We start from the raw sequence: 57,671 nt of genomic DNA on the forward strand, positions 1-57,671 counted from the left end.
TTCGTCAAATGCTCTTTTTTTATCACATGAAAAAAAGAGTATCGCAATCAAAACGAAAAAAATGCTATTTCTTAGCCTCATTCTTAGTAATAATTATTGGTTTTCTTGCTATAGCTGGTTTCTTGTCGGTTGAAGGTGAAGGACCATTGTTTGCTGGCTTTTTATTGTTTGCTATAATCTTATTATCAGCCGCCGGTTTGTTTTCGCCTGCTGGTTTTGGTTTTTTGTTTGGTTTTTTTCTCTTTTTGGGTTGGTCAAAACGCGTTAAACTTTCCTGACCCATCGCATTGTTAAAATCTTTCTCCGTTTCCTGAATAACCTCAATTGCATAATCCTCAAGTGAAGACACTTTGTTTTTGAGTTTGTTTTCGGCGATGATTTCCTGTACTTTTTCAATTTTAAGTACATGCCAGTTGGCAAAATTATTAGTGTAGGCAAACCACATTAACCCTTTGAAAATATCTTGTTTTTGACAAATTGCGTCCCCTTTTTCAGTAACTAATTTAGTTTCAAAATCAGGAAATCCTTTCAAGGCATCCATGTAAGTGTCTAACTCATAGTTTAGACAGCATTTTAGTTTACCGCATTGCCCTGCTAATTTTTGTGGGTTCAATGACAATTGTTGGTAACGAGCAGCCGAAGTATTCACACTTCTAAAGTCGGTTAACCACGTAGAACAACACAATTCTCTACCACATGAACCTATTCCACCTAGACGAGCTGCTTCCTGACGGAAACCAACTTGTTTCATCTCTACTCTAGTACTAAATTCTTTGGCGAAATCTTTAATTAAAAGTCTAAAATCGACTCTGTCATTTGCCGTGTAGTAAAACGTTGCTTTAGATCCATCTCCTTGAAACTCAATATCAGAAATTTTCATTTCCAGTTTTTGAGAAATGGCTAATTCACGGGCGCGAACTTTCATTGGTTCTTCTCTTTCTCGTGCAGCAGACCAGATATCAATGTCTTTCTGTGATGCTTTTCTATAGATTTTCGGAATCTCATTACTGTTAGGATTAGCTCCTTTTTTCTTCATTTGGATTCGTACTAACTCTCCGGTCAAAGTAACAATTCCAATATCATGTCCAGGAGAAGCGACAGTTGCCACAATATCTCCCATACTCAAAGTCAATTTTTCAGTATTGCGATAAAACTCTTTTCTTCCATTTTTAAAACGAACTTCAACACAGTCAAATGGTGCTTGTCCACTAGGTAAAGTCATATTTGAAAGCCAATCGAAAACAGTTAATTTATTGCAGCTATCGGTGCCGCAAGTCCCATTATTTTTACAACCCTTTGGTGAGCCACCATCAGAAGTTGAACAACTTGTACATGCCATAATTTTATATATAGTGTTGTGACGAGCACAACTTAAGTTCTTAAAAAGATTAATGCGTAAAGATAGCATTTTTTAACGGTAAGTTGCAAAAGTTAACTTTTGTCAAAATATTAAATATTTTATAAAAAAAAGCCTATTTCAAGTAGTTGAAATAGGCTTTTTTGGAACTTAAGGTTATAAATACTAGTTTAGGACCTTGTATAACTTATCTGATAGTCGAATTCTAAACGGCAATTGAAAAGTACAAATATCTCCCGCAACTGCTTTGTCAGCTTTTATATCATTTACTTGCATTTCGGTAATGACCAATTGTTGTTCACCAGTGGTCATTCCTTTAATCAAGATAGTATCACCAACATTGATTTCGTTTTCTTCGATAGAAAATTGACCAATACTTGGTTTTGGATAAAAATGCGTTCCATTCCCGATGTATTGTTTCTTGATTTTTGGTAACTTTTTAGCCAACGCTTTTGATTTAGTTAAATCAGCAAGATTCGGAATTGCAGCTAAAGGATCAAGATTTACTTCTCTATTCTTAAAAGTCAATACATCAGATTTTCCTTTTTTGAAAATCTTATTGCCATTTTTCACCCCACGACGGATCGCTTTTTGCTCTTCTTCTGGCAAATGAATCACATCTACACAGTCTTGTGAGCAGCAACCTTGCATAGCCTGCGCACATTCCTCACATTGTAGAAACAACAAATGACAACCTTCATTGATGCAATTGGTGTGTACATCACAAGGTTTTCCGCATTGGTGGCATTTGGATACAATGTCGTCTGTAATTCTTTCGCCTAAGCGGTGGTCAAATACAAAGTTTTTTCCAATGAATTTACTTTCTAGGTTTTCTTCTTTTATCTGTTTGGCGTAATTAATGATTCCACCTTCTAATTGGTAGACATTTTTAAACCCTTGGTGTTTAAAATAAGCCGAAGCTTTCTCGCATCGAATTCCTCCGGTGCAATACATAACCAAGTTTTTATCTTCTTTAAAATCTTGTAATTGCTCGTTGATAATTGGCAAAGATTCACGAAAAGTATCTACATCAGGCGTAATCGCTCCTTTAAAATAACCAATTTCACTTTCGTAATGATTTCTAAAATCAACCACAATTGTATTTGGATCTTCTAAAATAGTATTGAATTCCTTAGCTTTCAAATGCACTCCAATATTGGTCACATCAAAAGTTTCATCATTCAAACCATCAGCAACAATTTTGTCACGCACTTTTACGGTCAATTTCAAAAACGAGTGGTCGTCATGTTCCACCGCAATATTCAGTCGCATGCCTTGCATGAAATCATACTTTTCAATAGTGTCTTTAAAAGCATAGAAATTATCAGCAGGAAGCGATAACTGGGCATTTATTCCTTCTTTGGCCACATAAATACGACCAAGAACCACTAGCGGGTCCCAAGCACGGAATAAATCGTTACGAAATTGTGTCGGATCTTGAATTCGCGCATAAGCATAGAAAGACAAAGTAAGTCTTTGTTTTCCGGCATCATCAATCATGATGGCTCTTTCTTCTGCGCTTAAAGTGTTATACAGTTGCATGCTATAAACGGTTTAAGTGTGAAAAATTATTTTTGCAAAAGTATGAAAAAAGGTTCAGAGGAGCAAAGGTTAGGAGGTTCTTAGTTTTTAGGAGCTATTTCCAGCTGTGCACTATATCTTTTATGGCAAAAGCTGGCATAAAAGGATGCCGTTTCCATCTGGGCTGGGGAATTTGGGATTATTGAAGGTTTGATTTTATTATAAAACGAAAAAAGCCCGGAATATACTTCTGAGCTAATTGTTGTTTGTTTTTAATTTTATTTTCTAAAGTTTTTTCGGTCTCTATAACTAACGTAAATCAGCGGAATCATTGCTATAATTAAAAAGAATGAAATGTATAGGATATTTTTCATTATTAACTCATCACTTTCACTACTAACCCAAGTCCCTTCTTTTAATTTTAACCGAATCGTTTGCTCATTTTCATTTTCTAAAATATATTGTTCCTTAGGAAAACCATCAATCAGCATAATCAATCCCATTTTATTATGCGATAGGTCTTTGAACATGGTGTTCGTAAAGGTCAGCTCGTTGATTTTTGCAGGAATACCGATTACTTCAACAATTATTTTGGTTTCGTGGCCAAGCAAAACCATAGGGTCTTTTAGTTGTAATACCTCGGTTCCGTTAACGATAAGGGAGACATTTTTAGTAAAGTAATCAATAACTAGTTTTTTAAACTCCTCAGCTGTCTTGTATGCTTTTTGCGAATAGATGTAATCAATTTCCCCTTGAAAAGCGGTCATTGAACTTGCTATTTGCAAAATGTATTTTCCATCATCGGTCTTAGAAAGTAGTGAGGACGAAAACTCTGCTTGATGTGCATGACCAACTACTGACATCATTAACAGTAGTGTCGCTAGACTATTTTTCATTATTTTATTTAACATATTCACCGTGTAAACTATTTATAAAGTTATTTTTTCCGGCATAATCAACGTGATAGTGATACCCTCTTGTAGAGTCATAGTGTCCAAGGGAGGTGTCTAGATCTGTATATGTTTTTCCTGTTGAAGGATCTAGATGTTGGTACATTCCGTAACCATCAAATGCATATCCAATCATGGCAGCATGACCATCTGCTTGAGCTATTTGAGTTGTTTTTCCCATAGCTGCATGATAGTGGTATCCAGCATTTAAGTTGATATGTCCACCTGCATCATCAAATGGTGCCAATGTGTAAGCTGCCAAGATATTACTTGTTGGAGCAGGTGCATCAAATACTACTCCGTTAAAAGCGATACCTCTGGAACTTGGTCCGGATGAATTGGGTCCAGGACCTCCAAATGAGATTGCTGAACTTGCCGCTATTGGTGTTACAGGTAAATAATACGTGTTGCTTATTGTACCTAAGTAAGAAGGTAAGCATTGTACGCAATAATTTTTATAAGCTACACCTACATCTGGTATAGCTGCATTGGCACATTCTTCCTTAGTACTTGTTTTTGTAATTGCTCCTGTTGTAGCATTATACATCATCCATTGACTGTCTTTGTAAAATGTAGACATGTTTTTTACAAAGGCGCCATCAACATCATAGACTTCGCCTCCTTCGAGCCATATTCCTCCTTTGCTTGCATCATCAGAAATGTTACCCGGACACCAAGGGCCCATTTCGTGGTCTGTTGCTAGACTTGTTACTACAATTTTATAGCAATCAACCGTTTTTCCGTTTGATAATGTTTTAGATACAATTGTAATGGGCTCTGATAATCCAGCGCTTAAAAAGTTAGATGATTTTACATTGATTACAACGGCCTCGGAACTTGTGGTAGTATCTTCACTATCTTTAGTACAAGCGTTTACAAGTGTAAGTAGCACTGTCGAAAATAAAAAAAAGCTTAATTTATTCATACTGTTATTGATTTACTCATTAAATTGAATATTCAAAAATAGCTATCGAAATTAAGCAATCTTTAAAAAAACAGTGAACGCCCTTTAGTTTTCAGTCGATCGCTACAGTTGAGGTTTTTTTAATCTTCTATTTCGTTTCCAACTGCAAAAGGTTATAACTCCTCGTTCATAATGTTTTCCGTAATGTGATTGATATAGTTGCTCATTGTTTTTAGAGATACACTCAAACTGATTTCCATTAAATTTTCAGGAAAGAAACCAGCATTGTAAACAGCGTCTAAATCTTTTGCCTATAAATACCCCGTCAGTATGTTGACCATTAAAATTGTCAAAGAATCTTTATTTCTGACGTAATAAAATAACTAATGAAAACGGTAAATTTAGTTAGTGAAAGTTCCTTTTGTACCATAATAACTACCCGATTTTAATATATAAACACCTGCATTTAGGTAATTAACATTCGAACAGTGGTAGTGATAAATTCCAGTCGGAAAATCTGCTGTAACGGAAGTATGGCCGCCATATGCATCTAGATTTGTTGGGTATGTTCCATCTTTGTCTTTTCGACCATATATTGGAAAACCATCTCTTAAAAAGCCTACTAAATTTGCATCATCTGTTGTTGTAAATTCGCCACTTACGTGATAGTGATAGCCACTTGGACCTACGTGTGCACCACCTCTGTCAAACGAAGTTAAAATCATTGCATCTACTGGTACATTGCCGCCCTCGCGGTCATTGTAGATAGGTACTCCGTTTAATGCCATACCTATTGCGCCTAAAGCAGTTTCTTCTTTTATAGTAGCTGATGCTGGATTTGTTGGAATAGTCATTGCCAGGGTATGTTCAGAAATAATTCCTGGATTTACCGTATATCCCGTTCGTGGAGCCTCGTATTGTGGTTTGCCCACGCCCCAGTAAGGCGAAAGGTGGTTGGGCGTTCCGTTAGATTTCAATGTGATAGTATTACCACTCGTAGAAATAGCTACAGCGGTTGTATATTTAGATTGTACAGTACTTGTTACAGAAACGGAACCTTCTGTAGATGCATCTATTTCTGTTGCGTTGTCACTCTTACTGCAAGAAGTAAGGGTAAAGCTAAAAATCAAAAGGCTTATTCCGATGAATGATAGTTTTTCTTTTCTCATTTTTATATAGTTGTTAAAAATTGCGATATAAAAATAATAATAAACCATTATTAACGGTTTAGAATTCAGTGAATGCCATAAAGTTTTCAGTGAATCGAGTTAAAGCAGGTTTTATGTAGCTGTTAATAGGCAGGAACATTGCATTGATTTCTTAGCTTTCGTTTTATTGTTATAATCAAATTGTTTATTTAGGGTTGTGGACCACATTCTCTGTAAGTATTTGGGATACTTCTTTTAGTTTTCCTTGTTCGTATAATTGAGGCAAATCTTTCAAATCAGTTTTAACCGGAGCTTCATAATTGATGTAATCCTGAAAAGTCACACCATCAATTACTCGTGTATTAAAAGCTGACCTAAAACGAACACCGCCATCATTTGTTCGGTAGTTGTACGCTAAATAATCAATCTTATGGGTTTGTTTGTTTATCCAATAATGAAATTCATCATCAAAATCTTTACCGCCACCGTCCTGACCAAAAGTAACTTGGACTACATCGTACTTCTTGCCCTTGATGGTTGTTTCCTCAACGAATGTCTTATGTACCGAAGCATCTTGCAATTTGTACGGAAGCGTAGCAAAATAAATAACCGAGTTCAAGGCTTCTCCATATTTTCCAGCATCTTCGGTGCTTAATGATTGTTGTTTTGTATTGATGTATCGCTTAAAGTCATTATTAATCATTACATCTTTTATCAGCGAATCTCCTTTTTGAACTTCAGAGTAATATGTATAATTAGCTACGTTATTCTTAAAGCGGTATTTTTTGCCTCTAAATTCAAAAGAATAATCGGCATCATTATACAATTTTCCACCGTGGGCTTCGATCGCGTGATTAACTATAGAATCTGCTTTTGTGAGTGGCTTTTCGGTTGCAACAGTGTCGTTTTTGACTGCGGCGTCATTATTGTCTTTTTTGGTATTACAAGAAAATACAAGAGCCGCCGTAACACAAAGTAGTATTAGATATTTTTTCATTTTTTAAAATTATTACATTTTATAGCGAACAGAGAAAATAGTAGCGGTTTTATAAATTTTTTAACTTAACCACTATTCCCTTCTAATTTTAAAATAAAGGCTGAACGCAGGATTTTGTCCTTGCTGTCGTGAAGTATTCTCGTGATAGATTTGGACTTACTTTTTCTTTTCTTCGTCAACAATTAGTTTCAGCGAATTGATATAATCAGTATCAAATTCGATCACTCTTATTTTGTTTGGCTTAAAACTCATTTCACCTTCAAATTCCCCTTCGGATCCCAAAAAGTCGATTACTACTTCTTCCTCATCCATTTCTATGAGTTTACCTAGATAAACGGCTTTATCGGACTTTGTTGCAATTTGGAAAATCTCATATTTTTGTGCTAAAAAATAAATAATTGCAGCTATATCTGTAAGCGGAATTATTTCGGCGGCACTTGTTTTTAATCCTTTCAGTTTAATTACTCTTTCGGTAAATTCATGATCCTTGTCTTGGATAATTGCCTTTACATTTTTGTTTCTCAATATCGTATAACCATCAATTATAAAATCGACAGGATTATTTTTAATTAAGATCCAATCTTCAGTCCAATCAATAAGAAAACCACTAAAAATTTCTTTTTTGTCGTCAAATTCTATTGTAATTAATTGTCGTAAGTATTTGTCCATGCTGTTTTTTTAAATTGTCCAAAGCGGTTTTGCTACTATCAATCCGTTTTTTTTGAATCGTCACGATAAAAGTCTCTTGCTAATGTATAACTACAAAGATAGCGCAGATTTTTTATCTGTGCCCTCACAGATTGTTAAGTATTTAATTGGTAAATAAATTCAATGCCTCAAGCCTGAACATTATGGAGTAATCATCGAAAATCCAATTCTTTCTCCTTGTTTAGCAGAAGTTTCATAACCTTTTAAAGTATTAATCAATAGATCGTCATCGAGGCGAATTTTATTTTTTTCAAACAGCAGCACAACCGTAGATCCCCCGAATTTGAAATACCCTTTCTCATCTCCTTTATTAACAAAATCTCCAGAATAGGTTTGTACCATACTCCCCACCATGGTTGCACCTACTTCGGCCATGATAACATTTCCAAACACAGGGTTTGTAATGACGGAGTATTCCCTTTTGTTCAGGCAGAATATTTCAGTCATTTTGCGCAAAGCAAGTGGATTAACTGAATAATAATCACCGTCAATCTTCGTGTTAGATGATACACTTCCGCTAAGGGGAAAATGGTAACGGTGGTAATCAGCAGGGGCAAGTCGGATGATCACTAAGCTGCCATCAATGTATTTTTCAGCAAGTTCGGCATTATTTAAAAATGATAAAATATCGAAGCGGTATCCTTTGATAATAAAATCGCTGTTGCTAATATCGGCATAGGCCAATATTTTTCCATCGGCAGGGGACGCTGTAATAGTTGCGGTAGTGTCCACCGGTCTGGCATTATTCTTTAGTTTCCGGGTAAAGAAATCGTTGAAAGAGTTGTACTTCTGTTTTTGGAAGACGTTCATGTCGATATCAAATTCTTCAATAAAGGGTTGTATTTTTTTAGTCGATGAAGGACGATCCATCATATTGCCATAAATAGACGACACGAATTTTCTTTTCACCAGAGTCCACAATGTTGCTTCTCCCACTGGATTATTATACAGCCAAACCAACCACTTTTCGGCAGCCACTTTTTCTGTTTTTAACACCCCAGTATCCCTGTCGTAATATTTTATGGGAGCTTGTGGCGGCAACGGATAAAAAGCCAGTATGACAATGATGGCAAGCAATAACAAAATAATGCCCCAGCTTTTTTTAGTTTTTGTAATTTTCATGTTTGTATTCTCTTTTTATTTTTGGTCTCTATGCAGCAAAAATTTCACTGTTATCGTTTTGTTTTATTTAATCCGCGTCCGTAATGACGGGCAAGTACTTTACTGGCGCCTAAATATAGATATATACTTTTTAAAAAATATATTTTTTGTGAATAACTGTTGTTGAAAAATCGAAATCGATTTACAAAGATTTTCATGCAATCTCCACTACGTTTGTCATTCCGTGGGAATCTCAAATACTGTAAATCTTTTATCTATGTAAAATGCGGGACTGTAATTTAAGAGGATGTCAATTAGTATGGGTACGGAGTGAGAGGCGCACTCCGTTAGTTTCTAGCGGAGCCGTCTACTCGATTGGCGGTTGTGTTTTTATAGAGTTTCAAATTTTTCGTTTCTGTATTCAAACAATTTTGTAGAAACTAAATGGTCTCCGGTTTCGTTTATTTCGCTTATTGTTTTATTAAGTTTTTCTATATGTTCAATATCGTTTGTTCCTGTAATAAATATTAAATCGCGAGCAGGAATTCCGATAACAATTTCTCCTTCCACTTCAAAGTTTTCTTTGTACCAAATGTCAAGTAAGATCAAACTAGACTCATAATTTCCATCTGCTAATAAAACATAGTAACCATCTTCTCCGTGCTTTTCAATTTCGATTGATTCAGACAAGTTTTTTATGGCAATTTTCCTCAAGTCGTTTTGTTCAATATTTAATTTTTCAAAATCTTCTTGAGTTAAATAATTTATGTTTGTTTCGGTATCTTCTACATAAAAAATGAATAGTTCGTCATTGTATTTTTCGTAAGTATGATTTTTTTCAAAATCTGGATTTATGTCTATTATACTTTGAATAAATCGCTTGTCTTTAATTACGGGTAAAATATTGTCAAGACTTAACACTTCATTTGACCTATATAAACTGTCAGAAGTTTTTAGATATTTTTTTAAAATTTCTTCAATATCTTCTGGTTCTCTTATATATTCAGCGTAACAATTATAAAGAAAATGTCTGTATTCATTTGAGTTTTCAAATTCAGTTTGGATTTCAAGACCGTTTATTGAATATATTTTTAGTCCTTCAACTTCTTGAATTAAACGTTTTGCAAATTCTTGAGAAAATTCAGTTTCGTTAAGCATCTTACTTTAAATTATATGTTCTCATTTCCTTTCAGCCCAAATATTACCGCCAATATGTATATATCATCAAATATATACATCTTTTTCGTACTAAAAGTTATTTGCTAAATAGAATAGTAGAACAGTGTTATAGTAAACTACCGGAATAACTTTGTAGAATAGTTGATTATGAACGAGAACGTTTCTAGCCCAGATAGAAGAGGAAATCCTTTTTTATCCGCTTTTTAGCGGGAAAAAAGATTGTAGCGAATAGCTGGATCTAGCTCCAAATAAAAAGTCACTCCGCGGCCTAGTTTTAAATTTCAATCATAACGCCATTCTTTAATAAGTATTTTATAATTTTGCAGCTTGATTTCGGGAGTGAAACGCCGTTATCTCTTTTACTTCGTGCGCAATAAGCAAATGGAAGTTTTTGGTTTTACCAAAAGCTTGAATGCTCATTACAAATGATGCCTAACAACAATGATTAAGAAGGAAGAATATGAAAAAGAAAGTTGAAATTCTTGCACCTGCAAAAAACTTGGTTCAAGGAATAGCTGCTATAAATGCTGGTGCAGATGCTGTGTATATTGGAGCGCCATTGTTTGGAGCACGAACGAATGCAACGAATTCCGTGGAAGATATTGCCGAATTGGTGAAATATGCCCATTTGTTTAAGGCTCAGGTTTTTGTCGTTATCAATACCATTTTGTACGATAAAGAACTGGAAGCATGTAGAAAATTGATTCATGAGTTGTATGATATAAAGGTGGATGCGCTTATCGTGCAAGACATGGCAATTATGGAAATGGATTTGCCTCCTATCGTGATTCACGCCAGTACACAAGCGAATAACCGCGATCCTAAGCATGTGAAATTCTTGAAAGATGCCGGAATGCAACGTGTGGTTTTGGCCAGAGAATTGAATTTAGACCAAATTAGAGATATTGCTGCAGAAACAGATGTTGAGTTGGAATTTTTCGTTTCTGGAGCGCTATGTGTTTCTTTTAGCGGAAATTGCTATATGAGTATTGCTGGTGGAGAGCGAAGTGCTAACCGAGGTTCTTGTGCACAAAACTGTCGTCTTCCGTACAATTTGACTGATGGAAACGGAACGACATTACTTACCGAAAGCCATTTGTTATCGATTAAAGATTTAGACTTGAGCGATCAAATACCTAATTTGATTGAAGCTGGTATTTGTTCGTTTAAAATCGAAGGCCGATTGAAAGACATCGTTTATGTAAAAAATAACACCTCGTTTTTAAGAAAGAAGTTGGATTCTTTTTTAGAAAATAATGATACGTTCCAAAAAGCATCTTCGGGAAGAACGTTCTATAATTTTGTGCCAGAAATGGACAGAAGTTTTAATAGAGGGTACACGGATTATTTCGTAAACAAGCGTACAGAAAAAATAGGAAACTGGGATAGTCCAAAATCACAAGGACAGTTGATAGGTGCAATTACCGAAATCAAAGCCAATGGTTATGTGATTGAAAATCATGAGCTATTGAACAATGGTGATGGTTTGTATTTTATCAATGAAGATGGTGTGGCTGATGGGGTACAAATTAATATTATTGTGAATGATATTGTAGTGCCGAATACCTTTAAAAACATTGCAGTAGGAACTGTTATTTATCGAAATTCAGATGCGGAGTTCAACCGAATTGTAGAGAAAGAAAACAGTGCTGTTAGAAAAATAGGCGTTGCGCTTCATTTTACCGAAACTGCTGGTGGTTTTCAATTGCGTGCGGTTGACGAAGACGGTCACGAGAGTATTGCTACTTTGGAAACTGAAAAAGAGGCTGCCAAAAGTGAAGAATCTGTGATTCCGAATATCAAAAGAAACCTTTCGAAAACAGGAAATACTCCGTTTATCGTTGATGATATTGAAGTGGAGTTTGCTAGCAATTGGTTTTTGCCTATTTCTAAAGTAAATGAGGTAAGAAGAACTGTTTTAGAGCAGTTGATCGATATAAGAATCAATGAGTATCATAGAGAAGAATTTCAAATCACGAAAACCGATCATCCTTATCCAACAGAGAAATTAGATTTCACCTTTAATGTTTCGAATAAGCTGGCGAGAGCCTTTTATAAAAGACATGGTGTAACTGAGATTGAAAAAGCATTTGAATTGCAGTGGGATCCCGGAAAAGCGCGTGTAATGACCACTAAATATTGTGTGAAATATGAATTAGGGAAATGCGCCCGTTTTCAAAGAGCAACCATGGGTGAAAAAGTAGTGGAACCGTTGACTTTAAAACATGGAGAAAACGAATACAAATTGAAATTTAATTGCAAACCGTGTGAAATGGAAATTTGGGAAAAAGATGCTGAGTTAGAGTTTATAGATGAAGACGAGCAACTGGATTATGTAAAGAAAAGATAAGTTTAAAAGCACTAAATATAAAGAAAGCTACAGCAGAAATGGTGTAGCTTTTTTGGTTTTTAGTAGTCACCAATTAACAGATTGATTCTAAGGATATGTATTCGTTCTATAAACTGGCCAGGAAAATCAAAAATTATTGATGCCTCTCTATCGTTTAAACGTCGATTTGCAATCAATACCTATCGAAATATTTGAAGATTTGGTTTATGGTCGCAATCCTTTGTTCATCTTTTTCAATTAGTAATTCATGTTGTGCATTTTCTATTAAAAAAGCTTCACATGTCTTGCCTAGTTTCTGTGCTTCTTCTATAAATACTTGATGCGCTTTTGGATTAACAATTTTTTCGTTTTCTGCTGAGAATAGTATAAAAGGAGTTTTAATGTTTTTAATATTATCATTTATATAATCGAACTGTTGACACGATTTAGAAACCCATTGATAGGTAGCTCCGCCCAATCTTGCCTCAGGCTTTTTTGCAAAAGCACTATTCATTCTAGTGTATCTAATTTCTGATCCTGTGAGTTTATTATTCTTAAACACCAATTTATCAACTTGATATTTACCTTGGCCTAAAGCATATTTCGGTTTTTCACCAGTCAAGATCATAGATGCTCCACAAGTTGGTGTAACAAACCCTAACATCGGAGAAGAAAAGGCTGCTGCATTGAAATCATTAGGGTTTTGTTCTAAATAAGTCATGCCAATTGCGCCTCCCATTGAATGTGTCAACAAATATTTCTTTTCATGGTTTGACTTTTTAAGCATGTTGTCATAAAAATATTTCATGTCGTCAATGTAAAACTGAAAACTATCAATATATCCCATATCTGGATCTTCAGTCATTCTGCCAGACAAACCCTGCCCTCTATGGTCATGAATATATACAGAATAACCATTGTTATAAAGATCAAAAATTAACTCCTTATACTTTAATGCTGCTTCGGTTCGTCCTGAAGAAATAAGAATAGCTGGGCTTTCTAGTTCCGCCTGTTTAAATATTTTGTAATAAATTTTAATATTTGCTTTACCTTTAAAGTAGCCCTCTTTTCCACTCTTATAGAAGTTTTCGATAGCGGCAATATGATTTTCGTCCTTTAATTGCTGTTCCGTAGTTAACTTGTATATGTTGTCTTCTATTTGTAGCTTTTTAAAATTTACGGTACATGATGTTGTAAATAATACATATAGGAGCAATCCAAATTTTATATATCTCATTTGTTTAAAATTAACCTGGGTTCTAATATGGTTTCCTTATTAATAATTGTTTAATTTATATAACGCAATTAACTCTTCCAATGCGTTAATGTGTTTTTAACGAATTTGCTGGGAAAACGGATAGTTGTTCTGCTAAGTCAAATCTTTCTCTTATTGAACGCTGTCTTTAGCATTTGACATTCATATCCAAGATTTATAAATAAAATGCGCTTTTAAAATCCCCAAACATTTAGGATATGCATCTCTTTTCCTTTTTCATACTCCTTCTACATTTTATCTTGAAAGATAGGTTGCATTGAGATTAATTCTGTTCTGGATTCAAGTTTTCTTGTAGTTTTTTGCTGTACCTATTAATTTTTAGCTGCAGTAACACTACCATAGCAATAAAGGAGACAATAATTATAATCAATAACATCTTAATTTCTGGAACAATAGCCGAAACGTCTCCTCCATAAAAAGCTATTTTCCTAAATCCACTTAAAAATTGCGTTAATGGAATGAATTGAGCGACATTAGATATAGCACTTGGAAACGCTAAGGTTGGCCACGAAAAACCACTAAGTATAAAAGCCGGAGTAGAAATCACCATTAAGAGTTCGGTAGCTTTTAATTGACTCGGAATGGCAATTGAAAACAACATACCTATAAACATGGACGCTAATGTTAAGAGCGTGACTAAAATTAGCATGGGAAAGTTAAAGACATCGGCTTCAATTTGAAAATAAGGAATAAATAGGCTTACAATGGCCCACATGATTGGTATCATTAAGAAAAATGGGGTTGATTTTAAGGCAATATGATACAAGGAAAGCTTGCTTTCTTTTATTAGACTACCAAAATAATCATCTTCATAATCCCTTGAAAAAACCAAGGCCATGGCTAAAAAGATAATTTGCTGCATAATAGCTGCGAGAATTCCGGGTAGCATAAAGGTTACATAGTTTCCTGTAGAATTGTATAGCTTATTAAAATTAATCTTGAAACTTTCATAGGCTGCAGTCGCTTGAGTAGGGTGTAGGCCTGTTTTCTTTAACCCTTCAATTTCAATTCCGGCATTAAGCGTCATTAAAACGGACTGAATGGCTTTACTCGCTGTATTTGCATTTACGATGTTTGCCATATTTAAATCAACGCGGATTTCGGGATGTCTTTTTTGAAAAATATCGGCTTCAAAATGAGTTGGAAGTGTTATAACAGCTGCATATTGCTTTGTTGGCATTTCTGCAAGGATATTTCCTGGAGTATAGCGCACATCGCTTACTAACAAGACTTCATTATCTGAAAAAGCATCAATTATCTTATCTGAAGCAGGGCTGTTGTCTTGATCTACAATCACAATGGGTAAGTTGACGACTTTACCTTGTTGATAGACGTAGCCAAATAAAACCCCGTAGAATATAGGTGCGCCAATAAAAATGGCAAGCAAAACGTTATTCGAAAAAATACGTGAAAACTCTACTTTAACTAATCTAAAAAAATCTTTCATAGCTTTATTGCTTAAGGAGAATAGTTGCATTTAGAAAATAGGATTGGTCCGCTTGATTTGAAGTAGGAACTATCTTTAATTCATAAATGGATTCGTTTAAATCATACAATGGAGCTGTGCTTGTAATGTCGGCATAATTAGCCAGTTGTTTTATAGCGGTAATTTCACCTTTCGTTTCTTTTTTCGTGTACGGATTAACTAATGTTATCTTTTTACCCACTTTAAAATCATATATTTTTGATTCTGGTACGGTAAATCTGAAATACAGGCTGCTCTTTTCATATCCATTGAACAATGTAAAACCAGGAGTTAATAATTCGCCCACTTGAAGGCTTATCGTCTCAATAGTCATGTTCGTAGGCGCTATTAAGTATTTTTCACTTTCAGCAGAAAGCACTTCTTCTTTAGCACCAACAGCCCGATCTAATTGTCCTTTGGCTTGATCAATTTGCTCAATTCTTGCACTTTGGCTCACCTCTTTTCGTTTGGCATTTAATGAAGCTACTTGTGCTTTTGCCATTTCGAGTTTCATTCTTACTTCATCTAATTGCTGTAAACTGACAAGTGAATCTTTGTACATGGCTTGGAGTCTATTATACGATTCTTTTGCAAAGTTTAGTTGTGCCTTTCCAGCATCAATTTGACCATCAATTTGATTTAATTGATCAACAGTTGCTCCTTTATTGGCCATATTTAACTGCCCTTTGGCCGAGGTTATTGCACCTTCAGCCTGCATCATTTTTGCATTTACCTCTGGGATATCTATATAGGCGAGCGTGTCTCCTTTTTTGACTGTTTGGCCTTCTTCAACATAAATTTTGCTAATGCGTCCTGCGAGTTTACTACTTACAGATAGCGTTTCAAATTTTACTTTCCCTCGGTATTCTGTAATTTTTTCATTACTGCAAGAACTAACAACCGTCATTACAATGCTTAAACTAACTATTTTTATTGTTGATTTCATTTTTAAACTTTTATCAGGTTATTAGTAATTAAGGGCTCCTTTAGCATAAAGAAGATTTGTAACAGCTCTTCGTTGATTGTAATAGGATTCTTGTAATTTAAAATTTGCTTTTTCCAAATCATTTAAAGCATCTAGTACCTCTTTTATTGATGTTAGATTATTTCGATATTGTTTATCAATCATTTGATAAGTGTCATTAGTCAATTCAATTTCTTTCTGGATCATTTCAGTGTTTTGTAATGACGATTCATAGGTCAACTCCGCCTTGATGACGCTTAAGGCAATCATTTCATTAGCATCTTCTATTTGTTCTCCATACTTCTGGCTTTCAATAATAGATTTTTCACTTTTCAACCGTGATTGATTACCATCAAATACATTCCATTTTATTCCAGCAGCAACATACCATTTTGGATCTAACAAGGATAAATCATCTTCTAAAAATTCATAATGACCTTTTAAAGCAAGTTTTGGGATGAAGTTGCTTTTTTCCATTTTAGATTTATAAAGTGTAGCTTTTTCCCCTTCCTCAAGGGCTTTAATTTCGTTTCTCTTTTCAGATTTTGTTAAGGAATCTGTATTGAAAGGCTGTAATTGGGGATCAAGCAAAGTTAACTTCTCCTTACTTTCATTAGTCAGTTGGTGCAGTACTTCGATTAATAACTTTTTATTCTGATTGTATTCAAGCATTTTCCCAGCCAACTGTTGCTGTGCAAGTTCAATTTTTTTCCGTCCAATGGGTGTGGCTAAACCGTTTTCTATCGCTTTTCTGACATAGTGCTCTTGTTCCTTTAAGTAGTTTTCAGACGTTTTTAGGACGCGTTTAGAGGCGTAAACTAGCGCCAGTTTATCATACGTCTCTATTATGTTTATAGCTATTTTGTCCTTTTCGGCCATAGCTAAATAATTTATAGAGGCCTCTTTGTGCTTGCTTGCTTTGAGTGCATTACTTGCTTCAAATCCACTAAATAAAATCCAATCTACATCCATAGACGATTTCAAGATGTCCTTGTTTTGCAAGTTAGGAGCAGACTTTAACGGAATGCCTTGCGGAAAAGCACTGTTAAAAGGAATCCCTGCTGCCTCTTTAATAAGAAGTTTTTGTGTGGCCAACAAAAGATTTTGCGTGTCATTGTCAAAAGTGATGTCGTCATCTAACCGAGTGTAACTTCCGTTAAAGGTTACTTTAGGAAGAAACACTGACTTTGCCATTTTCTGATCAATAGTAGCCTGCTCTTTATCAAAATTTTTGATATTTATGCTGTGACTTTTGTCGAGTCCCTTATTTATAAGGTCTTTAAGAACTGGATCTAATTGCTGTGCTATAGATAGTGATGGAACGAACCATGCAAAAGCTATCAATAGAATGCTTAGTCTTGATGTGTTTATTTGCATTGTAAATGGTATTGATTTATTAATACAATACAAATTTACGGAGAAAAGTAGGGTTTACTTTTGATCTATATCAAAAAGTAAAAAGCAAGTTTATTTCAGTAAATCATTTTTTCTTGTACGACTAAGTGTTTCTTGTGTCATCCCAAGATATGACGCGATATAGCCTAAGGGCACACGATATGAAATGTCTGGAAATTCAGAGAGCATATAATCATATCGCTCTTTTGCAGTTTGAAATTGGACCGCATTTAGTTTATGGATGATCTTAGCAAACATTTCTATGGACAACAACCTAATGAATTTTTCCATTTTGTGGTACTTAGCTAACAGTAAGTCCGTTTTTACTTTAGAAATACTATATAATATTGAATCTTCTAAAATTTCCACATAGTAAAAGCTAGGACTTTCCTGAAAGAAGCTGTCTACGCTAGACATAAAATTACCATCTCCAAAGAACCATTGTGTTACTTCCTTGCCGTCTTTTTTAAGGTAATAACTTCTTCCAATACCCTGTTCTACAAAATATAATTTATTGCAAACCTGACCTTCTTGTAATAGCACCTGATTTTTTTGGACGTATTCTTTTTCAAAATGAGAGAGTACATCATTTAGTTCCTCAGGAGAAAAGGGCACGATCTTTAATATGGCATCAGTAATCATAAATATTATTTTGTAAAAGTATTACGAGTAGTAACATTCATCAAATATATACATCTTTTTCGTGCTAAATGTTATTTAGCAATTAGATTAGTCATTGACAAAACCGAGTTATAGCTAACTATCGCAGTAATTTTGTAGAATAGCTGTTATGACCTAGAACGGTTCTAGCCCAGATAGTAGTGGAAATCCTTTTTTATCCGCTTTTTAGCGGGATAAAAGATTGAAACGAATAGCTGGAGATTGCTCCAAATAAAAAAACCACGCCGAGACGTGGTTTTAAATTGTAACTTTTTGACTGGATTAACAGTACTCGTTGTATGCGTCTTGTAAGTTCTCAGCGATTAACTCAGCTGGGCGACCTTCAATGTGATGACGCTCTAACATGTGTACTAATTCTCCGTTTTTGAACAAAGCCATAGCGGGTGATGATGGAGGAAAAGGGAACATGTGTTGTCTTGCAGCATCAACGGCATCTTTATCAACTCCTGCAAAAACAGTAATTAAATGATCTGGTTTTTTTGCTCCTTCTAAACTCATTTTAGCTCCTGGACGCGCATTTCTAGCAGCACAACCACAAACAGAGTTTACTACAACTAGCGTAGTACCTTCTAATTTCATTGCGTTTTCAACTGCTTCTGCACTATGTAAATCTTGAAAACCTGCTGCTGTTAATTCAGCTTGCATTGGGTTTACCATTTCTTGTGGATACATATCGTTATATTTTAAATATTAATTTTGAATATGCAAAGTTACGAAGTTTAAAAAGAACTCCATTATTTGCATTATAAAGTTTTGTTATTGTTTGATAGTTATTTTGCGGGGAGCGTCACTATGTTACAAGTAACGAATGCTTCTCACTAAGGCTTTGATGAAAAGTGTTTTGGGACATTTTAATATTACTTGAAGATCTTCGAGATAAGAGGTTTCTTCATCTAAAAATTTAAAGATCAACGTTGGATTTCCTTTTTTAAACATAGACGAAAATATGCTTGCGCCTAGTTCATTGTGTCGGTTTAAAATATCTAACAACAGCAAGTCGTAAAGCCAGAACTTGGTTTTCGTATGAAATTGTCGCAAATCCTTCTCTTCTTGAAGAAAGGCAACTAACTGCGTTGATTTCTTGTCGGAATTTTTGAATGTATAGCCTGTACTCGCTTTTGTCCATCCTCCGGCAGTCCCTATATTGAGAACACGTTTGGTTGTTTTTTTCCAAAAAGGATAACAAGTCATAGGAATACTGCCTTGTTCTTTTTCGATTATTTCGAAATTGTGAATGCCGAGTTTTCGAATGTATTTTTCGATTTCCTGTTCGTACTCTTCTTTTGGCAAAAGGTCGTGCGAAAACAAAGTGTATTCTAATAAAGCTTCGGTGGTTGAGGTAGGCAGTACATACATAAAACGGGTATTGCCTTTTTGCTCCACCGAAAAATCCATGAAAGTAGCTTGGTCTGGATTGAAGACAGCTTCTTTACTTTTTATAAACCAACCTATAAAATGCTGTTGCAACACGGGATATTTGGTCTGATTTTCAACTTCGGCTTTGTTGTAAATACTATTAAAAACGGTATCGCAGGTGTAGCTGTCTGTTTCGGTGGCTACGAAAACGTGGTTTTCTAATTCATTTATATCAGTCACTTTTTGATTGACATAGCTGATGTTTTTTTCATTCAAAATAAACTCAAAAACTTGATTGTAAAAATCCAATCCCTGAACCATGTTGTATTGATAAGGTTCTAAATCTAAATCGCGTTTAAAATCAGTATTGGCAAAAAGTGCCAATTCCCATTTTTTTGAAATAGCGGGTTCCCAATTCCCTTTTTGTATGTTCCAGAAACACCAGGTACGATCATTTGTGTTTTTCGAATTCTCATCTAATAACAAAATGGTTTTATCCTTAAATGCTCCAGACTGCGCCATTTTATAGACTGTCATTAAAGCGGCTAAACCGCTGCCCGTAAAGATGTAATTGAAATGTTTCATATTAGTGTGAAGAATTCTTCTCAAAAATAGGTAATTCTTTTATTTTCTCAAGGATAGAAAGGAGGTCTTTCGATTTTAAATAGGACTGTTTCTGAAATAGAATAGAATAATTGGGATCTAGAATAGTGAGCGTCGGATACACCACCTGATTCTCTATTGTTGCTAAAGCGGTAGCTAATTCGTGGATTCCAGTGTTTTGTCCCGTTGGTTTAAATATGAAAGTGTGCTTGTTAAAAGTGATGTCGTTTTTACTTTCGGCATCGAATAAAACGAAGTAGAAATTTGTATTTAACTCGTTTATTAACTCTTTATTTTTAAAAGTAGTGTTCTCCATCATCTTGCAGTACTTACACCAATTAGTATGGACAAAAATGACAATGGGTTTTGGATTTTCTACAGATAGTTGCTCCACTTCGTCAAAAGAATAGGTTTTCAACTGGGCAAAACTGGATGGAATTGCTAGCATAAATAAGAAGAATAGTAGAAGTGTATGTTTCATTACTGTTTTATTATTTAAATATATAAGTCATGTAAGCGGTACGATTCATTTCATTTATAATCTAAGAAAAAACTTAAATGACTTATATGTTTCAGAAAACTTACTTCAACGTATAACGCAACCCAAAAAAGCTTCGAATTCCTTGATTGGGGCCATAAACATAACCAGGGTCAAAGGTTAAACCGTAAGGATTGTCTGCTGTCACCTGAGCATTTCCATTAGTGTCATATTGTACATCGTTGTCAAAAGGATCATTTGCTCTGGCTATAATAAAAGGATTTCCTTTGTTTGGTGTCCAATTCAGTAAGTTTTTAACTCCGGCATACAATTCTAAATTCTTGAATTTATTGAACGTGAATTGGATATTTTGAACGCTCCAAGTAGGTGAATATTCCTTTCTGGGATCTAAAGCACCAAGTAGTGGCAATCGCATCGGACCATAAAGATTTCCGGTGTAGTCGATATCTAGAAATAATTTATTCACGCGGTAAGATATTGCCCAGGTTCCGGTAAATCTTTCGGTAAGCAGTTGTCTTGTTTTAATGTTGTTTTCTGTTTTGGTTACATCCATATAGGTAACTCCCAAAATCATTTTTAGACCGCTGTTGAAAACCAAATCAACATTAGTACTGATTCCTTTTGTCACAGCATAGCCATCTAGATTTTTATAGATAATTTGGTTTGGATTGCTATCATAATCTGGAATAATGGAATTTGAAAAACGAGTGTACCAAGCCGTAGTTTCCAGGCCGATGAAGTTGCCGTTATTCGTGTAAATCTTCTTCAAATAGTTCAAATTAGCATTGTAGGAACGTTCTGGTTTTAATTCTTCCAATACGATTACATCGCGAGAACCCGTTAGAGCAGCATGTTCCTCGGTGAAAAGATTCACAATTCTAAAACCAGTTCCCGTATTAAATCGCAATACATTGTTGTCGTTAATCTTCCATTTGTAGGCTAGTCTCGGAGTAAAGATAGCGCCATGATTGCTGTTATAATCGTAGCGTGCTCCCAAAAGAACTTTGTGTTTTTCAGCTAAACTGATTTCGTCCTGGATAAATAGACTCGGAATCCAATTGATGTCTTCTTCGACTGTTGCAGTGGTGTTGTCGTCATAGTATTGGTAACGTAAGGCAGTTCCAAAAAGCAAATCGTGACCGCTTAATTTTTTATCCCAAGTTAATTGTCCAAAACCAATACGTTGTTTAGCTAGGTAAGGAATATTACCATATACAGAGTTTTGGTCGTGATCTGTATAAGAAAAGGAAAACAACATTTTTTCGGCAATAGGAAGTTCGTAAGCACCGAGTAATTCCCAACGCTTGGTATAAATGCTTTCACCATATACTTCGCTACCGCCACGGTATTTTTTCTCCCATTGCAATTCTCCTCCCCAACGGTCTTCATAAAAATAACGTCCCGCCAGCGAAAATAATTTGTTGCTCTTTCTGTTGAAGTTCCATTTTTGGAAAACGGAAATCCGATCTTGCAAGGTTAAGTCTGTAAAGTTGTCTTTATTATTGTCGATGGGGTTGCTGTAATTAAAATAATTTATTCCCGTTAAAACAGATGCTGCTTTACCCACATTTGCTTTAAAACCAATATCTACATTCACTTCTCCCCAATCAGTAGAAAAGGCATCTGCTGAAAAAACGGGGGCATTTTTGGGGTTTTTAGTGATGATATTTATCAGTCCGCCTACAGCTTCACTTCCGTATAAAGAGGAAGCGGGACCCTTTACAATTTCGATACGTTCTAACAAGGAGTTCGGAATTCCGGACAAACCATACACTGTCGAAAGTCCGCTAACTATGGGCATACCGTCAATTAACACTAAAGTATAAGGGCCTTCAAGTCCATTGATATGGATGTCTCCTGTGTTGCAAACATTGCAATTCAGCTGTGGTCTAACGCCATTTACATTTTGCAATGCTTCGAAGATATTTGCAGTTGGGTTTTTCTGAAAAAATACGGGTTTATAGACTTCGACGGGAACAGGACTCTCTAGGCGACTGACGGGCTTTAACGTTCCGGTAATGACCACTTCGTCAAGTGTGTTGTTTTCTCTTAGATTAAAATTCAATATAACTTCAGAAGAATTTGTAATTACGATGTCTTGACTTTGGGATTTGAAACCAGTGTAGGAAGCGACGACTTCATAGTTCCCTGACGGGACAGTATTAAACTGGTACGAACCATCAGCTTTACTGCTGGTTGAAGTTTTAATGTTTTTCAACACAATATTCGCCAGCTGCAAAGGCATACCGTCAGAAGTCACGGTTCCTTTTATCGTGTTTTGGGCAAACGAATTAGCACTGATTAGAACAGAAAACAGGAAAATTAGATTTTTCACAATTATATTTTAGATATTGTTTAATTAAATATTTAGACAAATCTAAAAATTATATTTGATATAACAAAAAAACATAATTATATTTGCCTCAAACAGTTGTGTTATGGGTAAGTCATTAGAGGAAGTAAACGAATCCGTTTCGACCCTAAATAAGAAGTCAGGTTTCAGGAAAATATTAGCCTTTTTTGGCCCAGCCTATTTGATTAGTGTAGGATATATGGATCCAGGAAACTGGGCTACTGATATTGCAGGAGGAAGCCAGTTTGGGTATTCCTTACTTTGGGTTTTACTGATGAGTAATATCATGGCTTTGTTGCTACAGAGTTTAAGTGCCCGATTAGGAATTGTAACCCAGCGTGATTTAGCTCAAGCTTCGAGGGAAACCTATTCGCGATTTATCAATTACATTTTATACTTTTTGGCCGAGGTAGCCATCGCCGCCTGTGATCTTGCCGAAGTATTAGGAATGGCAATTGGTATAAATCTATTATTTGGTATTCCGCTTATCGAAGGAGTGATGATTACAGTACTAGACACGTTTTTATTATTGTTTCTTATCAACAAAGGGATTCGAAAAATGGAAGCTTTTATCATAGCATTGGTAATGGTTATTGGAGTTTCTTTTATTTTCGAAATGATTTTTGCACAACCTAAAATGGGAGAGGTGATTTACGGATTAATTCCTTCTATGCCTAATGAAACTGCACTATACATTGCAATTGGTATCATTGGGGCAACCGTAATGCCACACAATTTATACCTTCATTCCTCTTTGGTGCAAACCAGAAAATTTGACCGAACTACAGCCGGAATTAAGCAGGCTTTAAAATATAATTTCATCGATTCAACGATTGCTTTGAATTTGGCTTTTTTCGTAAATGCGGCTATTTTAATTTTGGCGGCAGCCACATTCTATAAAGTAGGAATGTATAACGTGGCAGAAATCCAAGATGCACACAAGTTTTTAGCACCGCTGTTAGGAACTAAATGGGCGCCTATTTTATTTGCGGTAGCATTGATTGCTGCAGGACAAAGTTCGACGATAACAGGAACTTTGGCCGGACAGATTATCATGGAAGGATACCTAAATTTAAGAATTCAGCCATGGGTACGTAGAATCATTACGCGACTGATTGCCATTGTTCCGGCGGTCATAGTGATTACAATTTTTGGAGAAGGTGTGACGGGAAAATTACTGATTTTAAGTCAGGTAATATTGAGTTTGCAGTTGGGTTTTGCTATTATTCCATTGATTCACTTCGTAAGTGATAAATCTAAAATGAAGGGGTTTCATATTGGTAGAACAACGCAAGTAGCATCATGGATTGTCGCTTTGATTATTGTTGCATTAAATGGGAAATTAGTTTTGGATGAAATAAATGGCTGGTTAGAAGCTTCAGAAAACCCTATAATTTTATGGCTTACCGTTGTTCCATTGGCATTTAGCTTCTTGATATTGTTGCTGTATATTGTGTTTAAACCGTTTGTAACCAAATCAAAAATCGCAATTCAAAACCATTCACCACACAATCTAAAATTGAAGTTTTCTAAATCAGAAAGCTACGCTAAAAAGGATATTGCGGTTTCTGTTGATTTTTCATCTGCCGATGAAATTGCATTGAATAGCGCTTTTCAACTAGGAGGGACAGAAGCTAATTATACCTTGATACACGTAGTAGAAACTGTTGGAGCCTTGGTTTACGGTGAAAACATTGAAGATCATGAAACCTTAGTCGATGAAAAATTACTAGAAGAATACAAAGCGATTCTTTCCGAAAAAGGATTTAAAGTAGCCATTCAACTAGGATTTGGTAAGCCAGATAAAGTGATACCAGAAATTGTAAATAAGGGGAATTTTGACGTTTTGGTTATGGGAACTCATGGTCATACCGGATTCAAAGATTTAATTTTTGGAACGACCGTTGATAAATTAAGGCACAAGATTTCTATTCCATTGTTTATCGTTAAAAATTAAAATAATAAGGAGCTTAATCCCGCTTTCCGCTATATCTTTATCTTTTTTAAAGAAAAAAAAGATAAAGGATGCCGCTGCTATCGGGGCTAAAAAAACATAAAAATGACATTTTCAGAAGAAAATTATCTTAAAGCCATATACCATCTCACGGTGGTTTCCAACTCCGAAGTGAGTACTAATGCCATTGCCGAAATGATGGAAACCAAAGCATCTTCAGTAACGGATATGCTCAAGAAATTAGCCGAGAAAGATTTAGTTAATTATAAAAAATACCGAGGCGTTTCTCTAACAGAGCAAGGCAAGTTAGCCGCCAAAATGATTGTTAGAAAGCACCGACTTTGGGAAGTCTTCTTAGTAGAAAAATTAGATTTTTCCTGGGATGAGGTGCATGATATTGCAGAACAATTGGAACACATTAAATCAGAGAAACTAATTAATAAACTCGATGATTTTTTAGGAAACCCTACTGAAGACCCCCATGGAGATCCAATCCCAAATGCCGAAGGACAGATTTTAAAAATTGACAAACAATTACTTTCAGAATTGACCGTGGGTAAAAGCGGAATATGTGTGGGAGTGAAAGATACTTCATCAGAGTTTTTGAAATATTTAGACAAGCAGGGAATCGCCTTGGGCTCTAAAATAGAGGTGGTAAGTAAAGAAAGTTTTGATTTGTCCGTAAGAATAAAAGTGGATGACATGAGTTTGTCTATTTCGAATAAAATAGCCAGTAATCTTTTTGTAAAGATTAGCTAAGCTAAAGAACACTATATTTGATTTAATTAAATAGAACCCAATGAAAAATATTCTTATCGCAGTATTGCTTGTTTTTAGTGTTTCATTATTTGCTCAAACGGGGCAAAACAGTAGTTTTGTAAAGATCACTCAAAAAAAATGCCTTAAGAATAAAGGAACTAAGCTTATTTTGAAAGAGGTAGTTTCAGACTCCCGTTGCCCTGAGGGTGTTAACTGTATTTGGGCTGGAGAGGCTAAAGTTGTAGTTTCTGTTTATGAGGGTAAGAATTTCATTAAGGATGAAGAATTAGTCATTTCTGTAAAAAACCATCAAATAAATAAAGAATGGTTTATCAAATACCTATCCCCAAGTCAAAAAAACATAACTAGCATCAATGTTGTTCCTTACCCAAAACAGGGTGTTAAAATTAATCCTACAGCGTACTATATTAAAATAGGGTACATTAAATAAGTAAATAGCCATTCTTTAGTGGCTATTTGTTTTTAGTTAACCTATTGAATTGAAAGTGTATTGTTAATTTTTATTTAACCAATATAGTATGATGTTGAATTTTACTTATTGTCACTTTTGAAGCCAATTAGTTTTCGGTATTTTTCAACACTTTCCTCCAGCGCGTTCTCTAGTTCTTTATAGTGGGTGACATCTTTTATGTTTGCCACAGCGGCTATAACATAATTGTTTTCGTCTATTATTGGTCGGCCACTGATGATTACCCTTTTTTTATGTTTCGTTTCTTGGTCTTCAATTATTACTTCAACTTCATCAGATGACTCTCCTCGCAATGCTTTTTCTAACGGCAGGTTTTGAACGGGAAAGACTGTTTTTGCGTCAGGATAGAAGAGATCGTACTTAGTAGCCCAATCTAGCGTTGTCGAGGCTCCTTCTTCTTGACTTACCCCGATGATTTCTTTTGCCATGTGATTTGATAGTACAATCCTTTTTTGTGTGTCAGTGACGATAATACCCTCTCCTATATTTTCCAGAATTAATTTTAATTTGAGCTCATTGAGACGCACTAGTCGATCCGCTTCTATTTTTTCGTTTTCTAGTTTTTTGCTTAATGAGATATCTGTGATAAAAGCAATGAAGATATATTTACCTAAGACAGTGGCAGGAGATACCGTTAATTCAATATCAAACTCAATATTTTTTTTGTTTAACGCAGTAATTTCCATAGTTTTATTAATAATAGTAGCCTCGCCAGTTTTAAGGAAATTTTTAAACCCAACAGCGATATTTTCTTTGTATTTTTCTGGCATGATCAATTCGACGATTGATTTTCCTAAAACCTCTATCGATGACCATCCAAAAATTTGTTCGGCTTTTGGGTTCCATCTGATAATATTGCCTTCTTCATTTATTACTATTAAAGCATCTGGTGCTTCATTAAAGATGGTCTGCAATTGACCTTCACTTTCCTTTATTTTTTGTTCAGCCTCTTTCCTCTCTGTAATATCGCGCATAATTGATTTATAACCAGTTATTTTATCACCTTCCCTTAGTTGCATGGAAGTTTGTTCAATCCATTTTTGTTCCCCAGATTTAGTAATGATAGGAAAAGAAAAAAGTGTTTCGTCAATTTTGTTTTTAAATTGATTAAAATAGAATTCAGTCACACGGTCTTTCCACTCTGGAGAAACAAAACCTATAAGATGTTTTCCTATTATTTCATTTTGAGAGTATCCAGTCAGTTTTTTACAGGCGGGATTGATGTAGGTGAAAAAACCTTTGTAGTTAGATGTGTGGACAACATCGCTGACATCTTCCACTATTTCACGATATTTTTCTTCACTTGAACGGAGTGTTTCAATTGCTTCGGCTAATTGTGCGGTACGTTCAGCTACTTTATGTTCCAGTTCTTCATTTAGTTTTCGTATTTCATTTTCTGAAACTTTTCGTTCCGTAATGTCGTGAATAACAAGTACTCCACCCGTTATTTCGCCGGACGAATGCTGTAACGGTCTCGCTGTAGCAACCACAAATATTCCTTCAGGATTTTTATAATTTTGGATAAATATTTCTACGTTATCTACTTCCTCACCATGTAGCGCTTTTACTAACGGTAGTTCATTAGCATCAAAAACCACTTTTGTATCAGGTAAAAAGAAGCCGTATGTTGCGGCCCATCGTTCTTGTGGAATATCCATTGGCCCCATTCCAATTATTCTTTCACTGGCAGCATTCCAAATAATAAATTTGCTGTTTTCATCAACCACAATTAATCCGTCACCCATGTTTTGTATAACAGATTGTAAAAGGGTATTTTGCTTGTTCAATTGTTCCTTCGAAACAGCCACTTCGTTATCTCTTTTTTCAATAGTTGATAGCATATCGTTAAGGCCTGTAGAAAGGATGCTAATTTCATCTTTGCCTTCTACAGCCATTCGTATTTTATAATCAGCAGTATCCTTTATTGTTTGTATGGTTGTCACTAAGTTTAGAAGTGGTTTCGAAATGTATTTTTTGATTATCATAGCGATCAAAAAAGCGAGTCCGATTCCTACGACTAATAGCACAAGCCCCAGACGCAAAATATCCATTTTTATTTTGTTCAATTCTGAAAGTTCAAATCGAATAGCGACTAATCCTATGGTTTTATTGTCTTTTTTTATTTTGTTATAGACGAAAAGATTTTCATTTGTATACATGAAATTTTTTTGATCTTCTGTTGAGGTAGGGAACTGATAACCAGCAGCGGAACCTGCTTTCGTATAGGAGGCAAAAACGGCTCCTTTTTCATCAAATATGGTTGCGTTTAAAAGGTCTTTTTGCACTGTTAGTTCAGAGAGAATTTTATTTGCAGCAGCATTATCTAGAAATTCTATAGCAGATATACTATTGAAACCTAAAACCTTTGCAATAGCGGTTGAACTGATTGCTTTTCGATCTTTAAAACCTTTAATGTCGATAAGTACAAAAGCAGTAATGCATAGCCCCAGTACAAATGCGGAGGTAAATACCTGCATGAGTACGAGCTTATTTTTAATGGATATATTACGTAAATTCATCATTTAGTTTTTGTTATCAATACTTAATAAAATAATAGCTACGTTCAAGTGTGTTTTGTATTCTTATATTTTTTTATTCGACAATAATTGCGTGTTGTAATAAAAAGGAACTTATTCCAATTCCGACCTTGTTTATTGCCTTGAGGTTTACTTCAAATTTTAATTTATTTTCAACCATTACAAAGTTCATATGCGCTCCTTTTTTTCCATAGCCATTGCGCTCTGTTACTATAAGTACGGGTTTACCGGAAAAATTTGAAATTATTGTTTCAATAGGAATGGAGCAATCATACGGAACAAATAAAATATTACAAAAACCAACCTCCTTCAAATTTTTATATTGCTTAACTTCAATTTTTTTATTGTTTTGGTCAGAAAGTAAGGAGGCATTTATTGGACTTTGTTCAAGAATAGCGATCTTAAAGGGTTGGTTTTTAGAGCGGTTTTTCCAGTAAACGTAATCGGAAAAACGAATAAGAAAATCAGCTTTCAGGTCATAGTCTTTCGCTCCATTAATCTGCTGGGCAGCTAAAGGATTTGTGCCCAATAGTGTGAGCATTATTCCAAATAATAACAACTTGCTTTTAAGTGCCATATGTTTATTCTTAAAATGGTTAGCCATTATAGTAGGTACTTCGTGAGTGGCTTCGTTACTGCTATTCATTTATTACCGATAGGTTAGTAAATGGTAAAAATTTGCTGAGTGTATCAGTAAGTAAACAAAATGATAAAATCTTGTTTTTTAAGTTTAGCTAAATTTCCAGGTTAAGTAAATTTAATCATTTAAGAACCTGTAAATTAGTTTTTTATGAAATATTTAATTTGTTTTTACTACTCTTAAAACTACATTGATAATTGTTGAATTTGTTGCTTCAGAATTTATAATTTAATGATAAATTAAATAAGGTTCCCAGTTGACTAAAGTGATAGCCCTCATATGTCATTTGGGAATAGCGGCCATTGAACGTAATCAAATTATACTGTGATTTTATCAGATCTGGGTTGTTCAGAATTTCAGTTCCGGTAGCGTTTTCGGCCTTGAATTTCCATTCTGGCAACACATTTAGTAAATTATTCACATTAAGTGCGATCGTTAACTTAGTTGTTGCAAAAAAATTAATTCCTAAATCAGTGACAATTTTTGGAGTAAACTCCGTTCTTAAATTTGAATCTAAACCAGCTTGTTTGAATGTTGTTTTTCCAAAATAGGTGTTGTTAAGGCATAAATCAAATTTCTTAATTTTATAATTTGCGCCAAAAAGCCATTTGGTATTGGGTCTCGACGTAAACATTAGAGCGTTAAATGTCGCTCCAAAATTATCGCTTATAACTGGAGAAATTCTTTTGTTTTCCAATGTGATGTTCCCAGACAAATTGAATTGCATTTCCCCAGTTCCTAGACCTATTGCACCGTAGTTCATGACGATATCCAAACCTGATGTTCTGGAATCGAAGGAGTTTTCAAACCAAGAAACGGAACCAAATGAGGTGTCTACTTTGTCTCCTAAGATTATGCGGTCTTCCACTTTGATGTTATAATAATCTAGTGTTAAATTGAGTTTTTCGTATGGTTTTGCACCTATACCTAGTGTGATATTGGTTGATTTTTCTGCATCTAATTTTGGAATACCTAAAACACGTGCTTGTACAGAAATGTTATTAACTATGCCACTAATTTGGATTCCTTGGCCGGGATCGAATGAAAATTGTGATTTTTGGGTATAGATTTGGTGTAAGGTTGGTGCTCTAAATCCTGTGGAAACGGATCCTCTTACGTTAATTTTGTCCCCTAAAAACTTATATCGTGAACTTAATTTCCATACTGTCGCTGCCCCAAAATCACTGTAGTCTTCATAACGAATAGTACCGTTCACTAAGAAATTTGTGGAGAAATCATAAGCCATATCAAAGTACAGTCCCAAATTATAGCGGTTCCACTTTCCTGAATCTTCGGGTCTGTTACCTGAAAATGAATCGGCACCAAATCCATCCCAAGAGGCTTTGCCGCCTTCGAAAATTTCAAATGTTTCATTTCTTATTTCTGAACCAAAACCAATGCTTGTTTTATCAGATAGCACTTTAGTGATGTCTAAGTTCCCTACAATATGGCTGAATGAGGCGCCGCCGGGTTTAAAAAATACGGGGCTATTCTCTTGATATAGATTAATTCCATTTACATCCTGAAGTGTTGATCTATTATGGGAGTTGTTAACGGTATAGTTTTGCGAGTTACCTCCAACGGTTACACTGGCGTCAGTGTTCCATCCATTTGTTACCGATTGAAAGCCTAGGGTCGCGTTGTAATCGTTCAAATCTCCCGTAAACGTGGGATGATACCCTTGATATGAGGTTGCTGTGCCGCCGCCAAAGAAATCGAATAGGTAGGGCAGGTTATTTGATGTTATTCCGTTACCGTAACTCCAGTACGGCGTTCTGTAATTAGCGAAGGAATTTACTTTTTTGTACACATAAGCAGCATTATAATACATCTTTGTTTCATCAGATAAATTAATTCCGCCGTTTACTAAGAATTTTGCAGCTGCTGTTTCTGGAGCGCCGTTGATGTTTTTGGCGTCAGAATATTTTGTGAGAAAAGAGTTGATATCGTTTAAAGTGTTAAGGCCTTGTATGGAGCCTCCATTATCGGCAAACTCTCCTTCAAGGTCTACTTTGCCGGGTCTATTGGCTAAGCTCACCTTCGAAAAATCGATGGTGTAATTCACAAAACCTTTATCGCTAATCGTGGATCCATTGTTTAAACTTATGCCTATCATTTCACCGTCTCCTTCTGAGGTAATTCCTGTTCGAAATGTTATTCCACCATCATTAGTTCTTTTTTTTAGAATAATATTTATTACACCAGCTATTGCGTCAGATCCATATTGTGCTGATGCGCCATCTCGTAAAATTTCTACTCTCTCAATTGCGTCTATAGGAATTGCTGATAAATCAGCACCGGTTTCACCTCTTCCAGGCGAGGTTTGAACATAGAGCAAAGAACTTAAATTTTTCCGTTTTCCATTGATTAGAATTAAGGTTCTGCTGGGTCCCATATTTCTGATTTCGTAGGGGTCGAGTAAAGAAGTAGCGTCATTTACTGGAGTTTGAACCGTATTAAAAGACGGGATTCGGTATTGCAATGCTTTGTCAAAGGTTGTTTGTCCGGTTGCAGTTAATTCTTTTGCCGATACTACATCAATAGGTAATGCAGCTGTTGTATTGCTTCTGGGGGCAGTTCTGGTTCCGGTAACCACGACTTCATTAAGTCCTAGTCCGCCTTCTTCTGTTAGAAAAACATTTAAAGTAGACTCTGTAGTATCAAATTCTTGTTTAGCAAATCTGATATAGCTAAAAACTAAAACGGCACCCTCATCAACAGTAATCTGGTATGCTCCATTAATGTCTGTAGAAACATTGTTACTTGTTCCTTTTTGCGTGACGTTGACGCCTGACAAGGGTGAACCAGCGTTATCGAAAACGTAGCCAGAGATTTCTTTTTGCGCAAAAAGAAATGTGATATTCATTAGCAATAATAGCAAGGTGAACTTTTTCATAATAAGTTTATATTGGTTCTTGTTCGAATTGAAATCAAGTGCAACATACTGATTGAAAGAAGTACCCATATAACTAATTAAGCCCCCCTTTTTATACAATGAGGGAAAGGAAGAGTGATTAAGAAATCAGATGGATAGTTTTCTTGTTTTCCATATTGGTAGTTTTTTAAATTGCTTAATGCGATTGTTTTATTAGCCAACAACGACTGCTGATACGACTCTTGGGACTAATGGATTTGGGTAAAGTTTAGACCTTATATTTTGTATTAAATAGAACGTAAATTGATAGTTCAACTGTCAATGTGTACTGATGCTACGCTTTCATTGGCTTTTGTAGGTGGAAAGCCAAAATATATTGAAGTTATTAGCTAAATACTTTTCTGAATAAAGCATTCGTTTAAAACGATTTATTTAAATGCTATATAATTGTAATAGACTGATAGCGAGTGCGTATTACGCGTTTTTTACTAAGTAAATTTAGTTAATTAAATTTAGTTGGTCTAAATTATAACACTAAAGTTTTGATAAAAATTTAATCGAATAAATCTTTAATCACTTTGGCTTTATGGGTTTAGAGATATTGAAATCAGTTAGTTGTATGAGAAATTCTCTTCTCTACACTCCAGTATTTTTAAGTTTTTAAATAATTTAGTGGCATCCACAGTCGTCTTTACCACAACTTTTATCGGTTTTTTTCTTTTTAAAGAAGAATTTTTTAAGTAAAAAAACAACGGCAACTCCGAGTGCTACGAAAGCAAAAATTTCTTGAAACATATCGGTTTATTTTAAAATTTGATAAGCAATTAGAGCTACAATGTAAGCAAACGTACTCATAAAAATAAGTTGTCCTAAAGGCCATTTCCATGAATTGGTTTCTTTTCTTGTTATAGCAATCGTACTGGCACATTGCAAGGCGAAAGCGTAGAATAACAATAGTGATATTCCTGAAGCAAAATTGAATATTTTCTTCCCTGTTACTGGGTTGACTTCTGCAGCCATTTTATTTTTGATAGTGTCATCATTTCCGGTACTTCCCACACTGTAAATCGTTGCCAATGTACCTACGAAAACCTCTCGTGCCGCAAAGGAACTAATGATTGCAATTCCAATTTTCCAGTCGTATCCTAACGGAGAAATAGCAGGTTCAATGCTTTTTCCCATGATCCCTATATAAGAGTTCTCCAGCTTATACCCTGCGACTTTATTGCTAAGTTCATCTTGTGATAAGCCTGCATTTTCTGTTTTTGAAAGCTGAATTTCTTCGGCATTTTTGAAGTTCTTCCCAGGGCCATAGGAAGCCATAAACCAGAGAACGATTGATATCGCTAGAATTATTTTTCCGGCACCAAAAACGAATGCTTTTGTTTTTTCAACAACATTAAGCGCTACGTTTTTGAACATAGGCAACTTGTAGTTTGGCATTTCTACCACAAAGAATGTTTTACATTTTATTTTAAGGATTATATTTAGAATGTAAGCCGAAAAAATAGCCATTCCAAAACCGATAAGATACAATAGCATCAGCGTAAGCCCCTGTAGGTTGAAAATCCCCAATACGTAAGTATCCGGAATTACTAGTGCTATGATAATGGCGTAAACAGGTAGTCTTGCAGAGCAAGTTGTAAAAGGAGTTACTAGAATTGTAATTAAGCGCTCTTTCCAGTTTTCAATATTTCTGGTTGCCATAATTGCTGGAATGGCGCAGGCTGTTCCAGAAATTAATGGAACTACACTTTTCCCGGATAAACCGAAATTTCGCATAATTTTATCCATCAAGAACACCACTCTACTCATATAACCACTTTCTTCTAAAATGGAAATAAATAGAAACAAGAAGGCGATTTGCGGAATAAAAATTAAGATTCCTCCAATGCCGGGAATGATTCCTTGCGACACTAAGTTAGTTAAAACACCGGCCGGTAGCTCGTTATTTGCTAGTGCGCTTAACGAAGCAAACGTTGTGTCGATAAAATCCATTGGAACTTTAGACCATTCGAAAATAGATTGAAATATCACAAATAAAATGACAAAGAAAATCAAGTATCCCCAAACTTTATGGGTCAGTACGCGATCGAGTTTGCTTCTAAAATCTTTAGCAATTGTTGCATCGATTTTTAAACCTTCCTTTAAGACATCATTGATAAATTGATAGCGCTTAATGGTTTCTTTTTGCTGTAATCGTTTTAAATCGGAATGTGATTTAGTAAAAGTACCTTGAATCTCTTTTCGTTCTAAATTCAAGAAATTTACGTCTTGGGTGATTACCAACCACAGTTTGTATAATAACTGGTTTGGAAACGCTTTACGTAGGCTGTTAAAGTAGTCTGGATCTATGCTGGAAGCGTTAAGACAAGGTTCCGTTGTAATGGTTTTGTAAGTAACGATCAAATTTTTTAATTCATCAATACCAAAACCTTTTCGTGAGCTGATCAGCGCAATTTTTGTTTTTAGGTGCTCTTCTAAATAGGGTATATTTAAAGTAATTCCTTTGTATTCCATTCTGTCGGCCATGTTAATGACTAAAATGGTTGGGATTTCTAAGTCTTTTATTTGGGTAAATAACAGTAAATTACGTTTCAGGTTCTCTACATCGGTAACTACGATTGCTACATCTGGATATAATTTATCGTTTTTATTCAGCAATAATTCAATAACAACATTTTCATCAATGGAGCTGGCATTTAGACTGTAAGTTCCAGGTAAATCTAGGATGTTACCTTTAACGTTATTGGGTAATTTACAAAAACCAATTTTTTTCTCAACCGTGATTCCCGGATAATTCCCTACTTGTTGATTAAGCCCGGTAAGTTGATTAAAAACCGAAGTTTTTCCTGTATTTGGGTTACCTATTAAGGCAATGTTAATATTCTGATTGATCATTAAATCTTGATTTTGATTAGTTCAACTTCAATCTCTTTGGCTGTTTCAACTCGAATAGCTAAATGGGAACCGTTAATGTTTAAATATAAAGGGTCGCCAAAAGGTGCGATTTGAAGCAATTCAACCGTATTTCCAGGCAAGCAGCCCATTTCGAGTAGCTTTAGCGGAATGATGTCAATATCAAAATCCTTGATAATGGCTTTTTCCCCTTTTTTTAATGAATTTATCGTTGTTTGCAAGTCTTATTTAGATTGAATTAATATTGCAAAAATACATATTATAATACTAAAACGAATGATAATTATCACTTTTATAACGTCTGTTGAATAAATTGAGACCACGGAAAAATAGTAAATGGGGTAGTGTCGAAAAAGTAAAAATTAGTATTGTTTAGGCAGACTACTCCTTGCTTAGAAAATTAATATCGGTTATCAATTTTTCGATGTCTTCTTTTTTGGTGCCATCATAAAAACCACGAACTCTTTTTTTAGCATCGACCAATACAAAGTTTTCAGTATGAACCATGTCGTATAGTTCGCTTGGCTTTCCTAATTTGACAGCCAAATACGATTTTCTAGCCATTGTATAAATCTCTTTTTTATCACCAGTAACCAGATTCCATTTTTTATCGTCAACACCATATTTAATTGCATATGCTTTTAAAACAGCTACGCTATCTACTTCCGGAAATACGGTATGAGAAAGCAGCATGACTTTTGGGTTATTGATAATTGCTTTTTGGACTTCAAATAAATTGGCAGTCATTTTTGGACAAATAGAACCACAAGTCGTAAAGAAAAAATCAGCTACATAAATCTTGCCTTCATAATCTTTTTGAGTGATGGTTTTTCCGTTTTGGTTGACAAATGAAAAGTCAGCTATGGTGTGGTATTTACTGATATATTGTACTGTACTGTCCACTAATTCAGGATTTACGTCAGCCGGATTGTATATGGGAAGTGTTTTATTAGGTTTGAGAGCAACATAAAACAAGTATAGTGTAATGACGGAGAAGACTAGGAAAACACCAATAAAAATGCGGTATTTCTTAAAAATAGATTTCATAAAAAATAATTTTTGCAAAAATACAAAAAAGGGAGCTTTTTACCGCAAATTTATGCCGATGTAATTTTAATATGATAAGTTACACTTTTATATTTTTTATCAATAGCTTTGTGATATTAACTAACTCAATTAAAAAAATGAAAATAAAACTGAATAAAGGGCTTCTTTTAGTGATTCCCGCAATAATTGGCTTTGCTGAGGGTCAAGCTCAAACTACTACTTCAGTTAAAGAACCAGGAATAAATGTTTCTTTCTTTGATAATAAAGTAAAGCCCGCAGATAACTTTTTCCGATTTGTAAATGGAACTTGGCTTGATGAAACCGAAATTCCAAGCGATAGAACTTCTTGGGGAAGTTTTAATGAATTACTTAAAAAAACGGATAAAGATGCCTTGACAATTTTGAAAGATGCTTCAAAAAACCCGATTTATAAATCGAATACTGATCAAGGAAAAGCAATAAACCTTTTCAATTCAATTTTAGATACCATTGCAAGAGACAAACAAGGGATTAAACCTTTAGCTCCTTATTTGGCCAAAATTGATAAAGTAAAAAATATTCAGGACTTACAGAAGTTGCTAATTGAAATGGAACCTATTGGAGGAATAGGCTTTTTTGGAGTTGGCGTTGGAGCTGATGATAAGAATAGTGCTAAAAACTCTTTAAGTATTGGCGTGGCTAGATTAGGGTTGGCAGATAAAGATTATTATTCTTCAGAGGAAAAAGATACCAAAGAAAAAAGAGAGAAGTACGAGCAACATATTGCTAGAATGCTACAGTTAGTCGGAGAGACTGCAGATCAAGCCAAAGTAAATGCGGCTAAGATTCTCGCTTTAGAAATCGAAATGTCTAATCCACGTTTGGACCGAGTGGAACGCAGAGATGGTAGGTTGCAATACAATCCGATGACTATTGCAGAATTGCAAAAAGTAACTCCAGCGATAAATTGGAAAGAGTACTTTACTGGAATTGGTTTTACAAAGTTAGACAGCGTAATCGTTTCACAACCCAAGTACATGAAGGCCTTGCAAACTATTTTCACAGAAAATAATGTAGTTGCTTGGAAAGAATATATGAAATGGAATTTATTAAACAGTTCAACCGCATTATTATCTACACAAATTGAAGAAGCTAACTTTGATTTCTACGGAAAAACTTTGACTGGGGCGATCAAACAAAGACCTCGTGAAGAGCGCGCTTTGCAAACTGTTAATGGAACTGTAGGGGAAGCTTTGGGTAAATTATATGTTGAGAAAATGTTTCCTGCTGAAGCAAAAGAAAAAGCAGAGAAAATGATTCGTAATATTATTTTGGCGTACCAAAATCGTATTAGTAATTTGACTTGGATGTCAGCAGAGACTAAGGTAAAAGCGGTTGAAAAATTGAATAAGATTAGCATTAAAATAGGTTATCCGGACAAGTGGAAAGATTATTCTAAATTAGAAATAAAAAGCATTGCTGGTGGTGGAAGCTATTTTGAAAACATGAAGAGTCTTTCCCGTTGGAATTTCCAAAAAGATATCGACAAGTTGGATAAAGCAGTTGATAAAACAGAATGGTATATGTCACCACAAACGGTAAATGCCTATTATAACCCATCGTATAATGAGATTGTATTTCCTGCAGCTATTTTACAACCACCTTTCTATAATTACCAAGCTGACGAGGCTGTGAATTATGGAGGAATCGGAGCTGTAATTGGTCACGAAATCTCTCATGGATTTGATGACTCTGGTGCTCGTTACAATGCTGATGGTAATCTAGTAGATTGGTGGACTGCCGATGATTTAACGCAATTTACAGCTTTAGGGACTGCGCTTGCTGATCAATACAGCGCGTTAGAGCCTTTGCCAGGAGTTCATGTTGATGGTAAATTTACTTTAGGTGAAAACATTGGTGACTTAGGTGGAGTAAATGCCGCTTATGATGGTTTGCAATTGTATCTAAAAGACAATAAAAATCCAGGACTTATTGACGGATTTACTCCAGAGCAACGTTTCTTTATCGCCTGGACTACAGTTTGGAGAACTAAATCACGTGATGAAGCGATTAAAAACCAAGTAAAAACAGACCCGCATTCTCCAGGAATGTACCGTGCTTATGTTCCAGCACAAAATGTAGATGCTTTTTATCAAGCATTTGATATTAAAAAAGGAGACGGTATGTTTATTGAACCTGATAAAAGAGTTAAAATCTGGTAGTTTTTAGACTGCTACAATAAAAAAATCCCAAGTGTAAGCTTGGGATTTTTTAGTTTTAAAAAAAGTAACTCTCAACAGATGTTAAAATTATTTCAATTGAAAATTACTTTTATATATTTAGGGACTATTTCAAATAGTTGTGAATAAGGATTATGAAATTAACTAATTAACTAAAAAAATGAAAAAAAACAGCAATAGGTCGCTTCTTTTTGTGATTCCTGCACTCTTTGGACTTACAGTTACACAGGCACAAACAGCTTCAACTGCAAAAGAACCAGGTATTAATGTCAGTTATATGGACAAGGCAGTAAAACCAAGTAATAACTTTTTTCGATATGTAAACGGAACGTGGTTAGACAATACTGAAATTCCGTCTGACAGAACACGTTGGGGAAGTTTTGATGAACTAAGACAAAGGACAGATGCAGATGCTTTGGCAATATTAAAAGAAGCCGCAACAAATCCAAAATACAAATCAGATACTGATCAAGGTAAGGCCATTAATCTGTATAAAACGATACTAGATACTATAGGCCGCAATAAATTAGGGATTACACCATTGAAACCCTATTTGAAAAAAATTGATGCCGTTAAAAACGCTAAGGATTTAGAAGCCTTATTAATCGAAATGGAGCCATTGGGAGGAATTGGTTTCTTTGGAGCTAATATTGGTGCTGATGCGAAAAACAGTAATAGAAATGTAATCAGTGTGGGGCCTGGAGGAGTAGGTTTGCCAGATCGTGATTATTATGTTTCTGAAGATGCCGATTCAAAAGAAAAAAGAGAGAAATACGTACTTCATGTTGCTAAAATGCTTGGATTCCTTGGTGAAAAACCTGCCGAAGCTAAAGTACATGCCGAAAAAATTCTAGCGCTTGAAATCGAAATGTCGAAACCCAGATTTGACCGTGTAGAAAGAAGAGACAGAAGAAAGTCGTATAACCCGATGACAATTGCTGAGTTACAAAAACTAACTCCGTCGATTAATTGGAATACTTACTTTACAAAAATAGGTTTGAAAAACGTAGATTCTTTAATTGTTTCACAACCTAAATACATGGCTGCTTTTGAGTCCATTTTGAAGGAAAATAAAGTCAATGACTGGAAAGCGTATATGCGCTGGTCATTGTTAAACAGAGCATCAAGTCAATTATCAACTGATATTGAGGAGGCAAACTTTGAGTTTTACGGAAAAGCATTAACAGGTGCGGTAAAACAAAGACCAAGTGATGAACGCGCATTGCAAGTAATCAACGGACGTATAGGTGAGGCTTTAGGAAAGCTGTATGTTGAGAAAAAATTTCCGGCTGAAGCCAAAGTGAAAGCGGAGAAAATGATAAAAAATATCTTTGTTGCTTTTGAAAACCGAATCAATAATCTTGCTTGGATGTCTCCGGAGACTAAAGTGAGTGCAGTTCAAAAATTAAGGAAGTCTAAAATAAAAATTGGATATCCTGATAAATGGAAAGATTATTCTGCTTTAGTAATAAAGAGCCCAGAAGAAGGAGGAACTTATTTTGATAACACTAAAAACATGGCCAAATGGCGTTTTGAGGAAGATCTAGCCGACTTGAATAAACCAGTGGATAAAACCAGATGGGGAATGTCTCCACAAACGGTGAATGCTTATTATAATGCTTCATACAATGAAATTGTATTTCCAGCAGCGATTTTACAGCCGCCATTTTACAATTACCAAGCTGATGAAGCGGTAAATTACGGTGGTATTGGAGGAGTTATTGGGCATGAGATTTCTCATGGATTTGACGATTCAGGATCACGATACAATGCTGAAGGGAATTTAGTGGACTGGTGGACAGCTGAGGATTCCAAACAATTTTCGGCACTGACAACGGCACTTGCTAATCAATACAGTGCTTTAGAACCTTTACCTGGAACTTTTGTTGATGGTAAATTTACCTTAGGAGAAAACATTGGTGATTTGGGGGGTGTTAATGCGGCTTATGATGGTTTGCAGTTGTATTTAAAAGAAAATGGAAACCCGGGCTTAATTGATGGCTACACACCAGAGCAACGTTTCTTTATTTCTTGGTCAACGATTTGGCGTACTAAATCTCGCGACGAAGCGATAAAAAACCAAGTAAAAACAGATCCACATTCTCCAGGAATGTACCGTTCTTACGTACCATTACAAAACATCGACAGCTTTTATCAGGCATTCGATATTCAATCAAATGATGGTATGTATGTTGCACCAGATAAAAGAGTGAAAATCTGGTAGACAGTATTATTTATATAAAAAAATCCCAAGTTAGCGCTTGGGATTTTTTGTTTTATAGCTTTTGCAAAAGCGTTAAATTGATTCTTTAAACTTTATTGGCTGCTGCCAATCTCCGAGTTTTTCTAATAGAATGATTCACCATATACAAACCAAAAATTGTTATTGCGCCTCCAATTGCAATTACCATTGTTAATGATTCTCCAAAAATCACTGAGCCTAATAGGACCGCGACAATTGGGTTGATGTAGGCATAAATACTACTTATCTCCGGTGGCAGTTTTTGTAGCATATAGATGTAAGCAATAAACGTTAATACAGAGCCTATAATGACCAAGTAGGCAATGGACCACCAGGAAATTGCGGGAATGGACATAATATTAACTCCTGTTCCAGTTGCACCTGTAACCGCAAAAAGAATGAAGCTTGAAAGTAACATTTGCAATCCAAGGCTAAAATAAGGATTAAAAGTGGCGGCTTTTTTCTTAGTATATAAACTTCCAAAAGCCCAACTAATCGTTGCGATAAAGGAAAGTAGAATCCCAAATCTAAAATCAGGTTGAAGGAAATCACTCATGTGATCATAGAAAATAACACAAACACCGCTAAAGCTTATTATGAGTCCCAGAATTGCTAACCTTGCTAATTTTTCGCCCCTGAAAAAAGTAATAATAACGATCCATAGCGGGAAGACCGCGTTTAAAATTGCGCCTAACCCACTACTGATGAATTTTACGCCCCAGGTACTTAGTCCGTTACTTAAGGCAAAGTTAAGAATGCTTAAAATGATGATTGTTTTCCACTGTTTTCCCTTTGGCCAAGCCTCTTTTTTATACAAGAAAAAGGAAACGTAAAGTACCCCTCCAATAAATTGTCTAATTCCGGCGAGTTGTAATGGAGGCATATGCCTGACTCCTTCTTTTGAAGCAATCCATGTGGTTCCCCAAAAAAAACATACGCAGCATAATGCTATTATTGGCAGTCCGACAGCATTTATTCTGGTCGAAAAAGCAGCTTTTATTTTAGTTCTCACTTTATAGATTCATTATTGTAAAAGTATAGTCAAGTTTGTTTACTAATTTATCGGTTAAAATTGTCTTTCCAACCGAGGGTTCATCGTGTTTGAACGTAGGTGGAACTAAATTTAGTTCCAATGCTTTTTTTGTATAATATACTTCTCGCGAAGGGTGTACAGGGGTGGCCGCATTATAAGTTTCTCCCCAGGATTTTTTTTCAATTATTTTAAGGATAATGCCGATGCAGTCCGCCTGATGGATTAAATTAATAGGTGCATCGGGGTTATCCATGTTTTCTCGACCTGCAATAAATTTAATTGGATTTCTATCTTCACCAATCAAACCTCCAAAACGAAGTACAGTAGTTTTAAAACGACTGTTACTATGCAAAACATCTTCTACTATGGCTAATTGTTTTCCGCCTTCAGAATCAGGGTTTAATGGGGTTTCTTCGGTTATTTGATCATTAGAATCGCCATAGACTGAGGTTGAACTAATGAAAATCACATTTTCAATTGTTGATTTTTCGATAAAAGGGATTAAAGCCTCAATTTTACTTACAAAGTTTTCTTTGTTAGTTCCTCTTAATTTGGGCGGAATATCAATAATCAGAATTGAGCTGTCTTTCAAGAGATCTTCGATCGCACCAGTAACCCCATCGGTTTCGATTGAAATTAAAAAGGGATTAATTCCGGCCTTTTCTAATTTTGAAATCTTATTTGCCGAAGTCGTAGTACCATTTACACGAAAGCCTTTTTCTAATAAAGCTTCCGCCAAAGGGAATCCTAGCCATCCACAACCTAAAACGCTGGTGTTTTTCATTTTAATATCCTATTTTAAAGAAATGTAAATAGCATTGCAATCTGAGTTAGTACAAATTGACTGCTGCAAATTTCAATAAAATTATCTGACTTTGGCAGTATCAGTCGCAATTATTATTCTTTCTTTTTTTAGGGGAATAGAAGGTAGTGCAACAATGGGTGTTTCAATTGCTTTTGCTGTTGGTTTTATTGTTTGTTTGATAACCACGGCATCTGTTAGGACAAAAGGAGTTGGCATCATCCAAGAAGCTCTTTTTGTAATTGAAAACAATGGGTTTCGCATTAAATCAAATGAAGATTCCATCAATTCCATATCAAATACAGATCCTGCATTGATATTGAATTCCATTTCTAAAGAGGCGTTGTCCACTACGTAATAACTTAATAGTTTCTTTCCTTTACGATTAAATTGGGTGTCTTTTTGATTGATGTGAGTAGCTCCATTTGCTTTTAAATCATAGAATTCCATTTTTTTATTGGCAAAAATATCATAACGATTTACGGCTCGGTTAGGAGAAATTCTAATTTTCAAATACCTTTTGTTTCCGGCAGTACTGTCTTTTAAGAATGCGACAGTGGGTTTTTGAAGTTGTTTTTTTGGAGCGCTAGCGGCATAAGTGAAACCAGAATTGTATTTGCTGAACAATGGGGTTTGATTCAAATCTTTAGCGGGTTTTGGGTTTTCACCCAAATATTCTTTGGTCCAAAAATCAAGGTTTACATCATAAGTCGCCCAACTAGCTTTATCGGTATCAGCATTGTAGAGGTACAACAAGCTGTTCGATTTTGCCTTTCCTGGTTCATAACCGGATTCGTAATGTGCTTTCGCAAAAAAGCCAATAGAGAGCATTAAAAAAAGAAAGGACCACAATCCTTTTTTGGTAAAATGACCAAAAGTAGGTAGCAATAATCCAAACGATAAAACAGTAAGTATAGCACTTCCAAACAAGACTTTTAAGCCCAAGCCTATTGGGAACATTTGTATAAATGGAACTAATAAAAGCAATGCAGGAATGCTTAAAATAAGATTAAGTGTTTTATTGTTCTTTTGAGTGACTATGTAGTAACCAAATAGGAATAATCCGAAATAAACAGGAATGATTAGAAATCCGGCACCTTTTAAATAAACAGCTAATAGTCCATTAATTACTAACCAAATAAATAAAGGGGCGACATAATGATTTACAGCTACTTTTTTAGATGAAAGAAGGTGATAGAAAAACAGGGTTATTGCTAAAGCCAGCAATACAAAAGCCGCAATGTAATCATGTCCATTGTAGGTAAATCCATTTAATAGATCGTTATACTGCGGATATAGTTTTAGTAATCCTTTCCAACCGAAAAAAGTAATCAGCCCGGTTAAAATTAGGGAACCTAAAAATGGTATAAATCCTCTCATAACTCTTTGAATCGTTAGTATTTTTTTACCAATTCCGATAAAAACTAAAAATAGAAAGAGTACAAATGCTATAATAACCATTGGTAAAACCCAACTAAAAGGATAGCTTACAAATGTAAAAGGAATGGTAAAATAGACATAATCTTCAGTAGATTTTGTGGTGTTCAAATTAGCATTCGAAAAATAACTCAACAAAGGCATTAAGTACGTTCCTTGGTGTGCTAATGTATTTTTGTTTAAATGACTGATGTCATCTTGGGCGGTATGGTAATTATAATGGTCATCGATAAACGCGAAGTTATACCCTTGAATACTTTTTTGTTCTCTAAAAACGGTTAAGTCAGTATCATTAGGCAGCATTTTATAAATACTGTACATTAATGAATTTGATACTGGAAAAGTTGTTTCTGCAGCTGCAAATTCTTTTACCATACCCGCATTTCCACCATTTGTTTCCATTAACATGTAGCTTGGTCCAGAAGTACCTCGGGCTTCGAAATTAAGTACGAGTCCCACTTCTTTTGCCCAATTGTGTTGTGTTACAAAAAGTGCCGCTCCATTTAACCCTAATTCTTCTGCATCCGAAAATAGGATAATAATATCATTTTTATGTGGCTTTTTAGTATACAAAAAGGCACGAACACTTTCTAAGATTGTTGCCACTCCTGAGCCGGCATCGCTTGCACCATGTGAGTAGGAATGTGGGGCACTGTCGTAATGAGAAAGCAAAAGCAGGGCTTTGGAATTATTAGAGGACCCATTTATTCGAGCCATAATATTTTTTGACTTTACTAAATTCCCCCATTCTGTCAAAGTATAGCCTTCCTGTGTGGAAGTTTGCAGTCCTAACTTTTGTAGCTCTTTTTGTAGATAAGCGGCAACCTGATCATGGTTTTGAGAACCAACATAGTGTGGTTGCTTCGAAATTGCTTTTACTTTTCCTAATGCCCTTTCAGTTGAAAATTCAGAAAGTGGTACTTTGTTATCTGAGGTCCACTGCGGCATCATCGTAAGAAAAAGTATTGCCAGAATTGCTAGAATAAAAATAACGGCAAAAAGGGAGGAAAGACTTCTTTTCATATTTTGGAAATTGGGGGTGTGGTATTAAATATCTTTTTTGACTAACATATAGTAATCATTGTCTAATAGCATATAGCCTTGATCATAAAGGAAATAGTAGGTATTCCCAGTTTTAGTATTCAATATGTTGGTAAAAAAATCAAAATCAAAACCCTTGCTAAAGAGTTTAGCTCGGGTTGTTTTTGATTTTCCTTCGGTGTTAAGTTCGGATAGAATACGATAATTCTTGCGCAACTTGTTGTTGATGTTGCGCATGTAATTATTACTGTCTTTGTTGATTTTGTTATTATAGGCGTTACGACAACCGTCACTACAGAATTTTTTGTCCTCACGACCTACAATTTTCTCACCGCATTCTAAACAATTTTTCATGATTTTAATTTTTTCAAACTATACAAATCGTGTCTTCTGTCTTTCATTGTGTTTACACTTCCATGTTCGTGCAATTCTTTCAGCAAGTTAATATCGACATCTACAATCAAAGTCATTTCGGTATTTGGTGTTGCTTCAGCTTTGATTCCGTTACTAGGAAACGCAAAATCAGAAGGGGTATAAACAGCCGCTTGTGCATACTGAATATCCATATTGTTTACTTTTGGTAAATTCCCAACACAGCCGGCAATGGCCACATAACATTCGTTTTCAATGGCTCTTGCTTGAGCACAATGTTTTACACGTGTATATCCATTTTGAGTGTCGGTTAAGAAAGGAACGAATAAAATATTCATGCCTTGATCTGCCATTAGACGAGAAAGCTCTGGAAACTCCACATCATAACAAATCATAATCCCTATTTTGCCACAATCGGTATCAAAAGTCTGGATAGTGTCTCCGCCTGTAATTCCCCAATGAAAAACTTCGTTTGGTGTAATATGAATTTTACGATACATTTCATTAGTACCGTCACGTTTGCAAAGAAAACCTACGTTATACACGTGTTCATTTTCTATAAAAGGCATACTTCCTGTGATGATATTGATGTTGTAAGAAATAGCAAATTCTTGGAATTTTAATTTTACAGCTTCTGTATGTTTGGCTAATTCTCTAATCGCTTCTGCTTCAGACAAATGGTTGAAGTCAGCCATTAATGGTGCCGTAAAAAATTCAGGAAATAGTGCAAAATCACTTCCGTAGCCAGAAACGGTGTCAATAAAAAATTCGGCTTGGTCAAAAAGGGCGTCTAAATTAGTTAACGAACGCATTTGCCATTGAATTAATCCCAAGCGTACCACACTTTTAGTCGTGTTAATTAATTTTGGGCTATCATCATAGTAAATATTATTCCATTCTAATAAAACGGCATATTCTAAAGATTCGGTATCGCCTTCAAGGTAATTTTTAAGTACACGAAGTTCATGGAAGTCATTACTTAGCTGAAAAGATAAAACAGGATCGTAAATTTCTTTCTTCTTTACTTTTTCGATGTAAATTTTAGGAGTAATTTCATCTTTAAATTTTCCATAATTGGGAATTCTTCCCGCAAAAATGATAGATTTTAGATTTAATTGTTCACATAGTTCTTTTCTAACATCATATAATCGGCGCCCCAATCGAAGTCCGCGGTATTGAGGATTGATAAAAACATCAATTCCGTATAAAACTTCTCCTTCAGGGTTGTGAGTTGAAAATGAAAAATTTCCTGTAATTGCTTTATAAGAACGTGTTTTAAAAGCGAAATCTTCGGTAACCAGCAAGGATAGTGCCGAACCAACTACAATTCCATCTACTACAATTACCAATTGTCCTTCAGGAAATTTATTTAATAAAAGTTCTATTTGATCTTCTTTCCAAAATGATTCTGCCATTTCTGGATAAGATTGAATCATTGATTTTTTTAATTCTTTATAATCTTCAATTTGTAAGTTGCGTAACTCAATTGATTTAATAGTTGCAGGCATAAATAAGTTTTAATTTCTGCTAAGATAGTAAAAACATTATCCGTTTATAAACGATTACAAGTATTTACAACCGAAAGTAATTGAACGTTAACCGAATAAATTTTTAAAAGCATCTAATCTTTGCAGTGTCGAAATCAAACAATAATGGTTTCAATAGTATACACCACAAAAAAAGATCTGAAACGAGTTCAGATTAAAACATTTAAATTTTACACGCCATGAATGCATTAAGAAACAAAGTACAGTTAATTGGACACCTAGGAAATGACCCAGAAATCAAAAATTTTGATGGTGGGAAAAAATTAGCCAATTTTACATTAGCCACTAATGAGAGCTACAAAAATGACAAAGGAGAAAAAGTAGAGGAAACACAATGGCATCGACTAATTGCCTGGGGGAAAACGGCAGATATTATTGAGAAATTTGTCACTAAGGGTAAAGAAATCGCAATAGAAGGGAAGTTAACTCACAGAAGTTATGACGATAAAAACGGGGAGAAACGATATGTTACTGAGGTAGTCGTAACAGAAGTCCTTTTGTTAGGAAAGTAGCCTTAAATGAAGTAAAAATAAGTCCCGGTCTGCAGTGTTTTATAAACCTGCAAATCGGGACTTTTTTATATTGTAATAAACAAAGTCTATTTGTACTGTTTGTTAATCCTTAGGCAAATCAAATCTAGGACATCGTTTGCATCTTTTGTCTTCTCCTTTTTTATATTTTTCACAGCATTCGGACTTAAGGCCTTTTGCGTTCTTGCCGTTTTCAAGGAGTTCTTTTTTATCCTTTTTGGATTCTTTATTTTTTCTCTTTTTACTCAATTTGTAAAAAATTGTAACCGGAATAAAGGTGCCTTGTTATATATAGACCAACTAGTGATTGCTATTTGGATCCCTTTACATTTGGTTGTTGAATGTCTCTGTCAAATAAGTATAAACCTCCTTTATCATCGCCTATCAGGTGGATTTTATCTAAGATGTTTTTTGCTTGTGCTTCTTCTTCAATTTGTTCTGCGACGAACCATTGTAAAAAGTTGTGTGACGCATAATCCTTTTCAGTAAGGGCAATATGGACCAGTTCATTTATGGCGTTGGAAACAAAAACTTCATGTTTATAAAGTTCTTCAAACATTTCCTGAAATGTTTCGTAATTCGTTTTTGGCGCTTTTAATTCGGTTACTTGAGCATGACCACCGCGTTCGTTTATAAACTTCATTACCTTAAGCATATGCACACGTTCTTCATCCGATTGAGCATACATGAATTTTGAAATTCCTTCTAAACCATGAGTCTCAGACCAAGATGCCATAGAAAGATAGATTTGCGAAGATTCGGCTTCGATATGAACCTGTTTGTTAAGCGCTGTTTCAATGTTTTTAGATAGCATAATAAAGTGTTTCTTGTAAAGTTACAAAAAAGCGACTACTACTGATTCATGATTTCTTGAAAATAATCTACAAATTGTCCTAAATGTAAGCCGTCCATTAATCCGTGGTGTACATGAATAGACATGGGCATGGTTCTTTTTCCATTTTCAGAAACTGTCATTTTACCAAAAGAGATTTTGGGGCAGCTATCAGGAAAAGTATAACTTCTAGCATGCGATAAGGAAGTAAAGTTTATCCACGGTATTGCCGAAAAGTGAATTACGTTATCATTTTCAAATGTTCGTGTAAAAATACCAGTAGTGCTTTGGATACGTTCAATTTCGGTTAAAGCATTTTCTTTAAAGAGATCAAAGTTGGGGTCGTATTGGATTAAAGAGAAGCCAAAAGTACCATCAGCACGTCCTATTGTTGCTGAACCGTCAATGCGATCACAAATGTATATTTTGTCCTCTGAAATTCGATAGCGAAAAGGCTCATTGGTATTGACTGCAACTAATGTTTTGTGTAGATAATAAATGAAAAAGGAAGCTCCTAGCGCTCTTGATTTTGCATAGGCATTTGTACAGTCGATTTGTACAGTAGCACCAAAGAATGGTTCTTCAAATTGTCTAAAAAAATGGAAATGCTCCTTACGGGGCCAATTGTCGAGATCTATTAATGTTTTCAAGGTTTTCGTTACTTTATTTATTGTTCAAAAGTACAGCTATTCTTTTAATTTGTCAATTGACTGCTGAAGTAAATATGGATTCTGCTAATAGTGTTGGAACTATTTTTTGTATTTAATAAAATAGTAGGGTAGATCGAAAAATAAGGGTATAAAAAAAAGCCCTAAAAGGAATTCCTTTTAGGGCTTTTGTATAATCTAAGAATAAATTATTTTATTCTGAAAGTAACTTTTCTAACTAATTTTCTAGCACCTTCTGAATCTTTTTCAACTGAATTGTCTTCACCAGCAGCAATTACATTCAATCTTGAAGCATCAATATTAGCTTTCATTAAAATCTTTTTAACGTTAGCAGCTCTTGCGTTAGACAATTTGTCATTGTAAGCAGTTCTTCCTAATTCGTCAGCATGACCAATAATGTCAACAGATGCAGTAGGATTATTTCTTAAGTAAGTTAAGATGAAATCAATACCTTCAGTAGAAACTGTTGTTGGATTAGTTTTGTCAAAATCAAAGTAAGTAGCTACATAACCACCGTTGATTAAGCTTTTGATTAATTCGTTATTAGTTGCAGTAGATTGATCTTTTTTGTTAACGTAGTTTGCCATTAAATAGTTCTCCAATTCGTCAGGAACGTTATTTTTGTTTAAGTCAATAGCTCTACCTTTAGAATCAACCATTACACCAGAAACTGTGTTTTTTTCAAGATCTAAATAATCAGCAACACCATCTTGATCAGTATCAATCAACATAGTTTCAAGATTGTCAACTCTTTCTGTTAAAGCTAATACATCTTTATCGATAAGAGTTACCCAGTCAGCATGTTTAGCATTTTTACCTAAGTAAACTGTTACACCTACAGTACCATTAAAAAGAACTCCACCAAATCCTCTTGAACCAATAGGACTTCCTCCGTCAAACGCAACATTTTGTTTTGCGTTAAGGATAGTTGTGAAATCTCCTGTTAAAGCGATTCTGTCAGATAATTTGATTTGTCCAGTTACACCAGCCATGAAATTACCCATTCTGTCTTTTACATAAGTAGGATTTTCTCTTTCTAAAAATGATAAACCAAAACCAGTGTGAGCTAATAAACCAATAGTATTAGTCCAAGTTTCGAAATTCATGATTCTTCCTAAGTTAGCTACAGCTTGTAAATCTGCTCTGTAGTATTTTGAATCAAAACTTTTTGAATCGTCACCTTCTGTAAAGCTATTGTAACCAAAGTCTGCTTTAATACCAAATTTGTTGTTAAACATGTATCTAACTCCTAAATCAGCAACATAAGGACTTACTACTGCAGTTCTTGTACCTGCACTCATAGGTCTCATAGGTTTGTTAAAACCGCCAGCTACTTCAACTGACCATTTGTTAAATTCAGGATTAATCGTTTTTACAGGCTCTGTTTGAGCTGATAATGTTGCGAATGCCGAAGCAAAAACCAACGTAAGTATTACTTTTTTCATTGTTTTCCTATTTATTAGAATTAATGCAAAAGTAAGACTTTATGTTTAATAAGAATTTTCGAACAGTAAATTATGTAAAAATTAAAATAAATTACATAAAAAAAAAGGGAAAATGTAAAATCATAGGCTTTCTATTGCATATTTATTAAGATAATATGCGGTTTTCGATGTGATTCCATTTTCTAATTTGATAGGCATTGGATTAAAAACCAGTTTTTTAGTAGGAAAAATGCATGTTATTGCAATTGTTTTAGCACATCAGTCATTTTTTCATATGCCATGAAATTTTCATGCACTATTTTGTAGTCGATTTTTTCGTGCGCCCAAGTCGTATGAAATGGAATATGTACAGCATGTCCTCCAATAGCTAGAACCGGCAAAACATCTGATTTAAGTGAGTTGCCAATCATGAAAAATTCTTCTGGTTGTATTTCCAATCGTCTAATCAAGTCGGTGTAATCAACCTCTTGTTTATCAGACATCACTTCAATATGGTGGAAATACTTTCCTAATCCCGAATTGTGTAATTTTCTCCGTTGATCTAATAAATCGCCTTTGGTGGCTACTACCAACTTATATTTTCCGTTCAAAGCTTCAAGCGTCTCTTCTACACCTTCAAGTAACACGATGGGTTTCTCCGTTAATTCTTTTCCGTACTGAATAATGCGTTCAATTACTTCAATAGGAATAGTATTATTCGAAATTTTCATTGCTGCTTCAATCATCGAAAGGATATACCCTTTAATACCGTAACCATATAATTTTAAATTGTCAATTTCTATCTTGAATAGTTCTTTTGAAATTCCCTGGTGGGAAAGATAATCGCTCATTAAACTACAGAATTTTTCTTCTGTTTCAGCAAAATAGGTTTCGTTGATGAATAAGGTGTCGTCTGCATCAAATGCAATTACTTTTAAATTTTTCATTTTATTTTTTTAGTACTAAGAAGGAATTCTTCTTAGTGTTTTTATATTATATTTTTTATCGACAGGGTTTTGGTGTAAAAGGTAATTCGGATACCCAAAAGTAAAATAAGACCACCAATAATCATATTTAAGGTAATTTTTTCATCCAGAAATAACCAAGCCAAAATGGATGTAATAACTGCCTGCCCTAATAAACTTAACGATACTCGAGTTGGGCGCATGCTTTGAGTCGCATAACTAATGGATAACCAAGCCATCAATTGACATACTACCGCCTGAATAAGTAGAACGAACCAACCCGCATCTGAAAAACCAGAAAAAGGTTCGTTCATCACAATGCATACTATCGCTAAATATACTGTGGACGCCATTAAACTGATGGTCATAAACGATAGCACATCCATTTGAGAAAGTGCTTTTTTACTCACTAATAAATAAATAGAGTAAAATATCCCTGATAATACGGCGAGAATAAAAGCGTTGTCAAAATCCAATTCTAGAAAAAATTTGAAACCCACTAACATCGCCATTCCAAATAAGGCTACTGTCGTTCCAATCCAAAAATTAGTTGCCGGTTTGGTTTTTAGAAAGACATATGAAATAATACCAACCCAAAGTGGAGATAAATTAGTTAATAAAGAGGCTTGAGTCGCACTTGACTCTTGAATGGCAATATTCCAAACCGCAACATCTGAAGCGAATAATACACCGCAAAGAATGGCTAGAAATAAAATATTTTTTTTAGGTAGTTTGAGCTTTTTTGTAATCAGCACATAAGGTAAAAGCAAGGAAAAGGCAATTGCCATTCTGTAGAATGCAGAAATCAATCCTGGAGTTAGTCTGAGTTTGACCAAAATTGGAAAAATAGAAATACAAAGTATTCCAAAAGCTAAAGCTAATCTTGGTTTTGCGTTCGTCATTTTTTAATCAGCGAATTTTCTAATTATATATTCCTTGTTTTTATTATTATAATATCCTAAATAATAATGGTTATCCACCTTAAAAAGTATTTCAGTAGAAATATCCTCCAGTGTATTATAAAATTCTCCTAGCTTATTCACTATGAAATCATCGGTATTTCTATCCAAAAAATTTCCTTCTGCATCTAAGATAACACTGCAATATACTTCTTCGGGTGTTGAAAAAGGATTAAAAGGTTTTTGTAGAAAAATAAGTTGTTCACTATATTGGGCACTTGGCCCTGAATGCCCTCCAAAGTTCTTCATTTGCATTTGCATATTCATAGTGTTTTGTGGCGTCATATTCTGCCGCATCGTCGACATCATATTAAAATTATGATAGGATTGGGAGGTGTTTATAACAGGGACAGCGCCAAAAGTTAGAAAGTAATCATTTCCATACTTAACACAATTAATGCTTAAGTTTTTATTGTAAACCTCTGATAGGAATTGTAAAGGTTTCTCAATGATTTTATCTCGTCCAAAGTCATCTCCTGTTTTTAGTATTTTTGCATTTTTCAATCCCAAATCGATACTGTCATTTATCATGTATTCCTTAATTAATTTACCGTTCAAATCTTTCAAATCGATTTTCATTTTCTTTCGGGTAAGTTTTATTTGATAAATCTTATCCTCAAAAAGAAAAGAATTTGTTTTAGTATTTTGAGGATTGGAATCTTCAATAAAAGGCATAGTGATAAGGCTGACTTCTGTTTTAAGAGTTTCTAAATCAATTGAAATTAACTGAGTGAAATTGATATTATGATCTAACGTTATTGTGATTTCTTTTTTATTCGAATATATTTTTCTCCTATTTGCAGCTCCACTCAATCTGGAAGGGACATCAAGATTTACAATTTGAGTATTACCAAATTCAGGCGAAAGTACGTTGTCATAAAGTGGGGAAAGCTTGAAATTTTCATTGTAGAATTTTTGTTCTTTTAAATCAATAGCGTACGCTTTAATAATCAAATTTTCGTCAAAAACATATAGTTTCAGCATAGAGGTTTTCTCTTCTATAGTCAAAAGATATAATTTGTTATTCTCTGAGAAGTTACCTAAAACTTTTTCATTTATTAAAGGCAATTGTTGAGTTACTCCTCCTATATTTTTAGATTTAAAATTGAAGCTCTGAGCATATATGTTTTTAAAATCTTCAGAAGCCCAAAATAACCTTATGTTTTCGTTACTTTTATTATAACCAATCATATTGCTATAATTACTGCTTTTTGGACTTACAGTTGTAATCGAGTCTTTTATATGCATATTTTGATCTAACAAAATAGCCTTGACTTTCTTATTGTCGCTAACAAAAAAAGTTGTGTTATGGGTCTCTTTGTCAACAATTTGAAAAACGTCTTTGTCTTTTTTTAGGGAAAGAGGAAATGAGTTTAAGAGTTTCTGAGAAAAACCACTTCCATAATATAACAATAAAATTGCTAATATAATTTTTCTCATAATACGGTTGGTTTTTTTAATAAGATAATTAATGCATTCTGGTAAATATATTATTTTAATTAAAATAAAAATGTCAAAAAAAATATTTATTTTCTAAATAGATTTTTTGACATTTAATTCACTTTAGAAATATAATTAATTTATAGTCTCGCCGTTCGCCGCTTCAGTATCTGGATTTACAAAAACTAATTTTCCTTCAGCATTGGTGGTCATCAAGATCATTCCTTGACTTTCCACACCGCGCAGATTTCTTGGAGCCAAGTTGACTAAAACAGTCACTTTTTTTCCAATAATATCTTCGGGTTTAAAGCTCTCTGCAATTCCCGAAACAATGGTGCGAACGTCAATTCCAGTGTCTACTTTCAAAATCAAAAGCTTATTTGCTTTCGGCATTTTTTCTGCTTCTAGAATCGTTCCTACACGCAAATCCATTTTGGCAAAATCGTCAAACTGAATCGCTTCCTTTTGAGGTTCTACTTTTTTGTTTTCGGCAATGTTGGCTGTTTTTGTAGCTTCCAATTTGTCTATTTGTTTCTGAATTTCCTCATCTTCAATTTTGGCGAAAAGTAATTCTGCTTCACCAATTTGGTGTCCTGCTACAATCAAATCAGAAGTTTCTGAAATGGTAGCCCAAGATAACGGAGATTCTATTTTTAATATTCTTGATAATTTAGTCGCTGTAAACGGCAAGAACGGTTCACAAAGTGCACTCAAAGCCGCTGCAATTTGCAAAGCCACATACATTTGAGTTTGCACGCGCTCTGGATTGTCTTTGATTACTTTCCAAGGTTCTTCATCAGCTAAATATTTGTTTCCAAGTCGAGCTACGTTCATCAATTCACCTAAAGCTTCTCTAAATCTATATCTTTCAACTGAACTAGAAATTACCGCTGGATATGCTTTCAATTCCGTTAAAGTTGCTTCGTCAACCTCAGAGAATTCGTTTGGCGCTGGAACAATTCCGTTATAATATTTATTGGTTAACACCACAACACGATTAATGAAATTACCATAAATCGCAACTAATTCATTATTATTTCTCGCCTGAAAATCTTTCCAAGTGAAGTCATTATCCTTAGTTTCCGGTGCGTTAGATGTCAATGCATAACGCAAAACATCCTGCTGACCTGGAAATTCTTCTAAATATTCATGTAGCCAAACTGCCCAGTTTTTAGAAGTTGATAATTTATTTCCTTCTAAATTTAAGAACTCGTTTGCAGGCACATTGTCTGGCAAAATATAACTTCCTTCCGCTTTTAACATTGCAGGGAAAATGATGCAATGAAAAACAATATTGTCTTTTCCTATAAAGTGAACCAACTTCGTGTCTTGATCTTTCCAGTAAGGCTCCCAGTCTTTTCCTTCGCGCAAAGCCCATTCTTTGGTAGATGAAATATAGCCAATCGGCGCATCAAACCATACATATAATTTTTTTCCTTCGGCACCTTCAACGGGAACATCAATTCCCCAATCCAAGTCGCGTGTTACTGCACGAGGTTCTAGTCCGCCATCAATCCAAGATTTTACTTGTCCGTAAACATTGGGTTTCCAGTCGTTTTTATGTCCTACAAGAATCCATTCTTTCAAGAATTCTTCATAACGATCCAAAGGTAGAAACCAGTGTTTTGTTGATTTCATTATAGGAGTTTCTCCTGTAATAGTTGATTTTGGGTTGATTAAATCCGTAGCGTTTAGCGTAGAACCACATTTTTCACATTGATCTCCGTAGGCTTCTTCGTTACCGCATTTTGGACAAGTACCAATTACAAAACGGTCTGCCAAAAATTGATCAGCTTTTGCATCATACAATTGCTCGGTTACTTGTTCTATAAAGTCTCCTTTTTCGTATAAAGTTCTAAAAAATTCCGAAGCCGTATCATGATGAATTTTTGCCGAAGTTCGAGAATAATTATCAAACGAAATTCCAAAATCAATAAAGGATTTACGGATAATTCCATCGTATTTATCGATTACTTCCTGAGGAGTAATGCCCTCTTTTTTGGCTTTCATTGAGATAGCCACACCGTGTTCGTCGCTTCCGCAAACAAACAAAACATCTCTTCCTTGCAATCTCAGGTAACGTGAATAAATGTCAGAAGGCACGTAAACTCCCGCCAAGTGGCCAATGTGAATTGGACCGTTTGTGTAAGGTAATGCCGCTGTAATCGTATATCTTTTTGGATTCTGTATCATGATTCTATTTAATTGGGTGCAAAAATAAGCAATAGAATTTTTATTTGGAGCAATTTCCCGCTATACGTTGCAAATATATTCACTGAACTCCGCTGTATATAAAAGTTAGCTGAAGTAATCTTTTACTTTTTAATAGCAAAAGTAAAATTTTTTTTACCACTGTCGGGGCTAGAGATTTTGGGGTTCCAAATTATTTGTCATTTTAAAATGCAAATTATTTGTCGACAAACTTGTAATGCTGACGAAGGAAGATCCGAAGATTTATCTTCGTCTGACCGAGAAAGAGACAATGGGAATTTTGGACTATTCTCTTTGATTTGTGTTTGAAAAATTTCAGAAAGTCGTTGTTGAATCTTCATTGTTTTTAATTAGGGATGGAGTTACTTGATGAGATTTCTTCGTTCCTCGGAAAGGCAATATCGCGTAAAGACATTATAATAGGACCATTTAGGTGGTAAGTTAAGATCGCAACTTATTGATGTTTAATTAATCTGTTGAAATAATACTACTCAAATGAAATAGATAATTTTTCATAACTTTGATTTTAGATAATTGAAATTGCAGAACTGCTTTAGAGTGTTTACTTAGACCAATATTTCTATCTCTTTTAAAGCAACTTTGTGGGACTTAAGGAGAAGACAAAGGGTCGATGTAAAGCATAGTTTTAAATAGCTAGAGCAATATTCAAATTAAATCGAAGCCGATGAATAAATCCTACATAACGTGTTTAGAGTGTGGTACTGTTAATTTAAATAATGAGTTTTGCAGTAATTGCGGTGCTTTATTAGATGTAGTTTTAAAGCGAAAACTTGAAAGCGAAAAAAAGACTCAGGACAAAATCAAACAAAAAGAAAAAATTGATAAAGAGCCTAGCAAAATTGAATTTTTTTTAAAAAACGGCGCAGAACACCCCAACATTATACTGCGGACTCTTTTTCAAACAGGCTATTATATCTGGCTTTTTTTTGCAGTAGTTATTGGAGGACTTATTTCGCTGGTTATAGCAGCTGCAGCTGGTTAAACAAAAAATAGAAATGAAAATATCGAACCAAAATCGCCATGATGCTTTTTTTAAAAGACGGGCGAAGACTAAAAACATCACGGCACTAATATTCACTAAAGCGTTTAATTCTTCGTGGGGAATTGGAGCGCTTTTAACGGCTATTTCAGCTTGGACAGCGGGTATTTTATATGTTTAGAAGAGTTTTTTATGTGGTAATGTTGTTCACTGCTTTGACAATTTATTTGATGCAGCGGCTGAGTATGCCATTACCTTCTTTGATTAATAACTATGTTAATGACTTACTATGTCTTCCTCTATTACTGGGTGCGATGACATTTGTAATCCGACGTCTTAAAAAAGATAGTTCCTTTCAATTCTCAATTGGTTTTGTCATTTTTTTGGCGTGTTATTATTCTTTGTATTTCGAATATTATCTTCCAAGAGTTAATCCAAGATACACGGCAGACTGGATAGATGTAGTTTTATATTTTTCAGGCGGGATTCTTTTCTACTTTATTGAAAAGAAGAAAAGCATAAAAATTGTTACAGGAGTTTTATGAGTAAATTAAAATTAATTCAAACAAGCATTCGTGCTATCGGTTAGATATTAATCCGTTCTTGTTTTCGGTAGACTTATATTTGTAATCATAATTAAAGAAGATTGTATATCATGGCAAAAGGACCCGAAAAAAACACTAAAAACAAGGCTTTACACACCAAATTGCTAAATCGGAAAAATGCAAAATTGCAAGAAGAAAAAAAGGAAAAGGCATTACGTTTGAAAGCTTTGGTTACAAAAATGAATCAGAAGAAGAATAGTGAGGATTCTGATATAAAGTAAATCATTTTAAACCAATTTTCTCTTTTTTTAAGGTGTTCTCTAGAGATTTTAAAATCTTAGTTATTCTGTTCTGTAGTTTTTCGGGCTCTATAATTCCGTATAATATCTTTTAATAC

At 34.8% G+C, this 57,671-nt stretch carries 49 protein-coding genes (1 of these 49 only partly in view); 11 read left to right on the forward strand and 38 right to left on the reverse strand.

Annotation, left to right across the window (positions count from 1 at the left end):
• The 10 genes from AAC069_RS04735 to AAC069_RS04780 all read right to left on the reverse strand — a co-directional run.
• Window positions 1–81, reverse strand: the 5' end (the start) of a protein-coding gene (locus AAC069_RS04735; protein ID WP_091085370.1) for a gliding motility lipoprotein GldH. The gene continues 399 nt to the left of window position 1, outside the view; the window shows 81 of its 480 coding nt (coding positions 1–81); it begins with the start codon at window positions 79–81; the stop codon falls past the left edge of the window.
• Complete coding sequence (gene ricT / locus AAC069_RS04740; RefSeq protein WP_339919337.1) at window positions 65–1,339, reverse strand: regulatory iron-sulfur-containing complex subunit RicT; 1,275 nt, start codon at window positions 1,337–1,339, stop codon at window positions 65–67. Before ricT ends, AAC069_RS04735 begins: the two co-directional genes overlap by 17 nt.
• Window positions 1,340–1,522: 183 nt before the next feature.
• Entirely contained in the window at window positions 1,523–2,899 is a 1,377-nt protein-coding gene (locus AAC069_RS04745) for a rhodanese-related sulfurtransferase (protein WP_339919338.1), read from the reverse strand.
• A 257-nt stretch (window positions 2,900–3,156) separates the two neighbouring features.
• On the reverse strand, window positions 3,157–3,774 hold the full coding sequence (locus tag AAC069_RS04750; protein WP_339919339.1) for a hypothetical protein: 618 nt from the start codon (window positions 3,772–3,774) through the stop codon (window positions 3,157–3,159).
• 4 nt (window positions 3,775–3,778) lie between these two features.
• Complete coding sequence (locus AAC069_RS04755) at window positions 3,779–4,753, reverse strand: YHYH protein (RefSeq protein WP_339919340.1); 975 nt, start codon at window positions 4,751–4,753, stop codon at window positions 3,779–3,781.
• 380 nt (window positions 4,754–5,133) lie between these two features.
• On the reverse strand, window positions 5,134–5,901 hold the full coding sequence (locus AAC069_RS04760; RefSeq protein ID WP_339919341.1) for a YHYH protein: 768 nt from the start codon (window positions 5,899–5,901) through the stop codon (window positions 5,134–5,136).
• A 184-nt stretch (window positions 5,902–6,085) separates the two neighbouring features.
• The gene (locus AAC069_RS04765) at window positions 6,086–6,877 is read right to left on the reverse strand and encodes a DUF6503 family protein (protein WP_339919342.1); all 792 of its coding nucleotides are present in this window, start codon (window positions 6,875–6,877) and stop codon (window positions 6,086–6,088) included.
• A gap of 156 nt (window positions 6,878–7,033) precedes the next feature.
• Window positions 7,034–7,546 (reverse strand): hypothetical protein, encoded by a 513-nt coding sequence (locus tag AAC069_RS04770; protein ID WP_339919343.1) that lies wholly within the window; start codon window positions 7,544–7,546, stop codon window positions 7,034–7,036.
• Between the two features lie 180 nt (window positions 7,547–7,726).
• A complete protein-coding gene (locus AAC069_RS04775) occupies window positions 7,727–8,707 on the reverse strand; it encodes a phosphatidylserine decarboxylase (RefSeq protein WP_339919344.1) in 981 nt (326 codons plus the stop codon).
• A 369-nt stretch (window positions 8,708–9,076) separates the two neighbouring features.
• The gene (locus AAC069_RS04780; RefSeq protein ID WP_339919345.1) at window positions 9,077–9,844 is read right to left on the reverse strand and encodes a DUF1444 family protein; all 768 of its coding nucleotides are present in this window, start codon (window positions 9,842–9,844) and stop codon (window positions 9,077–9,079) included.
• Window positions 9,845–10,325: 481 nt separating this feature from the next.
• Between AAC069_RS04780 and AAC069_RS04785 the strand changes: the two genes are divergently transcribed.
• Entirely contained in the window at window positions 10,326–12,215 is a 1,890-nt protein-coding gene (locus AAC069_RS04785; protein WP_339919346.1) for a U32 family peptidase, read from the forward strand.
• Window positions 12,216–12,387: 172 nt separating this feature from the next.
• On the opposite strand, the gene AAC069_RS04790 is transcribed toward AAC069_RS04785, so the two are convergent.
• The 9 genes from AAC069_RS04790 to AAC069_RS04830 all read right to left on the reverse strand — a co-directional run bounded on the left by AAC069_RS04790 (window position 12,388) and on the right by AAC069_RS04830 (window position 22,768).
• Window positions 12,388–13,431: an alpha/beta fold hydrolase gene (locus AAC069_RS04790; protein ID WP_339919347.1), complete on the reverse strand. Its 1,044-nt coding sequence runs from the start codon at window positions 13,429–13,431 to the stop codon at window positions 12,388–12,390.
• A gap of 301 nt (window positions 13,432–13,732) precedes the next feature.
• A complete protein-coding gene (locus AAC069_RS04795) occupies window positions 13,733–14,917 on the reverse strand; it encodes an ABC transporter permease (protein ID WP_339919348.1) in 1,185 nt (394 codons plus the stop codon).
• Between the two features lie 4 nt (window positions 14,918–14,921).
• Window positions 14,922–15,881, reverse strand: coding sequence for a biotin/lipoyl-binding protein (locus tag AAC069_RS04800; protein WP_339919349.1), 960 nt, complete (start codon window positions 15,879–15,881; stop codon window positions 14,922–14,924).
• A gap of 21 nt (window positions 15,882–15,902) precedes the next feature.
• Complete coding sequence (locus tag AAC069_RS04805) at window positions 15,903–17,276, reverse strand: TolC family protein (RefSeq protein WP_339919350.1); 1,374 nt, start codon at window positions 17,274–17,276, stop codon at window positions 15,903–15,905.
• A gap of 90 nt (window positions 17,277–17,366) precedes the next feature.
• Window positions 17,367–17,936 carry a Crp/Fnr family transcriptional regulator gene (locus AAC069_RS04810; RefSeq protein WP_339919351.1) on the reverse strand — a complete coding sequence of 190 codons (570 nt, stop codon included), beginning with the start codon at window positions 17,934–17,936 and terminating at the stop codon, window positions 17,367–17,369.
• Window positions 17,937–18,236: 300 nt separating this feature from the next.
• Entirely contained in the window at window positions 18,237–18,647 is a 411-nt protein-coding gene (locus AAC069_RS04815) for a BrxA/BrxB family bacilliredoxin (RefSeq protein ID WP_074720125.1), read from the reverse strand.
• A 123-nt stretch (window positions 18,648–18,770) separates the two neighbouring features.
• Window positions 18,771–19,916 (reverse strand): lycopene cyclase family protein, encoded by a 1,146-nt coding sequence (locus AAC069_RS04820; RefSeq protein WP_339919352.1) that lies wholly within the window; start codon window positions 19,914–19,916, stop codon window positions 18,771–18,773.
• Window position 19,917: 1 nt separating this feature from the next.
• The gene (locus AAC069_RS04825) at window positions 19,918–20,415 is read right to left on the reverse strand and encodes a thioredoxin fold domain-containing protein (RefSeq protein WP_339919353.1); all 498 of its coding nucleotides are present in this window, start codon (window positions 20,413–20,415) and stop codon (window positions 19,918–19,920) included.
• A gap of 100 nt (window positions 20,416–20,515) precedes the next feature.
• The gene (locus AAC069_RS04830; RefSeq protein WP_339919354.1) at window positions 20,516–22,768 is read right to left on the reverse strand and encodes a TonB-dependent receptor; all 2,253 of its coding nucleotides are present in this window, start codon (window positions 22,766–22,768) and stop codon (window positions 20,516–20,518) included.
• Window positions 22,769–22,871: 103 nt separating this feature from the next.
• Between AAC069_RS04830 and AAC069_RS04835 the strand changes: the two genes are divergently transcribed.
• The 3 genes from AAC069_RS04835 to AAC069_RS04845 all read left to right on the forward strand — a co-directional run bounded on the left by AAC069_RS04835 (window position 22,872) and on the right by AAC069_RS04845 (window position 25,950).
• Entirely contained in the window at window positions 22,872–24,743 is a 1,872-nt protein-coding gene (locus tag AAC069_RS04835) for an Nramp family divalent metal transporter (RefSeq protein ID WP_339919355.1), read from the forward strand.
• A gap of 102 nt (window positions 24,744–24,845) precedes the next feature.
• Complete coding sequence (locus AAC069_RS04840; RefSeq protein WP_339919356.1) at window positions 24,846–25,499, forward strand: metal-dependent transcriptional regulator; 654 nt, start codon at window positions 24,846–24,848, stop codon at window positions 25,497–25,499.
• 40 nt (window positions 25,500–25,539) lie between these two features.
• A complete protein-coding gene (locus tag AAC069_RS04845; RefSeq protein WP_339919357.1) occupies window positions 25,540–25,950 on the forward strand; it encodes a hypothetical protein in 411 nt (136 codons plus the stop codon).
• 101 nt (window positions 25,951–26,051) lie between these two features.
• Here the strand turns inward: AAC069_RS04845 and AAC069_RS04850 are convergent, their stop codons facing one another.
• The 7 genes from AAC069_RS04850 to AAC069_RS04880 all read right to left on the reverse strand — a co-directional run bounded on the left by AAC069_RS04850 (window position 26,052) and on the right by AAC069_RS04880 (window position 36,007).
• Window positions 26,052–28,466, reverse strand: coding sequence for a PAS domain S-box protein (locus AAC069_RS04850; RefSeq protein WP_339919358.1), 2,415 nt, complete (start codon window positions 28,464–28,466; stop codon window positions 26,052–26,054).
• A gap of 115 nt (window positions 28,467–28,581) precedes the next feature.
• A complete protein-coding gene (locus AAC069_RS04855) occupies window positions 28,582–29,172 on the reverse strand; it encodes a YfiR family protein (protein ID WP_339919360.1) in 591 nt (196 codons plus the stop codon).
• Window positions 29,173–29,380: 208 nt separating this feature from the next.
• Complete coding sequence (locus AAC069_RS04860) at window positions 29,381–32,062, reverse strand: TonB-dependent receptor (RefSeq protein ID WP_339919361.1); 2,682 nt, start codon at window positions 32,060–32,062, stop codon at window positions 29,381–29,383.
• A gap of 648 nt (window positions 32,063–32,710) precedes the next feature.
• Window positions 32,711–32,836 (reverse strand): FeoB-associated Cys-rich membrane protein, encoded by a 126-nt coding sequence (locus tag AAC069_RS04865; RefSeq protein ID WP_139174179.1) that lies wholly within the window; start codon window positions 32,834–32,836, stop codon window positions 32,711–32,713.
• A 6-nt stretch (window positions 32,837–32,842) separates the two neighbouring features.
• Entirely contained in the window at window positions 32,843–34,942 is a 2,100-nt protein-coding gene (gene feoB, locus AAC069_RS04870; protein ID WP_339919362.1) for a ferrous iron transport protein B, read from the reverse strand.
• A complete protein-coding gene (locus tag AAC069_RS04875) occupies window positions 34,942–35,181 on the reverse strand; it encodes a FeoA family protein (RefSeq protein WP_339919363.1) in 240 nt (79 codons plus the stop codon). The genes feoB and AAC069_RS04875 overlap by 1 nt, the downstream gene beginning before the upstream one ends.
• 160 nt (window positions 35,182–35,341) lie before the next feature.
• Entirely contained in the window at window positions 35,342–36,007 is a 666-nt protein-coding gene (locus tag AAC069_RS04880; protein WP_339919364.1) for an SCO family protein, read from the reverse strand.
• Between the two features lie 137 nt (window positions 36,008–36,144).
• On the opposite strand from AAC069_RS04880, the gene AAC069_RS04885 reads away from it, so the two are divergent.
• Window positions 36,145–38,208: a M13 family metallopeptidase gene (locus AAC069_RS04885; protein WP_339919365.1), complete on the forward strand. Its 2,064-nt coding sequence runs from the start codon at window positions 36,145–36,147 to the stop codon at window positions 38,206–38,208.
• A gap of 178 nt (window positions 38,209–38,386) precedes the next feature.
• Entirely contained in the window at window positions 38,387–40,450 is a 2,064-nt protein-coding gene (locus tag AAC069_RS04890; protein ID WP_339919366.1) for a M13 family metallopeptidase, read from the forward strand.
• A gap of 85 nt (window positions 40,451–40,535) precedes the next feature.
• Here the strand turns inward: AAC069_RS04890 and AAC069_RS04895 are convergent, their stop codons facing one another.
• From AAC069_RS04895 to AAC069_RS04915, 5 genes are all read right to left on the reverse strand, one after another.
• Window positions 40,536–41,480, reverse strand: coding sequence for an EamA family transporter (locus tag AAC069_RS04895; protein WP_339919367.1), 945 nt, complete (start codon window positions 41,478–41,480; stop codon window positions 40,536–40,538).
• 1 nt (window position 41,481) lies between these two features.
• Entirely contained in the window at window positions 41,482–42,285 is an 804-nt protein-coding gene (locus AAC069_RS04900) for an NAD-dependent epimerase/dehydratase family protein (RefSeq protein WP_339919368.1), read from the reverse strand.
• Window positions 42,286–42,366: 81 nt separating this feature from the next.
• A complete protein-coding gene (locus tag AAC069_RS04905; protein ID WP_339919441.1) occupies window positions 42,367–44,691 on the reverse strand; it encodes a M28 family peptidase in 2,325 nt (774 codons plus the stop codon).
• A 96-nt stretch (window positions 44,692–44,787) separates the two neighbouring features.
• On the reverse strand, window positions 44,788–45,135 hold the full coding sequence (locus AAC069_RS04910; protein WP_091085287.1) for a hypothetical protein: 348 nt from the start codon (window positions 45,133–45,135) through the stop codon (window positions 44,788–44,790).
• On the reverse strand, window positions 45,132–46,661 hold the full coding sequence (locus AAC069_RS04915; protein WP_339919369.1) for a carbon-nitrogen hydrolase family protein: 1,530 nt from the start codon (window positions 46,659–46,661) through the stop codon (window positions 45,132–45,134). The genes AAC069_RS04910 and AAC069_RS04915 overlap by 4 nt, the downstream gene beginning before the upstream one ends.
• 218 nt (window positions 46,662–46,879) lie before the next feature.
• On the opposite strand from AAC069_RS04915, the gene ssb reads away from it, so the two are divergent.
• Window positions 46,880–47,212 carry a single-stranded DNA-binding protein gene (gene ssb, locus AAC069_RS04920; RefSeq protein WP_339919370.1) on the forward strand — a complete coding sequence of 111 codons (333 nt, stop codon included), beginning with the start codon at window positions 46,880–46,882 and terminating at the stop codon, window positions 47,210–47,212.
• 328 nt (window positions 47,213–47,540) lie between these two features.
• Here the strand turns inward: ssb and AAC069_RS04925 are convergent, their stop codons facing one another.
• The 7 genes from AAC069_RS04925 to metG form a co-directional block, all read right to left on the reverse strand.
• On the reverse strand, window positions 47,541–48,044 hold the full coding sequence (locus AAC069_RS04925) for a ferritin (RefSeq protein WP_091085277.1): 504 nt from the start codon (window positions 48,042–48,044) through the stop codon (window positions 47,541–47,543).
• Window positions 48,045–48,082: 38 nt separating this feature from the next.
• The gene (locus tag AAC069_RS04930) at window positions 48,083–48,712 is read right to left on the reverse strand and encodes a chloramphenicol acetyltransferase (protein WP_339919371.1); all 630 of its coding nucleotides are present in this window, start codon (window positions 48,710–48,712) and stop codon (window positions 48,083–48,085) included.
• Window positions 48,713–48,918: 206 nt separating this feature from the next.
• A complete protein-coding gene (locus AAC069_RS04935) occupies window positions 48,919–50,175 on the reverse strand; it encodes an OmpA family protein (RefSeq protein WP_339919372.1) in 1,257 nt (418 codons plus the stop codon).
• A 236-nt stretch (window positions 50,176–50,411) separates the two neighbouring features.
• On the reverse strand, window positions 50,412–51,101 hold the full coding sequence (locus AAC069_RS04940) for an HAD family hydrolase (RefSeq protein ID WP_339919373.1): 690 nt from the start codon (window positions 51,099–51,101) through the stop codon (window positions 50,412–50,414).
• A 41-nt stretch (window positions 51,102–51,142) separates the two neighbouring features.
• Window positions 51,143–52,021: a DMT family transporter gene (locus AAC069_RS04945; protein WP_339919374.1), complete on the reverse strand. Its 879-nt coding sequence runs from the start codon at window positions 52,019–52,021 to the stop codon at window positions 51,143–51,145.
• 3 nt (window positions 52,022–52,024) lie between these two features.
• Window positions 52,025–53,518: a hypothetical protein gene (locus AAC069_RS04950; protein WP_339919375.1), complete on the reverse strand. Its 1,494-nt coding sequence runs from the start codon at window positions 53,516–53,518 to the stop codon at window positions 52,025–52,027.
• 135 nt (window positions 53,519–53,653) lie between these two features.
• A complete protein-coding gene (gene metG / locus AAC069_RS04955) occupies window positions 53,654–55,711 on the reverse strand; it encodes a methionine--tRNA ligase (RefSeq protein WP_339919376.1) in 2,058 nt (685 codons plus the stop codon).
• 703 nt (window positions 55,712–56,414) lie between these two features.
• Here metG and AAC069_RS04960 point away from each other — a divergent pair.
• The 4 genes from AAC069_RS04960 (at window position 56,415) to AAC069_RS04975 (ending at window position 57,555) form a co-directional block, all read left to right on the forward strand.
• Entirely contained in the window at window positions 56,415–56,732 is a 318-nt protein-coding gene (locus AAC069_RS04960; RefSeq protein ID WP_339919377.1) for a hypothetical protein, read from the forward strand.
• 13 nt (window positions 56,733–56,745) lie between these two features.
• Window positions 56,746–56,910, forward strand: a complete 165-nt coding sequence (locus AAC069_RS04965; protein WP_339919378.1) for a hypothetical protein — start codon at window positions 56,746–56,748, stop codon at window positions 56,908–56,910.
• Complete coding sequence (locus AAC069_RS04970) at window positions 56,903–57,274, forward strand: hypothetical protein (protein ID WP_339919379.1); 372 nt, start codon at window positions 56,903–56,905, stop codon at window positions 57,272–57,274. The genes AAC069_RS04965 and AAC069_RS04970 overlap by 8 nt, the downstream gene beginning before the upstream one ends.
• Before the next feature lie 110 nt (window positions 57,275–57,384).
• Window positions 57,385–57,555, forward strand: a complete 171-nt coding sequence (locus AAC069_RS04975; RefSeq protein ID WP_339919380.1) for a hypothetical protein — start codon at window positions 57,385–57,387, stop codon at window positions 57,553–57,555.
• Window positions 57,556–57,671 lie beyond the last annotated feature (116 nt).

Origin of the sequence: uncultured Flavobacterium sp., assembly GCF_963974175.1 — a bacterium.
In the GTDB taxonomy this organism is placed as follows: Bacteria; Bacteroidota; Bacteroidia; order Flavobacteriales; family Flavobacteriaceae; genus Flavobacterium.

What these genes read in the sequence shown, in the direction of transcription:
- AAC069_RS04820 (WP_339919352.1), bottom strand. Translation starts at nt 19,916, where the DNA reads ATGAAACATTTCAATTACATCTTTACGGGCAGCGGTTTAGCCGCTTTA.
- feoB (WP_339919362.1), bottom strand. Translation starts at nt 34,942, where the DNA reads ATGATCAATCAGAATATTAACATTGCCTTAATAGGTAACCCAAATACA.
- AAC069_RS04940 (WP_339919373.1), bottom strand. Translation starts at nt 51,101, where the DNA reads ATGAAAAATTTAAAAGTAATTGCATTTGATGCAGACGACACCTTATTC.
- AAC069_RS04900 (WP_339919368.1), bottom strand. Translation starts at nt 42,285, where the DNA reads ATGAAAAACACCAGCGTTTTAGGTTGTGGATGGCTAGGATTCCCTTTG.
- AAC069_RS04780 (WP_339919345.1), bottom strand. Translation starts at nt 9,844, where the DNA reads ATGCTTAACGAAACTGAATTTTCTCAAGAATTTGCAAAACGTTTAATT.
- AAC069_RS04975 (WP_339919380.1), top strand. Translation starts at nt 57,385, where the DNA reads ATGGCAAAAGGACCCGAAAAAAACACTAAAAACAAGGCTTTACACACC.
- AAC069_RS04915 (WP_339919369.1), bottom strand. Translation starts at nt 46,661, where the DNA reads ATGCCTGCAACTATTAAATCAATTGAGTTACGCAACTTACAAATTGAA.
- ssb (WP_339919370.1), top strand. Translation starts at nt 46,880, where the DNA reads ATGAATGCATTAAGAAACAAAGTACAGTTAATTGGACACCTAGGAAAT.
- AAC069_RS04810 (WP_339919351.1), bottom strand. Translation starts at nt 17,936, where the DNA reads ATGATTACTGATGCCATATTAAAGATCGTGCCCTTTTCTCCTGAGGAA.
- AAC069_RS04905 (WP_339919441.1), bottom strand. Translation starts at nt 44,691, where the DNA reads ATGATGCCGCAGTGGACCTCAGATAACAAAGTACCACTTTCTGAATTT.
- AAC069_RS04880 (WP_339919364.1), bottom strand. Translation starts at nt 36,007, where the DNA reads ATGAAATCTATTTTTAAGAAATACCGCATTTTTATTGGTGTTTTCCTA.
- AAC069_RS04745 (WP_339919338.1), bottom strand. Translation starts at nt 2,899, where the DNA reads ATGCAACTGTATAACACTTTAAGCGCAGAAGAAAGAGCCATCATGATT.
- AAC069_RS04790 (WP_339919347.1), bottom strand. Translation starts at nt 13,431, where the DNA reads ATGAGATATATAAAATTTGGATTGCTCCTATATGTATTATTTACAACA.
- AAC069_RS04970 (WP_339919379.1), top strand. Translation starts at nt 56,903, where the DNA reads ATGTTTAGAAGAGTTTTTTATGTGGTAATGTTGTTCACTGCTTTGACA.
- ricT (WP_339919337.1), bottom strand. Translation starts at nt 1,339, where the DNA reads ATGGCATGTACAAGTTGTTCAACTTCTGATGGTGGCTCACCAAAGGGT.
- AAC069_RS04770 (WP_339919343.1), bottom strand. Translation starts at nt 7,546, where the DNA reads ATGGACAAATACTTACGACAATTAATTACAATAGAATTTGACGACAAA.
- AAC069_RS04825 (WP_339919353.1), bottom strand. Translation starts at nt 20,415, where the DNA reads ATGAAACATACACTTCTACTATTCTTCTTATTTATGCTAGCAATTCCA.
- AAC069_RS04860 (WP_339919361.1), bottom strand. Translation starts at nt 32,062, where the DNA reads ATGAAAAAGTTCACCTTGCTATTATTGCTAATGAATATCACATTTCTT.
- AAC069_RS04935 (WP_339919372.1), bottom strand. Translation starts at nt 50,175, where the DNA reads ATGAAAAAAGTAATACTTACGTTGGTTTTTGCTTCGGCATTCGCAACA.
- AAC069_RS04865 (WP_139174179.1), bottom strand. Translation starts at nt 32,836, where the DNA reads ATGTTTCAAGAAATTTTTGCTTTCGTAGCACTCGGAGTTGCCGTTGTT.
- AAC069_RS04945 (WP_339919374.1), bottom strand. Translation starts at nt 52,021, where the DNA reads ATGACGAACGCAAAACCAAGATTAGCTTTAGCTTTTGGAATACTTTGT.
- AAC069_RS04755 (WP_339919340.1), bottom strand. Translation starts at nt 4,753, where the DNA reads ATGAATAAATTAAGCTTTTTTTTATTTTCGACAGTGCTACTTACACTT.
- AAC069_RS04760 (WP_339919341.1), bottom strand. Translation starts at nt 5,901, where the DNA reads ATGAGAAAAGAAAAACTATCATTCATCGGAATAAGCCTTTTGATTTTT.
- AAC069_RS04750 (WP_339919339.1), bottom strand. Translation starts at nt 3,774, where the DNA reads ATGAAAAATAGTCTAGCGACACTACTGTTAATGATGTCAGTAGTTGGT.
- AAC069_RS04800 (WP_339919349.1), bottom strand. Translation starts at nt 15,881, where the DNA reads ATGAAATCAACAATAAAAATAGTTAGTTTAAGCATTGTAATGACGGTT.
- AAC069_RS04785 (WP_339919346.1), top strand. Translation starts at nt 10,326, where the DNA reads ATGAAAAAGAAAGTTGAAATTCTTGCACCTGCAAAAAACTTGGTTCAA.
- AAC069_RS04950 (WP_339919375.1), bottom strand. Translation starts at nt 53,518, where the DNA reads ATGAGAAAAATTATATTAGCAATTTTATTGTTATATTATGGAAGTGGT.
- AAC069_RS04925 (WP_091085277.1), bottom strand. Translation starts at nt 48,044, where the DNA reads ATGCTATCTAAAAACATTGAAACAGCGCTTAACAAACAGGTTCATATC.
- AAC069_RS04775 (WP_339919344.1), bottom strand. Translation starts at nt 8,707, where the DNA reads ATGAAAATTACAAAAACTAAAAAAAGCTGGGGCATTATTTTGTTATTG.
- metG (WP_339919376.1), bottom strand. Translation starts at nt 55,711, where the DNA reads ATGATACAGAATCCAAAAAGATATACGATTACAGCGGCATTACCTTAC.
- AAC069_RS04835 (WP_339919355.1), top strand. Translation starts at nt 22,872, where the DNA reads ATGGGTAAGTCATTAGAGGAAGTAAACGAATCCGTTTCGACCCTAAAT.
- AAC069_RS04960 (WP_339919377.1), top strand. Translation starts at nt 56,415, where the DNA reads ATGAATAAATCCTACATAACGTGTTTAGAGTGTGGTACTGTTAATTTA.
- AAC069_RS04890 (WP_339919366.1), top strand. Translation starts at nt 38,387, where the DNA reads ATGAAAAAAAACAGCAATAGGTCGCTTCTTTTTGTGATTCCTGCACTC.
- AAC069_RS04885 (WP_339919365.1), top strand. Translation starts at nt 36,145, where the DNA reads ATGAAAATAAAACTGAATAAAGGGCTTCTTTTAGTGATTCCCGCAATA.
- AAC069_RS04765 (WP_339919342.1), bottom strand. Translation starts at nt 6,877, where the DNA reads ATGAAAAAATATCTAATACTACTTTGTGTTACGGCGGCTCTTGTATTT.
- AAC069_RS04855 (WP_339919360.1), bottom strand. Translation starts at nt 29,172, where the DNA reads ATGAATAGCAGTAACGAAGCCACTCACGAAGTACCTACTATAATGGCT.
- AAC069_RS04845 (WP_339919357.1), top strand. Translation starts at nt 25,540, where the DNA reads ATGAAAAATATTCTTATCGCAGTATTGCTTGTTTTTAGTGTTTCATTA.
- AAC069_RS04815 (WP_074720125.1), bottom strand. Translation starts at nt 18,647, where the DNA reads ATGTATCCACAAGAAATGGTAAACCCAATGCAAGCTGAATTAACAGCA.
- AAC069_RS04795 (WP_339919348.1), bottom strand. Translation starts at nt 14,917, where the DNA reads ATGAAAGATTTTTTTAGATTAGTTAAAGTAGAGTTTTCACGTATTTTT.
- AAC069_RS04805 (WP_339919350.1), bottom strand. Translation starts at nt 17,276, where the DNA reads ATGCAAATAAACACATCAAGACTAAGCATTCTATTGATAGCTTTTGCA.
- AAC069_RS04910 (WP_091085287.1), bottom strand. Translation starts at nt 45,135, where the DNA reads ATGAAAAATTGTTTAGAATGCGGTGAGAAAATTGTAGGTCGTGAGGAC.
- AAC069_RS04840 (WP_339919356.1), top strand. Translation starts at nt 24,846, where the DNA reads ATGACATTTTCAGAAGAAAATTATCTTAAAGCCATATACCATCTCACG.
- AAC069_RS04965 (WP_339919378.1), top strand. Translation starts at nt 56,746, where the DNA reads ATGAAAATATCGAACCAAAATCGCCATGATGCTTTTTTTAAAAGACGG.
- AAC069_RS04850 (WP_339919358.1), bottom strand. Translation starts at nt 28,466, where the DNA reads ATGCAGGTATTTACCTCCGCATTTGTACTGGGGCTATGCATTACTGCT.